A 57671-nucleotide genomic window follows, 5' to 3' on the forward strand; every position below is an offset into this window, starting at 1 on the left:
TGCGTCTTTAACAGTTCCAAAGGCTTGTTTTGTATTAATTGCGGGAATATACTCTTGTCGTATGATTAGTTTATCATCTTTTAGCACTTGATAACCATAACCATCTTCGACTATAACAATATTGGTTTCATAAGATGGAGAATCGAGTGATGGCAAAGGAATAAACTCCATTACCCCAAAAAGAGATAGCCCTACAAGAAATAACATTCCAATATTTAGAAAAAATTTCATCTTATACCGTTATTTAAATATTATATAAAACTTATGCATTGAACCTTCCTATAACTCTACTATTTGAATGCTACTATTAGCATGTAATCGTAATTTATATTCAGATGCACCTGAAAAAATATCTTAATTTTAAAAATGGGGCCCAAACACCACTGTAAGACCCCATTCATCAACTAAAATCACTCAATGAAAAACTCTTAATTTCTTTTTTATACTTATCCTAAAAATTTCTTTCCATTTAAAATAAGATTTCCCTTTTCCTAAACCACAGAACATCTATGATCCATACGGCAGACTGAATTCTTTCTTTTTGTTTTAAAATGGGGCCAAACATCACGGCGTGACCCCATTTCATCAACTAAAATCACTCAACGAAAACTCTTAATCTTCTTCTTCGTATTCATCAAAGGGGAAAAATTCGTCAAGATCATCTAAATACAGACTTCCCGTTCTTCCCATACCGATGAATGCCCTACTCGTGTTTGAAAAAACAATAGCATCTTGACGCGACGTTCCTTCATAAGAAGTCTTTACTTCCCAGGTATCTAATGACGGGTCATATTCCCAAATTGAATTGGTGGCCCCTGATCTTTCACCACAAGCAATATATCCATATCCATTCATTGTAAAGCCTAAGGCATTGCTTCTAGTAACCTGATAATCATCTTCTTCGTCGAGGTCTAACTTTTTAGTCCAACTTTCAGTAGCAGTATCAAATACCCAAAAATCATCTAGATAAACACCATTGGAGATTCCTGTTCCTAAATACACTTTGTCTCCGATAGTAAAAGTGGTTGCCGCCCTTCTTTTATCGCCGCCAAAACCTTCGAGTTCTACCCAAGTATCTGATGACGGATCGTATTTCCAAAAGTCTTTCCGGTCATTATCCCCATCAAATCCGGTACCGAAATATCCAACTCCATTGACCCCAAAAGCTACGGCATTTCTTCGGGGTGTTTCCAGACCCGCGATTTCTGTCCAAGTATTAGAACTTGGGTCGTAAGCATAAAAATCACTCAGTTCGCTCAGTCCGTCATATCCAGAACCAATATAGCCGATACCATCTACTTCAAAACCCACTGCAGCATTTCTGGCTACTCCAGGAAAATCTGCCTTTTGTGACCAATAGTCACCATCCATATTATACGCCCATACTGATGTCAGATAATCATCGCCATCATACCCAACACCCATATAACCTATATTGCCAATAGTGAATCCCGAAACACTGCTTCTTGGGCTACCGTCAAATACCGATCTGTCCACCCAGTTACCCAAATCTTCATCATCATCATCATTCGAGCAACCGGTTAGGAACAGAATCAATACACTAAAAAGGGTAATCGTTTTAAAATTATCTTCAATTCTTTTCATTCCAATCAATTTATTTTTTGGTCTTAATTTTTCATCAAAGCTAAAACGTGGATCGGCCTTTAAAAAACAGAATATATCAAGGGGAGGTTTTAACATATCAAATGGGCGATTTGATCTACGAACGCCACTACCATATTCATCGTGATAATTTGAGGATTGATCTTAAAAGAACGGGCGTTGGTCTATTCGGGTTTTGAGGCTTGTGCATGCATTCTACCTTTGATTCAAATCAACGAAATATGAAAAGGGAAACCATACATAAAGTCCTCCGATTGCTACCTTCTATTATCATCCTGTTTCCAATGGTGTTTGCTGCCTGCGACGAAGATGCCATAGATAGTTCTGAATTCGTAGCTGGGGAAGTCTTTACAGAAAGTAACATTAGGGTCATACAAATTGACACCATTACCGTAGAAACATCGACCGTCAAATTTGACAGTCTTATAACCTCGCAATCGTCACGAGTTTTGGTAGGCAAATATGTCGATCCCGAATTCGGTACCGTGCGCTCTGCAAGCTACTTTGAACTCTTGCCTACGACATATACTATAGATTCAGAAGCAGAATTCGATAGTATTGCGATGTATTTAAAACTCGACAAATACTATTACAACGACACCCTGAAACAAAACACCATTCAAATCAAGGAACTTAATGAAGCCGTGAAAGCCTACAATGGAGATGACCTTTACAATACGGGTAGTTTTACCTATAAGGAAGAAGATCTCGGAACTTTGTCATATACCCCCAGACCTATAAGCTCCGACTCTTTGGAAATCAGGCTTTCCGACAGTCTCGGAATTGATATTTTCAAGGAGTTTCAGGAAAAATCGATTACAAACCTTGCCGAATTCAATGTTCATTTTAAGGGCATGGCATTATTGCCCGGGGAAACCGACGATGGATCTATCATTGGTTTTTCATTGGCAGCTGAAAATAGCTATATGCGTCTTTATTTTAGCACTGCAGGGGAAACTGAACGTTTATCGAATTATATCGATTTTACGATTAACACCACGAGTTCGCCCACCCCGTTTTTCAACCAAATAACGACTGAAGACCCCAACGAATATTTAAAAACACTTACCGATAAAGAAATTGAACTTAAAAGCGCTAATGCCGAAGACCGAAGTTTTATACAGTCAGGTGTAGGGATTGCCACTCGAATTCAATTTCCGCACATCAAAAGTATTTACGACATACCTGGTGAAGGCACTATTTTAAATGCCGTTTTAAAATTAAAACCTACAGCTCAAAGTTTTGATGATCATTTGATTTTGAGAGATAGCTTATCGGTCTATCTCGTCGATGTAAACAACGACCTGACAGAACAGCTATCTTACATCGCCGTTTTAAATCGGGACAATCAAGAATTCAACGACATTTATTATGAACTGTCATTAAGCAGTTATATCGAAAAGCTGTTAGTAACCGAAAGATACACAGGTGAAGCCCTAGTACTATTGCCAGACAATTACAATAGCACGGTCGACCGCTTTATACTTAACGGAAACAACAGTTCAGATTACAGTACCACTTTAGAACTTACCTATTCTATTTATGATGAAGTTGAAAACTAAAATCTTACTATTTATTTCAGGTCTAATTTCAATATCAACATTCGTTCGGGCACAATCTGAAGGATTGACCAGTTCGCCCTATTCCCTTTACGGCTTAGGTGTTATAAATCAGACTAGTATTGGAAGATCCAATGGTTTGGGATATACGGGAATCGGCCTAAAAACAGAAACGGAAATCAATAACCTCAACCCGGCCAATTTTGCCTTAGTCCCACAGAACTCCTTTTTTTATGATATAGGTGTAACCAGTGAATACAACAACTATAGTAATGCCGGCACATCGGAAGGACGCACTAGCCTAAACTTTTCAAATTTTGCTTTTGCCTTTAGAATAACAGAAGGTCTGGGAGCCGGTATTACAATGGTTCCATACAGCGATGTCGGGTATACATTGGTAGGTATACAAAGTAATATAGAAGGAACTACGGAATTCTTCGAAAGTAATGTTGCGGGCGTTGGAGGATTGAGTGATTTACGCTTGAACCTAGGGTATGAAATTGTCGATAATTTACGTCTTGGTTTATCAACCTCTTTTTTATTCGGAAGTATCGAAGAAAATGAAGACTTTCAAATTACCAGCAGCTATTTTCAATCAACTGAAACTACCAACTATAGAGGTATTCGTCTTGGTTTCGGACTTCAATACGACCTTTTAGAAAACATGACCATTGGTAGTACCCTTCAATTCCCTACAGTGCTAGAAGGAACTTTAGAGCGCTATGCGACCAAGAATCTTGACGGCGTCGACATTATTGTTGAAGATAACACCACGGCCGATGCTTCAAGCTTCACCATGCCCTTGGAAGTCGGTATTGGCCTAAGTGGCACACTGTACAAATCGCTAACCTTAAGTGCAGATTACAAAAAGAACTATTGGGGCACTACCGAGCAAAGCGAGAACTTGGGTAGCTATGTCGATCAAGACATCTATGCCTTCGGTCTAGAATACATAAGAAGTCGAGATAGCTACAAACTATCACATCGCATTCGATATCGAGCCGGATTTAACTACGACAATGGCTATTTGGCCATCGGAAACACTAGGGTAAATGGTTTTAACCTGACCACGGGTATAGGAATTCCTCTCAGTACTGGCACCAACTCACTACTGAACCTATCCTACAGCTACGGTTCTAAGGGTCAAATTCAAAACGTTTTGGTGAAAGAAGATTACCATTTGCTCACCCTGAATCTGAGCTTGGAAGATTTATGGTTCAGGAAAAGAAAAATCAATTGATATTCTTAAAAAGAACGAAAAAAACACCAAATTTCAAACACATCATTAATGGGAAAAAGCCTTCTAAAAAAAAGTATTTTTATTTTGAGCTTGTTAGCTATGACCAGCCTCTATTCACAAGAGAAAAAAAAGCATCAAAACAATGCCACATACAAAATATTTAAACGGTTAGATACCGATCATGATGGCGTGATCAGTAAAGACGAGGCAAAAAAAGCTAGGAAAAGTCTTATTTATGCCGATTTCGAACTTATCGACACAGATAAGAGTATGACCATTACATTAAAGGAATTACAAATAATCAGCGGCGATTCTGCTGAAGAAGAGGAAAGAAAGTGATGGAGTAAATACCCGCCAAATGCCGCCACATACCTATTCAAACAGTTCTTGCCTAACTAAATCAAAATAGCGAGCACTTACGGGTATACTAACATTACCAATAATTAAATCCCTTCCCTTTAAGGCCGACACCTTCTTCTTGTTAATAATATAAGAGCGATGTACCCTCATAAAATTATCTTTCGGCAGCACATTCTCCAACGATTTTAGTGATTGGTTGCTCATCAACTTTCCTTCGGCAGAATAATAAATTACGTACTCGCTATCACTTTCGATATATAGAATGTCGGCATACTTTAATTTATGAAGATCATAACCCGACTTCACGGTTATGGTACCCTCTTGAACAGGAAATTTGGCCTCCGGTTTGATTTTGGAGACCGACTTCAAAAAACGTTCGAAGGTAATGGGCTTTAAAAGATAATCGAGTGCATTCAACTCAAATCCTTCGACAGCATATTCAGAATAGGCTGTGGTGAAAATAACCTGTGTCGTCGGAGCTATCATTTTGGCAAAATCCGTTCCTTTAATTTCTGGCATCTGAATGTCGAGAAAAAGCAAATCTATGCTGATTTCACGCATTACCTGCATAGCTTCCAAGGGGCTTTCGACGGAACCGGCACAGCTTAAGAAGTCTATTCGCCCTATATAAGCTTCCAACAGATTTCTGGCCAACTCTTCATCATCGACGACTAAACACTTAATCTTCTCCATCTAAATTTAAATGTAGTTTAACTTCAAAAGTAGTCGATTTGTTATTAATAATTAGTTCATGACGCTTCGGATAAAGCAGGGTTAGCCTTTTTTTGACATTCTCCAATCCGATGCCCCCTACTTTATCTTTGTTTAAAACTGCTTCAGGTACGCTATTCACTATTTCGAATTTGATTTCCTCCGAATCGGAATAGACACTTATCGTTAAGAAAACATTATTGATTTTTTCGAGATTCCCATGCTTTAACGCATTTTCCACAAAGGGAATCAATAGCATTGGGGCTATGTTTACATTTCTATCAAGAACCGTGAAATCTGTCGTAATAGGAAACACTTTACTACTTTTTAGACAGAACAAATTCAAATAATTTTCGATATAATCAATTTCCTTATGTAGTGGTACAAAAGGGCGATCACATTCATAAAGCACATACCTCAGCATATCTGACAACGAACTGATACTCTGTTGCGTCTTATTCGAATCTATAACCGAAAGTGCATAAATATTGTTTAAAGAATTGAATAAAAAATGTGGATTTATCTGCGATTTCAATAGTTTAAGTTCGGTCTGCAAGTTTTCATTTTTATTTCGAATTGTCTCTTCTTCCTGCTTTTGTGCAAACAGAAAAGTCTCAACAATCGTTGCAAGTACATAAGCAATTGTCAACAGCAAAAATTCTATTAAAAACCGCGGTGGGGGTTGCACCCTCATATTGGGTAAGGCCCCTCTTCGCGGTGGGGGTCCCTGAAAGATTTGTGAACTTACTGCTGAACAGACCAAAAGAAGTACTAGGGATACTAAAATGAAGTACGTGTATTTTTTCTTCAAAAGTAGCACCGGCGCCGTATAATAGACCAGTACCGCTACAACCAGAACCTGTAGAAGATAAGAAACCAGATTCTGTCTTACAAATTGAAAATCGCCATCTAAAACCAACCAACCTACGCTCCAAATAGCGGCCCACAAAAATACTTGAAAAAAATATCGTTTCGATCTGTTCATATTGCAAATTAAAGGAAATAATATTCATTGAAACCTCCAAAACACCGCTGTTATCACTGCGAAAACAAGACTTTACAGACTGAGGCACCCCATTTACCGAAAACCTGCCATCATTCACTTAAAAAGGTCATTTGACATTTATCCAAAGTCCATCTTTGTAGTCCAAAAGAAAGCTCAGGATAAAAAAACAAGTTTGACAGGACTAAAACTTATCTTAATTGCCTCGTTCTTCAGTTTTAAGGGCTATGCATAATCGTCACAAAACTGTAGAGAGGATCAAAAACCGCCTTCGCTCGAAAAAATAGTAGGGCAAATGCACAAAGATGAAGACCAGTAATATAAAGAGTAAGTCGAGCCGTTTTAACTTAAATAATACACAATGAAAAAATTCAATATTGCTTTAGTGGTTATTGTTGTCGGTCTACTTTGTGGATGCACGGGTCAAAAGAAAAAAATAGCCCATAATCATGACGAGTTTTCAAAGTTGGAAATAACTCATGATCATAGTGACTATTTTGGTTCATATACCTTAAATGATGAGAATTTTGGCACAAAAACGACAGTAACGGTTCAAGGTGATAAACGCACCATGGTCACCAACGCTATTCCCAATCATAAAACCGGAGCGTTTCCCAATCAAGGAAACCCAAATACGATTAGCGCGCAAGACAGAACGTATGTATTTTCTACAAAGCCTGTTTATACGGGTAAATCAAAATGGGTCAGGGAACCGGGCGTTGCCTTAAACGGAGTAAAATTTGAACCAGGAACAGCTGAAGTCGTGGTTTGTGAAAGTGGCGAAAATTATCGGGTCGAAGCCTTTCAAGATTTAATCGATCTCGGTCTTGATTTTAACAATGCCCATGTGCAACCTAATGGAGCCTACCATTATCATGGTACACCGACAGGTGTTATCGAAACTTTTGACAATCAAGAAGATTTAGTGCATGTTGGTTTTGCCCACGATGGTTTCCCCATCTATTATTCAAAAAGTAACGCATATAAACCGAGTTATCGAATAGTAGATGATAATCGTTCAGGTACTGATTGCACATATTCCAATCCAAAGGTCAGTATTGATGTTGATATCGACCACACCGAACAAGACGGAACTTTTCTTTCCGATTGGGAATATGTAAAAGGATCCGGCGATTTAGATGAATGCAATGGCACCGAGCTAAACGGCGAATATATCTACTTGGTCACAAATGCCTATCCCTATGTTGGTCGCTGCCTAATGGGCGAGTTTACCGAATCTGAGAGAAGAGGTCCGCCACCAGGAGGTAGACGCCCGAATGCCCCGGGAGGTGGTCACCCTGGGAAAAGACCAACAAATAGACCACCTAATGGTTAACGGTGCCACTATTAAAGCTGTTATATCACAACTGTCAAATATAGTACAAACCTATTTTCGGTTCTGATCTAGCAAGTACCAATTATATCGCTCGATTAAACGGCAAGCAGCTGTAATTAAAGGCTAGAAGCAAAACCTTTATTGGTTTGAAAAGGTTCGTTCATCTCATTCCTGATTTGTACGAACCTTTTGTGTATTACCCCCTTCCCTTCTTCACCTCATTGTATTCCCAACCGCTGTTTTATCGACCCTTTTGCATGAAATTTGAAATATTGAAATTGGCAAAATATAATTAGGGTACGGTGTCGGTAAATTTTCATATTCACTTTTTTGCGCCACACATAATTTACATATTCACAGTATTTCACCCACAAAATTCACATATAACTAAATTTGAAGCACTGATGCAACATGATTCTCATAGTTTGCTTCATTTCTTTTATTAACCTCATTGCGCTGCGCATATATTTGTTCTGATGTACTTTCCCCGTATTTATAAGTGCATGTATAGAACACGTAAACTAACTAAAAACCACTGATTATGATTAAACTCAAAATTGTCTGTATTGCATTGCTCTCCTTATTAGGGCAAAATGCATTCTCACAAACCAGTACCATAACGGGAATGGTCTCCGATGCGAAGGGAGCCCCATTACCCGGTGCCACCATTATAGTTTCAGGTTCCACAAATGGAACGACAACCGATTTCGACGGCAATTATTCCCTTTCAAATATTAGTCCATCTGATCAGTTGGTATTCTCCTATATAGGAATGACCACCCAAATCGTTTCAGTGGGCAATCAAACTACCATCAATGTAAATCTTCAAGAAGATGCAGAAGCACTTGACGAAGTTGTTGTAGTTGGTTATGGTACGCAATCAAGGGCCGAGGTTACAGGGGCAATTTCTACCGTAGGCGCAGACGAGCTATCGGCGTTACCCGTAGCATCGGCCGACCAAGCCTTGCAAGGCAGGGCAGCCGGAGTAACCGTTCTCAACTCAGGCTCTCCAGGTACAGCACCTGTTGTTCGAATCAGGGGCTTGGGAACCATGAACAATAACGACCCTTTATACGTAATTGACGGTGTAATCGCAGGTGGTCTAGGAGATTTAAACCCAAACGATATCGAGTCGATAAATATTCTTAAAGACGCTTCTACAACCGCTATTTATGGGTCTCTTGGTTCGAATGGCGTCGTGATGGTCACTACAAAAAAAGGCAGAAGGTCGGGCAAAACTACGATTAATGTAGATGCATATACCGGAATTCAATTTGCGAATCAACGATTCGATGTGCTAAATACCGAACAGTATTTAGCATTCGCCAACGACGCTTTTGGTGTCGTACCTACCTCTCCCCTTTCCGCTTCTAGAAATGATACTGATTTTCAAGATGCCCTTTTTCGTACAGGTATCATGCAAAAAGTTGACTTGGGCATTTCTGGGGGTGGAGAAAATAGTGATTTTAGATTTTCGGCAGGGTATATGGACCAAGAAGGTGCCATTATAGAGACCGGTTTCGAGAGATTTTCATTTCGGGCCAATAGTAATTTTACAGTGGGTAAATTCAATTTTGGGGAAACCATGTCCGTATCGTTCAACAAACAAAATCCAGAAAGAAACTTAGGGGCAAGGTCTTTATTGGAACATGCGATTAAAATACCCCCGTATTTACCAATTAATAACCCAGATAACCTAGGAGGTTTCCAAGGTCCCAGTAGTGGTTTAGACGGACAGGATGCCGAAAACCCGATTCGTGTTCAAACATTGGGCGAACACATCAACAAATCGGCTGCCATCATAGGAAGTCTTTTTGGTGAGCTTGAAATACTAAAAGATTTGAAATTCAAAAGTCAAGTCGGTTTGGAGTACAGAAATTCAAACACCAATATATTCAGACCTTCATACAATGATGATAGCGAAGGAGCAACCCACAGTTCAACTTTTGCCGCTATTACCAAAAATTCAACATTGAGAAAATCAATAACGGTAACAAACAGCCTAAACTATGCTACCACCTTTAATGACCTTCATAACTTAGAGGTATTGATTCTTGCGGAAAAACAAGAAACGATAGACGAAATATTGAATTCAAATAGTCAAAATCCGATTACAAACGAATTAAATCAAGTTTCGAACGAACAGTCTTTTTTACAGTCGCAATCTTTTGAATACAACCGAATCGGTTATTTAGGAAGGGTAAACTATAATTTCGATCAAAAATATATTTTTGCCGCATCCCTTAGGCGTGATGCTTCCTCCCGCTTTGGATCGAACAATAGATGGGGTACTTTTCCTTCGATAGCCGTTGGCTGGAACATTGCACAAGAGAGTTTCTTAAAAGATTCTGCCTTTAACACCTTAAAATTAAGAGGTAGCTGGGGTATCACGGGGAATGATAGAATTGGGGATTATCAATATAGTGCAACATTACTGTCCGATTTCTTTTATCCTATAGGAGGTAGTTTAGCAACAGGAACCACCCCCGGCGGTCTGGCCAATCCCGATTTGAAATGGGAGGAAACCACCATGAAAAATATTGGTTTAGACTTTGAACTTTTTAACGGGAAACTAACAGGTGCGGTCGAATACTTCAACAATTCGAGTGACGACCTCTTAATGAGTCGTCCCTTACCGGGATCTTTAGGAATAAACTCAGGGTCTGTAACCGAAAATGTCGGATCGGTCGACACAAAAGGTTTTGAATTTAATTTGGGCTATAATGATTATGAGGGAGACTTTACATGGTCTGCCAACCTAAATGTCGGTACTTCAAGCAACGAAGTCAAGTCATTGGGGGCGAACGAATCACTGTCTGGTGGTACTTTTGAGGCGCAAGATATTTCACGTATTGAAGTGGGAGAGCCGCTATTCTTTTTCTTTGGCTATGAAACCGATGGTATTTACCAAACTACAGCAGAAGTTGATGCTGTTCTGAATCAAACACCCAATGACGAAGGTGAGTTTGCTGTAAACCCCGGCGATATTCGCTTTGTAGATCAAAACATTGACGGACAAATAAATGCCGATGATCGTGTTAAAATCGGAAATCCCTATCCCGACGTTACCTACGGCCTTAATTTAGATGCCAAGTATAAGCAATTGGATATCAATTTATTCATATCAGGTGTTGCCGGAGTCGATGTTTACAACACCAATATTTATGATCTTGAAGGCATGCCACGTTTATTCAATGCGGGTACCAATGTATTAAATAGATGGACAGGCCCCGGAACATCCAATTCGGTTCCAAGAGCAGGTGGTTCCGATCAGAATTTCAATTCCATATCCGATCGTTTTGTAGAAGATGGATCCTATACCCGATTAAAGAATATCACGCTGGGGTATACCCTTGACAATACGTCATTTGATCAATATTTCTCAAAATGTAGAATTTACCTAAGTGGTCAGAACTTAATAACCTTGTCAGATTATTCAGGTTTAGATCCCGAGATAGGCAACCCATTAACCAATGATGGTGGAAATAGGCAGTATGAATTGGGAATCGATAGAGGTAACTACCCTCAGCCTAAATCAATCATACTTGGAGTCCAACTATCATTCTAAAAAAATATCATGAAAAAAAATAAAATAATTTTAACGATTCTGGCCATTATAGGCCTCACCGTATCCTGTAATGAAGATTCTTTGGAACTCACGAACCCCAATGAACTTTCACCGGATACCTTTCTTCAGAATCAGACGCAAGTACAGTCGGCGGTAAATGCCGTTTACTCGAATTTACAAACTCGGGGCCTATACAGCCGTCATATGTTTTTTATGATGGACAACATGGCCCATGAAAATGGAGGAAATCCGCAGCTAGAAGCCGACAAACGACAATACCTTGATTTTTCCTTTGATGCAAGTCACGGTGCAATTGGAGCCTATTGGGAAAGTTGTTACAGAGGTATTAACAAAGCTAATTTTGTAGTTGAGAACTCAGATAAAATCAATGCCATATTGCCATCTGTTATGAGCGACGACTTAAAACAAAAGGCCATTGGCGAAGCAAAATTCCTTAGGGCGCTCTTTTATTTCTTAATTGTTACCAGATATGGCGATGCCCCTTTGATCACGACACTACCACCCGATGATGGAGTAGGACTTCCTAAAAATACGAGTTCCGAGATTTATGCCCAGATAATTAAAGATTTACAGGAAGCCATTCCCGTATTGTTGGCAAAAGGTGATGAAGAGAACGGGCGTGCCACCAAAGGTGCCGCACAAGCTTTATTAGGCAAGGTTTATTTGTTTTTGAAACAATACGATGAAGCCCTTGTACAATTCAATGCCTTGAGCGGGTATGAGCTCGAAGACAATTATTTTGACAATTTTATGGAGGAAACGGAGCATGGCGTTGAGTCGATTTTTGAAATTGAATATGACGATGACTTTGGCACAAGTGCACAATGGAATTCAGATCGTAGTGGACAAGGACCCAACGAGGCTACTTTTAGAGGTCAGGAATATGGCTTCAACGATTGGTTCAATGTATTTCCTTCCGATGATCTTTTAAATGAATATGAGCCTAATGATATTCGATTTGAACAAACTTTCTATATCAACGGCGATACTTTTGGTCCCGGTGGTTCACTGGTTGTCGATCACTTTCCAAGTAATGGCGGCGGAAACGCAGGGTGGTCGAAATATTGTAATTATTACAAAGACGCCAATGAAGATCAAACCTCCGGTATTAATTTCAAATACCTAAGGTATGCCGATGTACTTTTGATGATGGCCGAATGTGAAAGCATGAGAACGGGTGGAAGCCAAGATGTGGCAATCGGCTATATCAACCAAGTGCGTGAGAGAGCCGGCTTAGATGATTTAGCAACAGGAATGTCTAAAGATCAAGTTTTTGATGCCCTGGTTCACGAAAGAAAAGTTGAACTTGCCGGTGAACAATCAAGGTTCAACGACATAATTCGTTGGGGCATTGCCACAACTGAACTCGCAGGAACAAATTTCCAAGCCGGAAAGCACGAGCTTCTACCCATACCACAAGGAGAAATAGATTCAAACATCAATATTAGTTCCGCTGATCAGAACTCCGGATATTAATAACGTAAAAACCATTTAGATTGAGTTAGTCGCAGTTGTAAAAACAGTGTGTTACGCGACACACTGTTTTTTTCTTCTGTTTCGTTCAAAAGCTGTAAATTATGAATTGAAAGTCTACCACATATCATGAAAATAAGCCTAATCTATAAAATCTATTTATATTCCATCGGGTTGATGCTCCTGAGCAATTGTTCCCCAAAAAAAGTACAGCAAAAAGAGGATACTAAAATATTCTCCGCTTTGAGTTCATCTGAAACGGGAATCGATTTCGCCAACAACCTGATAGAGAACGATAGCCTGAACTATTTCACCTATTCTTATCTTTACATGGGCGGCGGAGTTGCCACCGGTGATATAAACAATGATGGGCTCCTAGATATTTATTTCACCGGAAATCAAGTTCCAAACAAACTATATTTAAATAAAGGCAGTCTACAATTCGAAGATATTACCCAAAGTGCTGGGGTAGCGGGAGATAATCGTTGGTATACCGGGGTCACTATGGCCGATATCAACGGTGATGGTTTTTTGGATATTTATTGTTCCGTAGGTGGAAAATTCGCCCCAAAGAACAACGAACTCTATTTAAATAACGGCGATGGTACTTTCTCCGAAAAAGCGGCCCTATACGGCATAGACGATATCGGCAATAGTGTTCAAGCCACTTTCTTTGATTATGACAAAGATGGCGACCTTGATCTTTTTGTAGCCAACTACCCTCCTACTAAATTTGACTCACCGACATTTGTTTATGCTTACAAGATGAAAAATGTCAAAAATGATGAAACAGGTCACTTGTACGAAAACGACGGAGACCATTTTATCGATGTGACCAATACCTCGGGTTTGCGGGCTTTTGGTTTATCATTAAGTGCAACGGTAGGAGACCTCAACAATGACTCTTGGCCCGACCTTTATGTTTCCAATGACTTCAATTCTCCCGATTTCATGTACCTCAACAATCAAGATGGCACGTTCAGCGAAGTCATCAAAGAGGCTACTTCACATACCGCTTTCTATGGAATGGGTACCGACATTTCCGATTTCAACGACGATGGAAACCTTGATATTTTTCAAGTCGATATGTCGGCACAAAACAACAGAAGACAGAAAGCCAACATGGCGAGTATGAACATCGATCTTTTTTGGGATGTCGTAGATGCGGGATTTGGATACCAATACATGCACAATTGTATGCAGTTGAATTCAGGTGTATTTGAAAATGATATTCCACATTTTTCCAACGTTTCTAGAATAACGGGAACCTCCTCTACCGATTGGAGCTGGGGCCCTCTATTTGCCGATTTCGATAATGATGGACTCAAAGATTTATTCGTTTCCAATGGCACACGAAGGGAAATCAACAACAATGACTACTTTAACAAACTCAAAAATTTAAAGCTTAGTGCCGATACCTTGTTACAACTGAGCCTTAAAATTCCCTCTGAAAAAATTGATAACTTCATTTTCAAGAATAAGGGGAATCTTGAATTCGAACAGGCCAACAAAACTTGGGGCATCGAATTCAAAGGCTTTTCCAACGGCGTCGTCTATGCTGACCTTGACAATGATGGTGATCTTGAAATCATTACAAGTAATATTGACGATCCCGCATCGGTTTTTGAAAACAAAAGCTCAGAAAACAATCGTTACTTGACCATCAAGTTCGAAGGAGAATCCATGAACAAATTCGGTCTCGGCAATCGGGTATATGTGAGTGCCAATGGCCACTCACAAATGCAAGAACTTACCCTAACCAGGGGGTTTCAATCTTCTGTCGCTCCAGAACTTCATTTTGGACTGGCAAAGTTGGAAAAAATTGATAGCTTAAAAGTAGTCTGGACAGATGGCAAGGTTCAAAAACTTAAAAATATCGAAGCGAATCAAACCTTAGTTTTAAAACATTCCGAGGCCGTTGGCAGTGAAATTCGAACAAGCCATAAATCCAAATCTTTCGCTTTAGATGCGACTGGTATTTTCCCTGAACATCAACATCAAGAAAACAACTATAATGATTTTGAGAAACAGGTGCTATTGCCCCATAAAATGTCGGCTTTTGGCCCTGCCCTCGCAATTGGTGACATGAACAATGATGGTCTTGATGATTATTTCATAGGAGGTTCCGCCAACTTTTCAGGAAGTATTTTTTTTCAATTCTCCAATGGGTTCGAAAAACAAATTACTCCCTTTTTAGAAGGTGACAAGTTAAGCGAAGACACCGGGGCTCTGCTCTTCGATGCCGACGGAGATGGAGACAATGACCTGTATGTGGTAAGTGGTGGTTACGAATTCAAGCCAGATTCCAAGACCCTTCAAGATAGGCTCTACCTCAATGACGGAAATGGTAATTTCACTAAGGCAGATTCGACATCCTTGCCTGAAATGAAAACAAGTGGCTCAAAGGTATACCATGCCGATTTTGACCAAAATGGCAAAGAAGATTTATTGGTACTCGGTAGACAGGTTCCTGGTAATTATCCATCACCCGCCTCCAGTTACATTCTAAAAAATGATAGTAGGGCAAATGAAGTACGATTTGACTTTTCTGCGGAAATGCAACCACCTGAATTTGAAAATTTGGGTATGGCCACAGATGCTGTTATTACCGATTTCAACAATGATGGTCGGCTAGATATCATTGTCGTAGGGGAATGGATGCCCATTCGAATATTTAAAAACACGAACAGGGGCTTTGTAGAAGTATCTGAGGCTATGGGATTGACAAAGGATACCACGGGTTGGTGGTGGAGCATCGAACAAGGTGATTTTGATCAAGATGGTGATATGGATTATGTGGTGGGAAATAACGGCTTGAATTACAAATACAAAGCCAATGAAAATGAAACCTTCGATATTTTCGCTAATGACTTTGATAACGACAGCAATGAAGATATCGTTCTAAGTTATTACAATGAAGGGAAACAATATCCGGTGAGGGGCCGATCGTGCTCTTCACAGCAGATACCTTCAATTAAACAAAAGTTTGAAGACTATGAAAGTTTTGCTGATGCAACCCTAATTGAGGTATACTCCGAAAAGTCTTTAAAATCGGCACTGCACTACCAAGTGAAGTCATTTGCCAGTGTTTATTTGGAAAATAAAAATGGTCGATTCATTGTACATGAACTCCCCATCGAGGCACAGACTTCAAGCATAAACGGAATTCTAGCGGATGACTATGACAAAGACGGTCTTTTAGACCTGCTTATTGCCGGCAACTTATACGCTTCAGAAGTAGAAACCCCTCGTAACGATGCAAGCTATGGTCTTTTTCTTAAAGGAAACGGGAAAGGTAGTTTTAAGGCAGTTCCCGCATCAGAAAGCGGATTTTTAGTACCTGGAGATGTAAAAGATTTGGCTACTATCGACTATAATAACAAGACCTATGTTGTTGCAGCGAAGAACAACGATGCAATGCAATTTGTTGAACTGAATTAAATGATAGGGCAAAATACCCAAGGCGCTTTATTCCAATTGACATAGAAAGTTAATCTTCAAACAGACTTAAAGTTCGATGGCTTCACCGGGTCGATATGCGATTTCTGCAACCTTGAACTATCTTAAATAAGAGGCGCCTTTTGACAAACTTGGATCATGATAGCATAAATACCATTTGTTTTCTAACTTACAGATGGGATGCTGTGAGAGGCCTTAATAAGAGCTAAAATACGTATAGCGCACGTGAAAAGGGCATATGGGGTATTCCTTAATGACATAACCACTGTAATGCCCGTTTCCTGTAGCATAAGAAAGGAGCATCTACCCTGATATTTATAAACCCACGATCCTTTAACGAAATTCCGCTCAATTCCCCCTATGAATAAAAAACCACTCTTCATGGCTACAATCTGAACTTCTTTTGAAGCTGATTTTAAAACAATAGCGGTATATTATATTCTATGCCCAACGATGATTTAAACATGGCATCTGTACCATATTTTTAGCATAATTTTTAAGTTTCAATTTGGTTAAATTCTAATCAAAAAAATTCACGTATTATTTCAACTCTGTTGGCAATACACCAAAGTGTGCCTTAAAACATTTCGTAAAATAGGAAGGTGATGAAAAACCCACTTTAAAGCATACCTCACTGATCGATTCATTGCCAGCCTCTATCATTTGTTTCGCTTTCTCCAATCGTATTCTACGTAAAAACTCATTCGCGGAATAACCCGTCAGCGCTTTTATTTTTCGATACAATTGACTCCGGCTCAAATGTAATTCTTCCGCTAAATGTTCTACATTGAGGTTTTCATCAGACATGTTCGCTGATATATAGTCCAACACCTTGTTGATGAACTTTTTATCTAGGTTTGTCGTATTCCCAAGTATTTTTACGTTGTTAGAATCTTTGAAATATTTATTAAATAGAATTTGACGACTGGAGATAATTTGCTTGAGTTGTGCCTTTAAAACCTTCATTTCAAAAGGTTTGCTTAAGTAAACGTCAGCCCCGGAATCTATGCCCTTTACCCAATCATCGGTCATTGCTTTTGCTGTCAACATCAACAACGGAATATGACTTGTCTTAAGATCCTCTCGAATACGTTTGCAAAACTCAAATCCATCCATTTCAGGCATTACGACGTCTGTCAAAATCATATCTGGAATTCTTTTCGTAGCCACTTCTAATCCTTGAGCTCCATTAACCGCTTCAATAATCATATAATCATGGTTTAATTCGTTCTTAAGGTAATCCCGTAATTCTGTATTATCTTCAACGATAAGCAAGGTTTTTTGACCATTTGACCCCAATATTTGGTGAATGATTTCTTCTTCAAATTCCGGTACGGAAACCTCTTTACTTTCCTCTTCTGGCCCCAAAAACAATTCATTGGCTTGAAAATGAGCATTTCCCAAGGGCAAAAAAACCCTGAACTTTGTACCAATTGCCTCATCACTTTCAACCACTACCTTTCCCTTTAAAAGGTCTACAAAGTTTTTAACTACTTCGAGACCAATACCTGTTCCGCCATAGTACTGACTATTCATTTTTTCGACCTGATAGAACCGCTCAAAAACCTTTTCTATTTCCTCTTTCTTTATACCGCTGCCGGTATCTTCTACATAAATTTCTAAAGCGTGAACAGGCTGATCTGTATATATCAAAGGAAAAATCACCTTTTGGTTGCACCTCATAATTCCCACGGTAATCGCTCCATGGTCAGGTGTTATTTTAAATGCGTTTGAAAGTATGTTGAAAATTATTTTTTCAAGCATAGATGGATCACTCCACAACGTGATAGGGAATTCGTCTGATTCTACTTCGAATACAATGTTTTTGAGTATCGCCTCTTCCTCAAAATGACCACTGATTTCCTTTACAAAAGATATCGCCTCGATTTCGGAAATTTTAACTGACAACTTATTAATTTCAAGTTTCCTGAAATCCATCAGTTCATCTATCAACCGTTTTAGTCTGCTTGTATTCTTATGTATAATTCGTAATTTTTCTTGAATGGTCTTTGTCAAAACAATTCCTGAATCGTGCATAATATCTTCTAAAGGATTCAGAATAAGTGTCAATGGGGTTCTAAACTCATGTGAGATATTGGTGAAAAACTGAATTTTTCTATCATTTAGTGTTTCTTCTTGAATTCTTCTATCTCTTTCAAACTGTACGATGCGTTTTTCCCTTATTCGTTGTTTGATCAGGTTCGTCAAAAAGTAAGACGTCAATACCACGGCGAGCACGTAAAAAAATATTGCCAAATTAGTGCCCCACCAAGGACGTAGTATCGTCAATTCTAAAGTTTGGGGGGTTTCGTTCCAAACGCCATCGTTATTTGCAGCTTTTACTTTAAAGGTATAATCACCCGGGGGCAAATTGGTATAGGTAGCACTTCTGGTTTCGCCAACATAATTCCATTTATTTTCAAAACCTTCCAAATAAAATGCATATTGATTTTTCTTGGGTCGGGTAAGGTTCATACCTGCATATTCAATTGTAAATACAGATTGATGATGTTTTAAAGTAAGGCTTTCAGTCTGGCCAATGACCTTTTTTAAAGGAGATAGCTCTTGGTTTGGAACTACAGATTTATTAAAAAGCTTAAAATCGGTAAAATAGACTTGGGGCTTATTTGTATTTAATTTAATGTTTCGTGGATTTACATAGTTAATCCCCCCATAGTTACCGAAATATATAACACCATCTTCATCTTTATAGGCGGCATTAAAATTGAAATCGTTCGAGAGTAAACCGTCGTTCATATCAAAGTTCTTGAAAGTCTGGCTTGTCCTATCAAACTGCGAAAGGCCATTGTTACCTGCCATCCAAAGGTTTCCGTTATCATCTTCCAAAATTGACGCAATGGTTTCTTGGCCTAGACCGTCTTTTTGACCGTACCAAACAAAACTTTCGTTGTTTGGATCATATCTGCAGAGACCGGCGCCATCCGTTCCTATCCACATCAATCCTTTACTATCTTCAAATAATGAAACAATCACATCGACCACGAGTTTATTCCCTAAATCTTGGTGCATGCTTTCCTTTAGTGAAATTACTTTTTGGGGCTTTGTTAATTCACTCGACAGTTTATAAAGACCTGCAGTAGTCCCCATCCAAATGGTATCGTTTTTATCGACCAATACTTTTCGCATAGCGCCTTGACCAGGACTGGGGTCTTCGAATATTGCATTGTTATGGTGACTGAAATTTTTATTGATCGGATTATAGGAATGTAACCCTTGAACATAAGAGCCAATCCAGATAGTTCCCCTCGAGTCTTCCGAAAAACTCATAATGCGGTTCGACCTTAACCCACAATTCGTATTCGACACCGTATAGTTAATGAAAGTGGCTGTATTGTTGGGTAGAAAAAAAATTCCGGAGTTCCAGGTACCCACCCACAGGTTATCCTTGCTATCCATAAAAAGGGCTACGACGTCTCCGGCGTCTAAGCCCGATAGAATATTGTTCTTCGAATTTTTTAGGTGTACGATATTCTTCTTAACGGGGTCATAGAGATCAATACCACCGCCATCCATACCGATGAATATGCGGCCACTTTTTCCTTTTACAATTCCGGTAACCGACGGCAATTGCAAAGAATTGCTCATATTGGCGAGGCTCTCAATGTCTTTAAATTTGTCTGAAAGACCGTCGTATACGCCTACACCATTATTATAATAGCCTATCCAAATTCGACTTTGTGTATCAACAAATATTGACCAAATAGAATTCGATTTTATACTGTTGGCGTCAAATTTACTGTATCGATAATTTTTACGGAGGGTTCCATTTTTTTTCAACACGAAAAGCCCGTCATTTTCAGTACCACATAAAATATTGCCGTCGGAAGCCTGTGCAAGGGATAATACTCGTTGGTCGGTTATTCTAAAGTTATGTACCTCATAGGAATTAAAGGCAGTTACCTCTACTTTTATCAAGCCATTGGAAAATGTGCCAATCCATATCGAACCGTCATCATCTTGCAACATAGATTCGATATTATAGGAGAAATCGGTATCGGAAGACTCGTAAATAGATAAAACCGGATGAGCCTTTGTACCGTCATACTCAAAAAGGCCCTGATTGGCCCCCATCAATAACTTGCCGGTACTACTTTTTATCAAGCTATTTATTTCAAGATCAGAAATTCGTGTATTGGTAATTATGGGTACGCTATAACCTCTTAAAGTTTCTGGATCCACCTCGAAAAGGCCATTGTAGTGAGAGCCGATTACCAATGTACCATTTGAGCTCTCTTGAATCGCCTTGATCGGCACATTTTCTAGCGCTACCGAATCTCTGTAAAGCACTACCTGTTTGAATTCGTCGTAATCGCGATCATATAAATTCAACCCGGCTTTGGTTCCGATCCACAATCTATCTGATCTATCGACATACGTAACATAAATCAAAGAGCTACTCAACGAGTTATCTTCATTGAAATCTTGCTTATATGACACGAAATCAATACCGTTATATTTTTTTAACCCGACCCCGTTTGTACCCATCCATATTAATCCGAGGCTATCTTGCACAATGCTTGAGACCGCCCTTTGGGTGTTGTTCTGCTCTATATTGACGAAAGTATATTCTTCAGGGCTATCTTGAGCATTTGTATAACTGCTGATTAGCAATACAATGGAAATACCAATTTTAATTATAAGGGCAACTTTCATAATGTCATTAAAAAAGAATAGCACTTTACGAAAACAATTGTTCTTTCAAGCTTTGAAACCAATCAAAATGTTTTTGAAAAACAACCCGAACATTAAGCCGTTCGTTTAGATTCATTTACGGCAAAATCGATCTAAAGTATCAATATAATTAGAAAAAATAGTATACTTGTTCAAATGCATCATAATTACTAGCATGGGCAACATGAATGCTACTTTCTTATGGCAGAATCATACATTTTAGAATACTACTTCCCGTTTTCAACGGCAAAAATGTTTAATTACCGCAAAACATATCTTAAAGAATATCTGCTGTAGTTTCATCACCCTACATAAGATTATCCACTAAAAAATGAACATACCCAATGAAACGGAATTTTAATATAATACCAAGAGAGATAAGAGGAAAGGAAGATTATGATTATTACTTGGGGAATTCAAAAGAATATGAAATACGGTAACCATATACGAAAATACAATGGCTTTTGACAAAAAAAATTGAAGAAAGTAAAATGGTAGCGCGATGCCACTTATTTACTTTATTTTCTAACCTTTTTTAATAAAAGCTTCTAAAACGAAGAAAAAGATGCAAAATCTATAAGGCCATAAATCGTTAAAATTCCCTTTGTACCTGATATCGGGCATCATAGGAACCAACAACTATTAATTTTCCCAGTGCTTCAAAGAGAAACAATTCAAGACGAAAACTTAGGTTATTTGTAACTGTAGGCTATCTGAGCTAGCTGACCAACAATTTTAACGGAATCTTTCATAGATAATTTAGAGCCATCAGCATGTATCCATCTTTTTAAGGGTTGCTCACAAATTAATTTTTTGGTCTGCTCTTTCCCATAAAATTTTCGCATCCTCATAAAAATTTCGACATCGAATAGCCATTTTGTGATGAACTTTTCATTGAACATATTCATAGCAATTTCCCTATCCATAATTTTAGCACCACACTGTGTGTCCTTAAATGGCATGCCTAATATGGTCTGAATAATTAAGTTAATGGTCATACTTATGATTTTTCGTGCCGATTCTTTGGTAATATTGGCTCCCATTCTACTAATTCTAGAACCGCTTACAATTTTAAAATCAGAGTTTTCAATGGTCTTAACCAAATCATCAAAATCTCTAAAATCCGTAGACAGATCAGCATCTAAAAATCCAATGTAGTCAAATTGTTCGTCTTTGACCAAATGCAATACGCCTTGGCGTACGGCTTCAGCCTTACCCCCATTTATCTCACAATTATAAACACTTATATTATTGGGGTTCGCATTTTGTAATTCTTCCAAAACTGCCAAGGTATTATCTGTACTTCCATCATTCACCAAACACAAATGGTAACCTAGGTTTTTATGGGCGAACTGCTTAAACTCGGCACTCAGCAATCTATCCTCTTCATTATAACAGGGAATAACCACGCCGACCACGTTCTTCTGCAGCATACGTGCTTCATTTCTTTCCTCGGTTGTATTGACTGTCGTTGCCGGCACACCAATAATACGCTTAATTCTTGCAGCCATCTCTTCAAGACTCACAGGCTTTTTCATGTAGTCATCTATTCCTAAAGTGAAACCATCCATGATAACCTGTTCATTGGTATTCCCTGACATTACCAATACTGGTGTTTTGGATTTCTTTGTTAGGCGAATAAATTCTACAACCTTTAAACCAGACATATCTGGCATGTTAATATCGACCAAGACCAAATCTGGTTCAAAGGTTTCATAAAGCGACATACCGGTTTCTCCTGAATTAGCGGTCATTACCTCATAACCTAGTTCCGACAGTTTTTTTTCGACCGATAGCAGTATTAATTTTTGATCATCAATGGCCAATATCTTCATAGTTTTTAATTTGGTTAAGAATTTAAAGGATAAGGTTTTGGGACGTATCTTTTATTCCTAAGATTTCTAATTAATACAAGTTATTTTAAAGTTTGTGCTTTTTTTGTCGAGACAACCCCGATATACCATTTTTTTAAGTTGGACCAACATAAAATAATTTCGTAGTCGTTTTCTTTCAAATAACGTTCATTTTGCCTCTCCTATTGTACTATTGTAAATTATTATTCGTTTCTAAGAGTAACGATTTTAATTCTAAATGACCAAAAAGAGTACCAACCCTATTTTAGTGGTGGCCCTATTCATAGCCATAGCATTCCATGGTTCCAGTATTTTCTTTACCTTGGAGACTACCTATGATGCCTTAATTCACCTTTTCTTTGCCGACCATTATGCCAATAGTTGGTTCGAACCTTGGGATTATCGATGGTATACCGGATTTACCGTTCAGGCATATCCGCCATTGGTACATCAATCGATTGCCATATTATCTTACATAGGAGGCTTAAAATTTGGAATGTTCTCAGTGGCAATGATCGGTATTGTTCTTTTCGTCACAGGTGCATACAGGTTCGGGCTTTTAATGACGGGAGACCGGAAAGTTGCAGGATACACCGCCCTACTTGCTGTATTTTCATCAACTTTTGTCGAAACACTTCACATTTTCGGCCAACTTCCCAGTATTGTCGGACTCTCTATTCTTTTACATTCCTTACCCGAAATATACCAATGGATAAAAACGGGAAAGCTCCGCTACTTTTTCACCTGCCTTTCGCTTATTGCCGTAACGGTAACCTCACACCATGTAACGCCCATTTTTGGTATGGTTTTTTTCATTTTTCCTTTGATAGGAATGGTGGTCATGGATGAGGCTTTTGATCAAGCCGGAAGTACGAAGAAGATCAGTTTTCGAATTTTTTGGAAAGCCTTTTTAAAACTTTTCTGGCGTATTGTGAAATTTGGAGGTGCTTCCCTAGTTTTAATTGTCTTTTGCATTTTGCCCTATTGGATCAATTCTAAAAAAAATCCGATTACCCAAGTCCCCATACCACACGGTTCTAGGGATAATTTCTTGGAAGTTACTTCGTCTGGTTTGGTATTTTTCGTAATCCCCTGGGGGGTGCTGCTTTTTATTCTACCCTATATTTTTTATCGATTTTACAGCAAACGCTATTTATTCTTCGGGCTCTCTTTTACCATGCTGACCATTCTTGGCACCGGAGGAACAACACCCATTCCACTAAAATTATTAGGGGAAACGGCTTTTAATATTCTCACTTTAGATCGTTTTACGTTATGGGCAACGATTATAGCCTTGCCTATGTTTGGGGAATTTGCATATCGTATGGTAGAGGGTGATTTAAAAGAACACATGCAAAGGCGATTTGGCCCTGTCTATCATAGACTTGCCGGGGGGTTATTGGCCGGCGGTATCATTGTCATGGTCATTTTCACCATGAGTTTGGGGTATTTTAGACCCTCACAACCCCAAAAAATAAAAATGTTGCCCATTGTCAATTTCCTCAACCAAGATCAACACGATCAATGGCGCTATCTTCCATTAGGCTTCGGGGATCAAATGGCCTGGCTATCGGCACAGACCAAGGCAATGACCGTTGATGGCAATTACCATTCCGCAAGGCGTTTGCCCGAATTGACAACAAGGGCCATTGAGCGCTTAGAAAACTCCAAATTTAGAGGTGTCGAGGGCATCGGTTCATTGCAACAGTTCTTAACGGTACCCGAGAAATATAACCTAAAATATATTTTCGCCAACGACAAATTCTATGACCCCCTACTCTATTTCTGCGGCTGGCAACGATTGCAGCAATTGGAAAACGGCATTATGGTCTGGGAAAAACTAAATGTGCCCCCCCTCCCTAAAGTACTGGCAAAAGAAGATGTATCGGTCTTCTTAAAAATAATTTGGGGCCTTATTCCTATCTCGACGGTAATCATCGCGTTTATACTCAATATTCAATCAATCTGGTTCCGAGCCTTAAAATCACATAAATCACAGCCTTCCGACTATTTAAAGTATATCAAGATACATCGAAAGTTTTCAAACAATCTCATTACTTTCAATCTGCTCTGGGCCGGTTTTCTACTTTTAGTTCTCGGCTATGGCACCTATCATTTCTATTTAGACGAATCGGCACAAATTAGTCCGGAAAACGTTGTAAGGTCTTACTATGATGCCTTGGATTTTAAGGAATTTGAAAGAGCATATTCTTATCTCGACCCTGAGGGGAATAAATCACTTTCCCAATTTATGCTAGAGGTTTCGGTAACCGATGGAATTCTTAGTTCTTATGCCAAGTTAGATGCCATTGGGGTCGCCGTATCTGAGGAAACACCAAATAGCGCATTGGCAAATGTTGGAATGCAATGGATTACTCCTTTAGAAAAAATAGCAAAACAAGAACGTCTTGAATTGGTAAAAAGAAAGGGGAAATGGTACGTACGACCCAAAAGTATCGATACCGACATTCCTCCAGACCAACTATTCGAGAGCAACGAAACAAAATTCTATAATCATGGAAGACGTAAAATCACGACCCAACAGACCCATCATGAAGATGTATTGAAACAACCTGTGTTAGAAGTGCTGTCTGCCAAATTGGTCGAAATAGAATCCGAATACGCTATTGTTGGTGAAATACAGAACGTAGATGATGTTCCCGCAGATGTGGTGATTTCCGCCACCCTATACAATAATGAAAATGTCGAACTTGCTAAATTCAATGCCAAATATCATCTCAAGCATAAATTAATGCCTAAGGAAACCACTGCCTTCAAAATCTTGTTCGAAGGTATTGCATGGACAAATCCTGATGAACACATTCCTGAAACCTTTAATCCCAATGAATTCACAAAACTCGATTTAAAAGAAATACCTACCAAATTTAATTTACAATGTGCCGGCAATGTCGCCACGACCGACCTTTATAAGTCCATTACCCTGCAAAAACTTCAAACCACAGAGAATATGCTTGAAGGGGAATTGTTCAATAGCGGTATACAAGAGGTTACTATTCCACAATTATTGATTTCATATTACGATTCAGATAAAACTTTGGTTTGGGTAGATAGTAAATTTATGAGAGAAGGTGTACGAGTACAGCGTAAACAAAATTTTGAATATGAATTATTAGACATCCCGAACCTCAGTATCATAAGTAGCAGTTTAGAGAACTGTTTTGTTAATGGTTCACCTAATGCCACAATCGCGGAAAAGATTTTTCCCAATAGAAATCTTGAACATAATCAAGAGTTATTACAACCACTGAAAGGCAACGGATATGATTTTATAAAAATTGAGTTGAATAGTTATATCGGAAATCCTAAGTAATGAAAATCTTCATCGCCATCATAACTTTAATACTCATTGTCTCGTGCCGAACCGAGGTATTGGAGAACAAGACCCCCAATATAAAAGTGTCTCTGAATGCTTCCAATGAACAACAGACCGTAAGTAGTGAATTATGTCTTAACTTTGAAATACAAGGTGAAAAAGTACCACAATTATATTTGACCAATGCCATTGGATCAACGATTATTACAGGTACAAGAAAGAATAGCCATATCAGGTATTGCTTTCCAAAAAGTTATACCCGTCATGCCGGATTACTTAAATGGAAGATGGTCTCGAATGGAGAAATCATCGAAAATGGCGAAGTCAACATGCGACCAGATTCGACCTTTGTTTTTATGGAATCTTATTTTGGTCCTAGGCAAATAACTGCTGGTGACATCGATTTTTCGATGTTAACGAACATACCTACCGATCAATTTGACAACCTATTACCAGACGGTACAACTGTTACCATAAAACGTCAATTTGAAAATCAAATGGATGAATACGCTATTGAAACATCTGGGGGTATTGCATGGAAAAATATAGGAGCAACAAAAAAGGCAGGTCGTATGCTGGTAAGTTCCGCCTGTCTAGGCACCTACTCAAAACAACTTACGACTATGGTCTATTCGGCAATACCCGCTGATTTTACAATTCACTATGAACGTGATCATTCGTTTGCTGACGGCAACCAGATTTTAACATTGAAAACTTCGAAAATAGTCGATGACTATAACAATATTGTGAGCGATGGTACATATGTGAATTTTATTGTCGAAGATGCTTCGGGTACTTTATTACGTACATCGGGCAACACACAAAATGGCATGGCCATAGCAAAGATACTTCACCCTGAAAGGCCCACAAAATGGAATATAAAGGCCTATGTCACTGGAGCCGCAACCAGTAATCGGCTGGCTGTAAGCTTTGACCAATCGGTCAAAGATTTTGAAGTCAGCTTTGATGAAAATGAACGAGAAGTTGTCATTGGCCCTTTATATGGATTTATCAATCAAAAAGTTCCCGATGGCATTAGCATAACTATTGAACTTAAATCAGAAGAGCATTTAATTTTAGAAAAGACCAAGCTTTTCACTAAAAATGGAATGACGTCATTAAAGCTTCCCGCAGAGTTTTATCCTCCAGGAACCTATGCGATTACGATAAATTCCATGGGTATTAAAAAAGAACTAACCATTAAACTCTATGGCGACAAAAAATAGAAATGCATATCGGGCGTTTTTGTTGCTTTCCTTTCTCGGGGTCAACATGCTAATTCTATTCGGAATCGGCTCTGCATGGTCTTATTTAAATACAGGAGCGGATCGTTCTACAATGCTGCACCTCGAAAGTCAATTAAACGAAACTTATCTACCTAAAGTGATATGGTCGGATACGCTAGGCGAAGGACGTCCATTAGAGAAGCAGACGCTTACAAAAATAGAAAAAGACTATAAACGTGCTTGGTATGTACGCAACCTGGCGTACAGAAATCAAAATGACTACGGTCTTGACGATTATTATACAGACAGTGCCTTGATAAAATTTAAAAGGATTTTAGACTTGAACAAAGCCTCTGGCGTCAAAATAAAATCGACAACTATTTCACACAACCCAGATTTGGAATTCTACAGTGCCGATGGCCAACTGGTGGTTTTCAAAGACAATAATGTAGCATCATACAGTCAAATCTATCGTAATGACAGCCTTTTCCTTGAGCATAAAAGCACTGCAAATTACAGAGTCATCATGCTGCTCGAGGATGGTTTTTGGCGAATACGCCATCTGCAGGAAATTCCATCGGTATTACAAGACGGTATTGCCGAAAATGACAGCAACAAACTACCGATCGATTTTACCAAAATACGTGGCGTAAACTATTATCCGCAGAAAAACCCATGGGATATGTTCGGTGAAAATTTTGATAGCCTGGTGGTTCGTAAAGATTTTGAAAGAATTCGTAAAATGGGTTTGAATATGGTGCGTATTTTCGTACCGTATGAGAATTTTGGGAAAAATATCATAGACCAGAACAAACTTAAACAATTAAAAAATGTGATGAATATTGCATTGGAAACAGATCTTAAGGTGATGGTCACCTTATTCGATTTTTATGGAAATTATGATATTGACGATTGGACGCTAACTCATAGACACGCCGAAATTGTTGTAAATTCTTTGAAGAACCATAAAGCTCTTTTGGCTTGGGATGTAAAGAACGAGCCGGATCTAGACTTTGATTCAAGAGGGTTTACCACGGTAACCGCTTGGTTAAAAGAAATGATTGCGCAAATCAAGAGTTGGGACCCCGAACATGATGTCACCATAGGTTGGTCATCAACCGAAGCGGCAACCAATCTTACAGAAGAAGTAGATTTGGTTTCTTTTCATTATTACAAAAAACCGGAAGATTTTGTCAAAGCATACCATCAACTACAAGATAAAGTAAACAACAAGCCGTTTATGTTGCAAGAATATGGATTATCTTCCTATAGCGGCGTTTGGAACGCCTTTAGTGGATCTGAAGAAAAGCAGGCTGCGTATTATAAGCAGATGCAAGAGTATATCTCTCAAGAAAATCTACCTTTCGTATTCTGGACCCTATATGATTTCAATGAAGTACCCACTTCGGTAGTAGGCCGATTACCTTGGCGTAAAACACCTCAAAGACATTATGGCTGTATTAATGAGGAAGGAAATCCAAAGCCTTCTTACCAGTTTCTGAAGCAATAACAATTACAAAAAAAAGGATGGCCTAAAAAGACCACCCTTTTTAATAATAGAGCAAAGGAAAGTAATAATTTTTACACGTCTACAACCGAATCTTCAGTCTTTGTATGCGTGATACTTTTTAAATCGAAATTTGAGTTCTTAAGTTGTATGGCTTTAAAACAATCGATGTACATTTTCGTTATAGCCGACATGGGTAATGAACAGGCCGCCTTGTAATTAGCCTTCGCCAACTCCGTGCGATACGATTCATTAGTCAATATACTTTGTATCGCATCTGCCAATGAATCAGCTTTATCGGCTTCAAAAAACTCTCCCCTATACCCTTCGTCTTCTATCAAAGAAGCCAAATCGCCTAAGTTGGGCAGCACCACCGCCTTACCATAACTACCGGCTTGGTGCAACACCCCAGAGCTACCTGTAGTCGAGGTATACGGAAAAACTACGACAGCACTTTCACCGAAAATTACAGGAACATCCTCTTCGGCAACATAACCTGTAAAACGTAACTGCTCTACTCCTGCATATTGCTTGGCTACGTTCTCCAAATAGCCTGGTGTATTTGGGCTATCGGTACCCGCAATGACAATTTCGATATTTTCATCTGTACGTTTCCGTATTTTTTCTACCGCTTCAATCAATACCTCTACCTTTTTATAAGTACCAAACTTACCAAAAGCCATTACCTGTTTCGCGCCTTTGGGCAATTGGTAATTCGGTTCTGGTGGTATCTCAAAAGACCCGTGGGGAATCTGAACCACGTTCTTGGCTTTGTATTTTTTCTCTAGAATTCCAACATACTTGGTTATGGTTACAGCCACAAGATCTGAAGCCAAAACAAAACGTGTCAAGGTAGATCCGATAAAACCGTAGATTTTCTGTAACAATTTATTCTTAGTGAACCCTGCACTTTCCAAGTCAACTGTCTCCAATATATTATGCAACAATGAGATACAAGGAATACCTTTAAGTTTACATATGAAGGGCATAAGAAGACCCAAGGCAGCCGGCACCTTTTTATCCCCAAATTTTAAGAATTGTAAGTTGAATAAAACAGCATCGGGCTTGGTGCGGTTCAAGGCTCTATTAATATCCAATATATTTTTGTAGCTATTGAAGCTCCAGCTTTCGGCTACGGTTATTTTACAACCCTCTTCTTCAAAAGAAATGTCTTTTTCTCCTTCCGTTCGGTCGGTAATCAAAATAATCTCGTCTACATCGGATTGAAGTCTAAAGTGTTTTACGAGATGGTATGCATACTCCGTAAGGGTAATTTTACTTGGCGGATATGCCGTTACAATTGCTAATTTCATTTTTCTTTTTTTTATAAGTTTGTTTGATTATCCGTTTGAAGTTCTATATGGTTGGGCCTATTGTTCTTATAAATAAAATACCCCAACTGCACAGCCAATAAAATGGCCATTGCCAGAATTTGTACGAGAACTACCTGTTCAAGACTGTCATGATAAATGGCTATCAAAGCCACTTGGGAAATACCCAAAATTCCTGATAGAATTACTGGACCATAATGGTCTAGGGAAAGATAGTAGTAGGCAAAAATGTTTGAAATGGCAAAAAGTGAGGTTGCCAAGGCGTATTTCCAAAGTAACCCTGCGATACTTAAATATTCCTCTCCGAACATCAACTGAACGATAAGCTCTGGAAACATCCAACACGCAAGTACGATACAGGTTGATAGCAAGCCAATAATAAAAACATACTTAAACAAGACCGGAGCCGTCGACAAACCATCTTTCTTACGTTGCACCACGGTGGGCAGTAGTATCATAACGAACATCCAGGCAACAAAATATACCACCCTGCCTATCAAGGCAAGTGAGGCATACAAACCAGCAGTGGTCGCATCGAAATAATGCTTCACCATTAAAATATCACTGTTGTTAATAATAATCTGGGTGCCTTCATAACATGCCGTAAGAATGATGAACATCGATACATTTTTGGCATTTTCAGGTGTTAAACGCACTGATTTTTCAAAACTGAAGTTTTTAATATCGGTCGGAATCATGCCAAACAAAAACGATATCAAAATACCAGAAGCGACCAAAGTGGTCGCATCAAACGGAAGCACCATCACAAAAAACAAAGTAAGCAAGAGCCTACTCCACATTTCGGTTTGGTAACTGGTTGAAAGTTTAATAAACTCCATATTGCCCTGGTAAATACCCCGGTTTACGCTCATTAAAAAATACAATGGAACCCCTACGGCAAATACAATAAACATTGAAGAAGTTTCCGTTTGAAATAATTGTTGCAAGTCTTTTGCAAAGAACAGCATCAAAACCATTGCTATTAAACCAATGATGAGCGACCCTTTATATAACTTAAACCGAAACCGAGACCACTGCCCTCCCTCCAACAACACAGCAAATTTTGCGGAGGCCAGTTGAAAAGTCATACCAACAAAAGACAGCACTAGTAATAAAGTAACGAGCAATGCGGCTTCAGCAAAAACAGCCGGCCCCAAAATTCTTCCCAGTAAAAGATTATAAATATAATTGCCCCCATTTACCAAGAGCACGCTAAACATGAATATTTGTTCGGGAGAAATTTTTCGCAATGCCAATCGATATACGGTCATTATTTTGGTTCTTCTTTGGTGGGTTATTGGATGTAGTCTCTCTTTTATTCTATTTTCATATAAAATGACGATTGCCCGATGGACCAGATAACAGCCAAATGTGTCATAGTGATTAAATCATAGCTCTTCTAATAAACCAAGGCTAACTTTCAATATAAAATCCATAAGTGTTTGGTTATAAAGGTTTCTTATCAATTTTATTGTAGGAATAATCTTCTTTTCGATAAACGGCGTTTCATTTTTAACTAAATCCGTATTTGTTCATCCTACCGATAGCCCTTTCAAAGCAGTTCATATACAATGCTGCTAATTTTATCACTTATTAATTCTTTAACCTTCAAAAAACCACCAATAAATAGTGAATAAGTTCGTTATCAACTTGTAGTAATAACCTTACCCTCATGTTTCGATATTTTATTTTAATTTTTTTATTGTTTTTTTCGCTTCTTTCAAGTGCTCAAGATGACCTCTCTGCTGGCTTTGAACTTTTGGAAACAGGGAAATTCGAACAGGCAGAAACCTTCTTCGAAAACTATTTGAAAACAAAGCCAGATAATAAGACCGCCCAATTGTGTTATGCGAGAGCAGTGGGCTTAAGCGGGGAACCGCAGAAAGCCACCGGGCTTTTTGCTAATTTGTTAAATGATTACCCTGATGATTTTGAAGTACAAATCAATTATAACGAGTCTTACCTATGGGCCAAAGAATACGAAAAGGCAAAACCATTATATCAAGAGATGGTACGCTCTTATCCTGATAAATTTGGAGCACTATTAGGCTATGCCAATACACTCAGTAATTTAAAGGAATATAAGCAAGCCTTGACTTGGATAGAAAAGGCCATTGCCCTTGAACCTAATAACAAAAGCGCCAAAGTTTCCAGAAAATACATGAAGTTAGGTTACGCCAATCAATTCGTGAGCAATCAAAATTATCGAAAGGGCGAAGTTTTGCTTCAGGAAATTTTCACTGACTTTCCTGAAGACAAAGATGCTTTATTAAATCTTGCAAACCTGTACTTAATCACCAAAAATGCTAGTAAAGCCAAAGCAACGTACGGTCGCTATGCACTGACCCCCAAAGATTCGGTTACTGCCTTAAATGGGATTGCTTTGGCAGCACATATTGATGAAAATGACAAGGAAGCCCTTAAAGTTGCTACTCTTTCTAAAAACCGGGTATCCCAATTCAAAGATAGTATACTGACCGAGCGCACGTATGACCGCTATATTCAAGCTTTGATATGGAATAGGAAATATGGAAAAGCAAAAGCGCAAATTGATAGTCTGTCAAAACTATACCCAAATAAAAATTGGCTTTTTGCCCTAAAGGCAACTTTCGGTCTTTATACGGGAAATCCCAAATACAGCATCAAAAATTACAACGCAATTCTTAAAAATGATAGTACCTCGTTCGACGGAAATCTGGGTAGTGCCAACGCATATTTTGCTTCTGACCGTATAATACCTGCTTACAAAGCGGCCTATAAAACCTTGAAGATTTATAAAAACCAAAAAGATGCTAACGGCTTTATTGAAAAACTAAACGTTCAATTCACCCCAGGCATAGAAGAACATGCCGCCTATACTTTTGACAATGGCAATAATATAGCTCTCTTTACCAACACTAGTGTCGATGTTCCTTTATCAACCAAATTTAGAACCACGCTTTCGTATTTATACCGTACTACAAAAAATACGGTTACGCTCAACAAGGCGAACTCTCATGTAATCGTTGCCGGAATGCAGTATAAATTATTTCCTAAGACCACTTTGAAAACGGTTCTGGGCCTAAACAATTCCCGCTTTATGGCAGATGCTTACACCCAACCCGTCTTAGAAGCCAAACTGGCTTTACAGCCATTTAAACTTCAAAACCTAGAAGTTGGCTATCAACGTGAGGTACAAAATTTCAATGCAGACCTTATCGAACGTGAAATCGTGATGAACCATTACGGACTGAACTACAATCTAGGCACAAACTTTAACCTGGGTTGGTATACGCAAATGATGTACACCCAACAAAGTGATGCTAATATTCGAAACCTTCTTTTTACTTCGTTATACTACAATTTACTACGCAAACCAGCCCTTAAAATGGGGCTTAATTATCAGTACATCTCCTTTGCGGACCAATTACCTACCATTTACTTTAGTCCTGAAAAATATCAAGCTGTGGAGATATTTGCAGATATTCGCGGAAAAATTTCAAAGAATACCAATTATATGGCAAGTGCCGCTACTGGTTTCCAACAAGTAGAGGAAGACCCAAATACTACAATTTTCAGAGCCGAAGCAAAATTACAGCATCAATTTTCAAAACGTCTCAGCGGCAATTTATATGGCAAGTATAGTAATATCGCTTCCGCTACTGCAGCAGGTTTTGAATTCACCGAAATTGGAATAAAGTTAAAATGGTTGTTCACTAAAAGACCATTGTTCTTCCATAAAATAAAGCAATAGAAAATTATAAGACGGGCTTACTCAATTCGACTGAAATTTTACGAATTTATTACTATCGAGGGTGTGGCACAATGGCAAAGTCACACACCTATCAACGACGAACAGCAATGGTTATTAGTCAAAAAGGAGTGACTTACAACGCTGGCAGTTGATATTATAAAGTAATTCGGCGGCCAATGTTAAAAGAGAAAATGGCTATAACAGGTTTAACCTTCGCATCAATTCGGGCCTACTATTACGGCTGATAGGAACAACATTTTTTTCTATTAAAACGCTGTTATCTTCAATATCTATTATCTTGGTGAAGTTTATTATATACGACCGATGAATCTGTAGAAATGATTTTTCGGGTAACTTTTGCTTTATGTTTTTTAGGGTCGTATGAACGTGATATTGCTGCTTTTCCGTTAGAATATCAATATAGTCGCCATTTACCTTTATCAAGAGTACTTCTTCAAACTTTAATTTTATCAAACGCCTATCGATGTTGATGTAAAAATAATCTTCAGCACCGAAACCTTCATGTTCCCCTCCCTCTTTTTTTGCAGGTGTCACCAATGCACTTTTTATTTTTCGAATCGATTTTTCAAAACGCTCAAAATTTATAGGTTTCACCAAATAGTCTACTATTGATTCATATTCATAGGATTCAATGGCAAAATTAGTGTCAGAGGTAATCAAGACTACCTTGGGAGAATCTTTTAAAGTTCGTACAAAATCAACTCCACTAAATCCTGGCATGTGAATATCTAAAAACACCACATCGACGGTAGATTGATTTAAAAACTTTATGGCATCGATGGCATTGTCAAATTGGGCTACTACCTCTATATCTGAAACTTTAGAAGAAAATCTTGCCACTATCGCTCTTGCGGCTTTCTCATCATCTACGATAATACAGGTCATTGTTAAATAGTTTTTAGAAAATTATCTATGTTATCTAAAACATGACAGAAATCTTTGTGTCTTCCAAAATCTTCTGTTTTCAATTCTTCTTCAAAGACTACAGCCAATTTATAGGCTTCCTCCATGCTCAATATATTCAGTTTATGCTTTAATTTATGAACAATTTGCCAAGCTGCATAAAAATCTTTTTTTTCGATAGCTTCTTTGTAAATATTATGTTCGATCGGAAACTCTTGTTTCACTATGGAAATAAATTCCAACTCAAAATCGTAGTCGTCTCCTGCAAGTTCTTTAATATAATTTAAATTAGGCTTGTCCATCACAGTTTTTCTTTAATGTAAAATAAAAAGTTGTTCCCTTATTCTCTTCTGATTCGAGCCAAATATGGCCTTTATAAAGGGCTATGATTTTTTTTGCCAAGGCGAGTCCAACTCCGGCAGATGTTGGATTATTCTCCAATTTTCGAAACATCTCGAATATACTTTTGTGGTGACGTTCAGGAATTCCTTTTCCATTATCGGATATAGAAAATTTCCAAAATTGGTCATCATCTTCACTTTTAATTTTAATCAACCCTTCAGATAAGTGTTCGGTAGCGGCAATGGCATTGGTCAACAAAATGGTAAAAAGTTGTTCGATCCAAATTCTTTCCAAGCAAATGGTTGGTAGATTATCGGACCATTGCAAATCTACATTATCGGGAATGTTACTATTTTTTTTGATTTCACCAAGGAGCATTTTAATGTCAATGTTCTTCTTTTCCTCCATTTGAGCCCCAATGCTAGCGTGCTTAAGGATGCCATTGATCAAATTATCCATTTTGGTCAAGTTCTCAGATATCAAAAGGCAATTATTCTTACTATCTTCCGACATTCTACTTTTTTCTTCCTCCAATATCCAACTCATCAACGCATTTACGTTTCTAACGGGTGATTTTAAATCATGGGATACCATTTGAACGTAATTGCTCAGCGACTCGTTCTTTACCTCCAAGCTTTTTAAGAGTACATTTTTTTCGGCCGTAATTTCACTAACCTCCTGGGCCAAATTGCTTAAATGACGTGCCAATTTTTCAGCATCGAAATTTTTGGTCTCACCATGTTTCAATTTGTCTCCGCCATCCAAATTCGAATTAAGGCTATTCATAGCCTGCTCAAGAGAAGCAAGAATCTGTTGTTGTCGCTCCGCTTCTTTTGTCAGTTTGGCGTTTGCCAGATAAAGTTCTTCAGAACTTATTGAGGTCGCACGCTGTATCATTGACAGCTTTTCATCAAAATCAATATACGAATTGTCGACGGCATTTAAGAACGCTTGAATATCAGGGCTTTCCTTCAAATGGTCGGGCAAGTATTTTCTTAACTGTCTATTGATCAGTGGGTGCATTATTCGCTAAGTAAAGTTAATGTCATAGTCTGGTTATGCAATTTACACGCATCTTGATCGGCAAAAGGTGCCATCTCCCCATAGGAATAGAATCCGGTAACCACAGTATTTTCCCCAATTACAGATAATACTTCGTCTACTTCTTCCTCCGTTCTTTGTCCCATGACCAGCTTACGGCCCACACAACTTATCAACAAGGCCAATTCAGGAGCGGCACTTCTTTTGTTCATCGCATATTTGGCCGCAGTTCGCGCACCATTGGCAATATCATCGACCGTAGACATCATTAATTGAACCTTCGAACCTTCAGGAATATCACCGGCAATAATCATGGTATTACTTTCTTCGTCTATATTTAAAATCGTTCTTACTATGGCAACCTCTTCATTCGGATGTCGTACACTCAAAGGAAACAACAAAGCCGATTGAGGCAATTCTTTTGCTTTTTCTCCAAGGTACTTCTTATAAAGGTCCAAAGCGGGTTTATCATCGAGTTCGTGCAGAATGTTATCCTGAGATTTCGTGATTACGCGTTCTGGCCCAAAAGGCATCCACCCACCGTAATTGGCACTTGTTATTTCTAGAGATTCGCCGTAAAATGCTATCGCCACTATCTCTCCCTCTTTAGGATTTTCGTTGTACGAAGAAAGTGTTTTTTCGAAACGGCCATCATCACCACATAAACCACCAGATAAACCGACACCCTTATTTTTATTTTGCTCAAACCCCGCAATCAAGGCACTGCCGTTAACCGTACTTCCTTCCGACACTAAAAATAAATGTTTTAAATTCTCTTGGGAAAAAGATTTCATCAAATGCTCGCCAAGATCTGTATCGTCATTGGCGAAATTGGCCACATTCTCCCTTTTAACCAAGAAACTGCCCTTCTCAAATTCAATTGCTGTTAACACCGCCGAATTTTCATAAACCGAATCTTCCATAATTTCACCCGAAGTCGAGCCAAAAACTATGTGTCCCGATGGAAACAAATCCCTTACCTCTTTATATATTCCTTCATCTTCCAAAATATATCTATTTCCAAAGACCAGAACTAGGGGATTGTTCAATACCTTATGTTCACCTTTAAACTTAAAGGGTACACCGGCGGCTACTTTTATTGCTTGTACTGTTTTCATAAAACGCTTATTTTAACTGGCAAAATTCTTTCTTTAAGGTAAAGTGAAACTCTGTTCCTACGCCCACTTCACTATCTACCCAAACCTCACCGCCATATCTATCTACAATCTTTTTTACAATGGAGAGCCCTATCCCGGTTGATCTTTCGTTATGGCCTACCGATTGAAAAATTTCGAATATTTTTTTGTGATACTCCTTTGGAATACCTACCCCGTTATCTTTAATGGTAAAGCACAAATGAGTTTTGTTTTCTTTGTAAAGAACTTCTACCAAGCCCTCTTTTTTATCTATATGCACCACAGCGTTACCCATAATATTTTGAAACAACTGGTGCATTTTAATATCATCTGCCAAAATGGTGGGCAACAATACCGGCACGGAAAGTTTTACATGTTCAGGAATAAAAATACTCTCTCCAACATCTGCCACTACGGTATTCAGGTCAACCTTTGAATTATCAAGTTCAGAACTATTTGCGGTAGAGTACTCTAAAATACCATGAATCAGTTTATCCATGGAGGCCACTTTCTCTTGCATTAATTGCAAGTTATGCTGTCCGGCCTCATCTAAAACATCTTTATAATCTTCTTGAATCCAAGTGGCCAAAGCACTTATACTTCTTAATGGTGATTTCAAGTCATGGGAAACGATATGCGCATATTCTTGAAGGCCCTTATTGCTATTTTCAAGCTCCTTTAATAGTCGCTCTTTTTGCTGTTCAAGAAGTTTCTGATTCGTGATATCAAGATGAATACCTATAGATCCAATAACATTCTTATCCACATCATATCTTGGGGCACCGCTTATCAACCAATATTTTTTGGCTCCCAATTTGTCCCTGACCTCAGCTTCATACGAATCTGATTTACCCTTGATCCTTGCTATGTTCTTATCTGCAATTAGTGCTTGATCTTTGATATTCAGATAATTGGATGCTTTTTTACCTAAAAGCTCTTCCTCTCGAAACCCGCTCATGGTACAAAAACTACGGTTTACCAATTGAATAACATCATCGGTATCAACCTCAAGAAGACCAAGGTTCATGTTGGCTATTATACTGCTATATTTTTGGCGTTCAGCATTTAATCTTACTTCGGCCTCTCGCTCTTTGGTAATATCTTCGACCAGCACCAATTGATACTCGAGATTTCCTTTGGTGTCTTTGACGGCACTCACTATAGTTCTTGTTAAGACACAAGATCCATTTTTTCTAAACAACCGTTTGATCACCGTAAATTTATCACGTTTCCCCTCATTCATTTCAGAAGTCAGCCGGTCGTTGGCCTCAACATCCTCCGGAGCCGAAAAACTACTTACTTTAAGTTTTTTTAGCTCAATTTCACTATATCCTAAAAGGTCAATAAAGGTATTGTTAGCCTTTACTATGGTATCGTCAACCCTCAAAACAATACCTAAGGGCGAATTCTGTACAATAGTATCCAATTGCTTGCGCTGCTCTGAAAGTAGTTGTTTAACCTCTATTTCTTGGGTAATATCGCGTATTATACCTTGTGCGGCAATGGGCCTTCTTTTTTTATCATAGATAAGGCTGCTGTTTACCTCTACCCATTTGGCATCGCCATTCTTGGTCACTATTTTTGCCTTATACTTATTAATTTTTCCAAATTCGATCAATGCTTTCATCGATTGACCCGTATATAGGCTAAAATCTTTATGAATTATCGATGTAAGGTTAAAACGTTCTTTGGTATGGTCATATCCTAAAAATTCCTTGGCGGAATTATTCATTTTTATAACCTCCCCTTTTAGGTCCATTACCACATAAGGATCAATTATATTGATAAAATTACCGTCAAGTTCTGATGTCGTTTCACATAAAAGATCTTCTAGTTTACTTTTAGATTCCTTTAAATGCTCGGTAACGTCATATAACTCTTTGGATTTTTCTTCCAATATTTTCTCTGCTTGATGACGTGCCTTTTTCTCGCGTTCCAACGCTCTCTTGAGTACTTGAACCTCTTTACTTTCCATTGGTGACGATATCAAATTTAACTTCCGTCCCGTCTTCTTTCAACAACTGGTAAGTGATTTGCGCCGTATCGTTAAAATGTTCGAAGGTTTTCTCCATTAAGCCATGGGCCAACCTATAGAGTCCTCTTGAGGAAGAATATATCATGGATAACGTAGTATCTGTTTTATCCAGAATTTTGAAGGTAGGAAGCTCAGCATCGGGGTAGAGCTTCTTAACATGTACATGTATATGGTCTTCAATTGAATAGAGCAGCGCAAGTGGAGACTTGTAACTTTTCACTACCTCAGGATGAGATTTGGCCAACCCGTCAAATAAGTATAGGCCAAAAGCGTGGATAAGGTCACCCGCAGGAATATTCGTGACCCCACTTAGTTGTGTAATGAGACTCACCATCTCATTAAAATCGTAGGTGCCTACAGAAGTATAGCTGCCCTCTGAAGGCAAATTTGAATTTTCAATTATAGCATCCAAGGTTTCCAAGCCAAACTTGGATTCTACCATTTCCAAAAATTCAGTAAAAACAATACCTTTCATAAAACTGATTTAGTTTTTAAAGGTAGGAAAAGTATGACTTTTACATAAAATTTTGTTGTGAAACGCCGTTTTTAGTTAGCCTTTAACCAACTGATTGATGTCCCAGTATTCCAAGACCTTATTTAACTTTGATTCGTAGTCTTCATATTTTAGGGGTTTTATAACATAACCAGCGATTCCAATTTGATAACATTTAAGTAAATCGGCCCTGTTTTCAGATGTGGTCAATATAATTGTAGGAAGGTATTTTAAAACATCGTCGGCCTTAAGAATTTCTAAAAACTCTATACCGCTCATTCTAGGCATGTTTAAATCTAATAGAATAATATCAGGTGACTTTTCACCCGACCTCAATATCTCGAGCGCCTCCTCACCGTTGTTCGCCTTTACAATATTATGTTTAAGTTGCAGCTTAGATAAGGTGCGTTGTAATTTCATGACTTCGATAGTATCGTCTTCAATTAAAAGAATGTCCATAGTTTTATTGTTTTTCGAATTATTAAAACAAATTTCCGTTTTTGTACTTTATTTGAGGGTTTCAACACGGGCGAATGGTAGATTGGTGTCGGTGAATGGTAATTTTATGTAGATTTAAAATTGAATATTTTTTCGTAAAGAAAGAAAAAACATACAAACCAACGAATGAAGTTTGTTCATAAAATAGCAATCTCCCATTGAAACTAAAGGGCCGTTATTGTTTTTATAAAGTTTCAACAGCTCGTATGGTATTCACTGTGATTATTTCTAAGTCAAGCATAATGTCCAATCTTAAAAACAGCCGTATTTGACCGTCAATACTTTATTATGTGAGATAAAGAACAACTAGCTATTCATTGTTTACTTCGAAAAAAATACAGCTTCCGGTACTTCTGCTTGTAAAAGAGAGGGGCCTTTCCATTGCAGATCAAATTTATGTTCTTTACCGGAATCGCTTTGGCTATAAATACGAATCGGATGGTACCCTTCCTTTAATTTAATAGCCCCTTTCCTAACCGTTTCAGGCAAATATCCATAATCGGCATCAATCACACTGGCATCGTGAATGCGTATAAAAGCTTTGTTCGTAACGCTTAAGAAAAAAGTGTATATACCACTTCTCGGGATTCTAATGTATCCCTCAAAAAGGTATACATTTCCTTTCTTTGATTTGATCTGATTCAGTGAAGGCCTTTTGGCAGTTCCGTGTTCTAGGGGAATCAAATCGTCAACACGGGCCAGCCAAGGAGCCTCACTTTCATATGCTTTCCAACGCAATCCCTTTTTTAATCCATTGACAGAGACGGCCGATACCCCTTCACCGTCATAAGGTCGTGCCGCGGCAGTATCGGGCACCCGTATTTGCAAGACACGTTCTTTCATTCGTTTTTGTAGTTCGGCCATGTTCGCATTACCAGCAAGATTCGTCGCCTGATGGGTATCGTCAATTACATTATAAAATTCAAAATCGTCATCTGCTTCTTGAATATTATAGCGTAATCCAACAATATCGCCTATGCGCATCATTTGCATCTGTTTTCTTAGCCTACCCCGGTTATTGGGTGCAAATTCATCATACTCGGGTGATTTTCGGCCTTGATTATATTCAACATAAACCAAACTTTCTTTTTGTTCTCCCTGTCCGCTTAAACTAGGCAATAACGATACCCCGTCACTATTCGCAGGTGCCGGGAGCCCTGCGGCATCTAAGAAGGTCGGAAGCCAATCGTAGGAAATGTTTGGCGAATCGACTACACTTCCGGCAGGAATTTGTGTCGGCCATCTTGCTATCAAAGGGGTTCGCTCCCCTCCTTCCAAAACATCTCTTTTGATACCATCAAAGGGGCCAAAACTGTTAAAGAAATTTGCTTTGTAGCGCTCTTTTGGTAAATAAGATTCAATAGACGGACCATTATCCGAATTAAAAATCACTAAGGTATTTTCATCAATACCTAAATCGCCTAACAATTGCAGAATATCTCCCACCTCATTATCGATACGTCTTGTGCTAGTAGCATACCGCTTGTATACGTCGGGCCACGCCACCTCGGGGGTTGAAGAATCATTATCATCATCGTATGTAGCCATTGCATAATCTGGGTGTACCCAAGAGTCTACTACCCCTGATGCCGTATTGATCATATGGCCCGGGGTACCGGTCCACTGCAATCCTCCCTTGAGGCCACCTCCCTTAGGATAGGCCTGTGTCGGCAGCTCTAATACAGCATGGGGAGTATCGAAGGCCAAATACATAAAGAAAGGTTGCTTATCTTTATTCTGGCTCTGTTCTACAATCCATTTTTTGGCAACGGCTGTCCATAAATCTCCGGTATAGCACTTATCAAGGTCTTTACTTACCTCTGTCTTGTTTTCATATACCTCTTTTTGACCACGATAAACTCCTTCTTTGGGGTAGTGTTCGTGACCGTCTGAATGGCGCATATATCCGTAGTAATAGTCGAAACCCCTATTTAAGGGATGTGCAGGCCATGAATCACCATTTTCAGACCATCGCTTCGAACCTTGAAGTCCCCATTTACCAATAGCGGCTGTCTTGTAGCCCGCCTTTTGTAAAACATTGCCAACGGTGTGGTTATCGGCCAATGCCTTATCGAATTGGTTGTCTCGAACATTGGCATGGCCCTGGCTCAATCCGGATAAAAAAGAAGATCTTGAAGGGGCGCAAACCGGTGCCGCAGTATAGTGATGGGTTAAAATTGCGCCCTCTGAAGCCATTTGATCAAGATTGGGAGTGAATACCCATGGTTCACTACGGTCATTTCTCTTTTTCCTCTGATTTTGAAAAAATACGCCTACATCTCCATACCCCAAATCATCGGTGAGTATATAGATAATATTTGGCTTGCTCTTATCAGTAGCCTTTTTAGTCTGACTTTTGACCATCTGCTGGCTAAACAGCAACACTACGATACTAATAATGCCATATACTTTTCTCATAATTCTATGGATGTTGTTTTATCGATTTATCGCAATTAAGGAGAATCTCGTTAATTTCATATCGATATTATCTTAAATACTAGCTTCAATTCTTTTCATATGCCTGTCCATACCTTAATAAGCTTTCCAAATAATAGTAATCGGCATAATTTAAAGGAACATCGATTTCATTACCGTGAGGAATACTGCCTACACTATGCTTTAAAATAAAATCATTGTTCCCCCCTATTTTTGCGGTATATTCCTCAGAAGCCAAAGAATTTAGAATTTCATCGATTTGCGCCCTGTACGACTCTTTTGTAAAACTATCTAGTTCGATAAGAGCCGATACAATAATGGTGGCCGCGGAAACATCCCGTGGTTCGTCGGGAATTTTGTCGGCATTATAATCCCAATAAGGTATGGCATCGGCCGGTCTATTATCATAAATATATTGGGCTATTTTCTTAGCCTGATCAAGATACTTCTCATCTTTAGTGTAGCGATAGCAGACCGTATAGCCATACAGGCCCCAGGCTTGGCCTCTAGCCCAAGCACTCTCATGGGCGAAACCTTGGGCCGTCTCTTTGTTTCTAACCTTTCCCGTTTCGGGGTCATAATCCACAACGTGATACGAAGAGTTGTCTTCCCTAAAGTGATGCTTCAAAGTCGTATTCGCATGCGTTATCGCTATTTCCTTGTATTTATCATCTCCGGTCAGTTCACTGACTTTAAATAAAAGCTCCAAATTCATCATGTTATCAATAATTACAGGAAACATCCAGTTTCTTTCAGATTGCCAACCCCTGTCCACATCCCAGCTCTTAATACATCCGACGTTGGGGTTAAATCTGGTAGACAAAGATTCGGCCGCCGTTATCATGACCGCCATAAAATCTGTGTTTTGAGTCAATTCATAGCCATTGCCGTATGAACAGTTGAAGACAAAACCCAAATCATGATTTGTAGTTAAGTTTTTATGTTGTTCGAACATCGCTTGAAAAGATGTTGCGGCACTCTTCCATTTTTCATCTTTAGTGTATTTATACAAATACCATAGACTACCAGGGTAAAAACCTTCTGTCCAGTCGAATTTCAGATTCGTCCAATGCATTTCTCCCTCAGGATTGACAGTTCTCGGGATTCTATTTTCTTCTGTGGCGAACGCCGTTTGAAGATCTAACTGTCGCAACGCACTAGACAATGCTTCGTCTACGTCTACACTTTTTTCAATGGCACTACTGGGCACCGCTTTGTCGGAAATCTTTTCGCTATTGTTTTTACAGGAGCTCAACAATACTATAAGAAGTAGAAAACACCTGATTTTTCCGAAATGACCCAATTGTAACTTATAGACAAAATTTTCATTCATAGCACGCTCAATTTTTTTATGAACCCACAAAATACAATTAAAGAAACAATTTGTGAATAATATACCCACTACTTCCTTAGCCTAACATATATTAAATCGGTGCTAAAATAGCATCATTTCGCTATTGATTACCTTTGGGGTTGTACAAGACGCCTAAAATACACTATGAGCTCTGAACAAGAAAAAAAAATAGCGGCTATCGAATCGGTCGCTTTGGTGGAAAACGGGATGTTGGTTGGCTTGGGATCAGGTTCTACAGCGGTATTTATGATTCAAAAGCTAGGGGAAGAAGTCGCAAAGGGGCTTTCAATAAAGGGGGTGCCCTCTTCCATCGCCACTGCGAAACTAGCCCGTGAAGTCGGTATACCTTTAGTTTCTCTAGAAGATGCAATGACATTGGACATAAACATTGACGGAGCTGATGAATTTGACCCATCAATGCAGTTGATCAAAGGCGGCGGCGGTGCGCTTTTAAGGGAGAAAATTGTTGCTCACAATTCTAAATACAATGTTATTATTGCCAATTCAACCAAGAAAGTTGAAAAATTAGGCAAATTTAAACTGCCCATCGAAACCATTCCTTTTGCCACGAAGAATATTATGGCTGAATTGGACCAGGTGGGGTTAAAACCGAAACTTCGATCGGTGAAAGGAATCCCGTATAAAACCGACGAAAATAACCTGATCGTTGACCTTGATATTTGGGAATGGGACGATATACCACGCCTAAACGAAATATTGCTAAAAATTCCGGGTCTTGTCGAAACCGGACTTTTTCTAGATTCTACAGACCTCATACTTGTCGGTAAAGGCGATTCGGTCATTAAAATCGAAAAATAGGAATCAGTCGACCACCCATCGTGTTATGATGACCGTCAATAAACGAATAATGAACAAATGAATTTGAACATAAAAGATACGTTTAATCAAGAATTGCCCGCAGACCCCGTTTTGGAAAATACACGAAGGCAAGTACTCGAAGCATGTTTTTCGTTCGTCGAACCGAAAAAAACCGCCCATCCGAAACTTGTGCATACCTCTTTTGAAATGACCGAAGCACTGGGGTTGACTAAAGAGGATTTAAATTCCAATTTATTTCTAAAGGTCTTTACGGGCAATAAAGTACTGTCAGGCACCAAACCTTATGCAATGTGTTATGGAGGGCATCAATTTGGAAATTGGGCAGGGCAACTTGGTGATGGAAGGGCCATTAATTTGGCCGAGGTCGAACATGACCATAAAAGTTGGGCATTGCAATTAAAAGGGGCAGGGAAAACCCCATATTCCCGTACGGCAGATGGGTTGGCCGTATTGCGATCTTCAATACGAGAATACCTCTGTAGCGAGGCTATGTACCATCTTAGAGTGCCCACCACTAGGGCATTATCATTGGCCCTTACAGGAGACCAGGTATTACGCGATGTGCTTTACAACGGCAATCCCGCATACGAAAAAGGTGCTATTGTCTGTAGAGTAGCTCCTTCTTTTCTGCGTTTTGGCAATTACCAGATTCTTGCAGCGCAGCAAGACGACAAAATCCTTAGAATATTGACCGACTACACGTTAAAGCATTTCTTTTCAGATTTAGGAAAGCCGTCTAAGAAAACGTACTTGAACTTTTTCGAGGAAGTCGCCGACCGAACGTTGCATATGATAATTCATTGGCAGCGTGTAGGTTTTGTACACGGGGTCATGAATACTGACAATATGTCTATTTTAGGATTGACAATAGATTATGGCCCCTATGGTTGGCTAGAAGGTTATGATAAAGGCTGGACCCCCAATACCACTGACAATCAATATAAAAGATATCGTTATGGCAATCAATCGAATATCGGTCTTTGGAATTTATTTCAGTTGGCCAACGCCTTGTTCCCACTGATAGGGGAAGCGCCGCCTTTGGAGGCCATTTTGGAAGCCTATAAAACCAAGTATCAAATCAAATATCTCGAAATGATGAAGTCTAAAATCGGACTTTTCACGGATGATTCCGAGGATGTTCAGCTCATTAATACTTTAGAGGAAAACTTAGAGCTGACAGAAACCGATATGACGATTTTCTTTCGAAAGTTGGGTGATTTCAAAAAGGAAACTAGTAGTGAAACACCATTCACAGATGTGGTCGGAGCTGCTTTTTATGTACCGAGTGAGTTAAAAGAAGAAATACTTTTAAAATGGCAAACGTGGTTTTCTGCCTATCGCAAACGCCTCAAGAAAGAAGAATTGACCGATAAGGAACGGAAGGACAAAATGAATACTATTAATCCCAAATATGTACTACGTAATTACATGGCGCAATTAGCCATCGATGCAGCCGATAATGATGATTTTTCACTTATTGATGAATTGTACGTGCTTTTGAAAAATCCGTATGATGAACAGATTGAATCTGAAAAATGGTTCGCAAAACGCCCTGAATGGGCTCGACATAAAGTCGGTTGCTCTATGTTGTCGTGCAGTTCATGAAGCAGCCATCTCAAAAAATGGCGACCTATTAATTCATATCTCACTATTTAGTAATAAGGGCAAGCCGTGATAATTTCCATTAACAGATCATAGTTAATAAAAAATACATTTTTTTTCTTTTTGTAACTTTTGTTACTTCATAGCATTGTTATTTCTGTTATTTTTGTTTCTATGGTCAAGCTATTTTCCATACTGATGTCTAGTCTGATGTTGATTCAAAGCTTCGGTATTACCTTTGGTGATATTGTACAATTGGACGAATTTATGGAGCATGCCAATTTTCATGCGGAAAAATACGGGGATAATTTACTCGTGTTTATTTCAAAACATTATGGTGAATTAAAGGAACAGCATAGTAACGACCACAAAGAAGAAAAAAGAGACCACGAAAACTTACCCTTTCAAAACAACGGCCATTGCACTTCATCGTCTTTTGCTATCGTATTCAGTACCTTTTCGTCCGAATTAAAGTCACTTCAAAACCTGGAAGATAAAGTGACCAATTTCTACTATCCGCTTCCTTCCTCCTCCTTGCATTCTACAGGTACATTTCAACCTCCCCGATTCGTATAATTCATTTACCGCTAAAAGTGGTATTTACATGTTCACAAGTTCAACACCATAGCGTTTTGAGCTAGTAATAACTTATGTTTTTCAATGAATTATGCTATCACGTATCATAGATTTTAGTATTAAGAACAAATTTGTTGTTCTCTTGTTTACAGTATTTATATTCGGGTTCGGAGTCTATTCGCTTTCTCAAATCCCCATTGGGGCGGTTCCTGATATCACCAACAATCAAGTTCAGGTAATCACTACCTCACGTAATTTGTCGACCCAAGACATGGAACAGTTCATAACCTATCCTGTTGAATTGGAAATGGCAAATTTGCCCGGTGTGAAGGAGATTCGCTCCGTTTCAAAATTTGGACTTTCGGTTGTGACTATAGTTTTTGATGAAAATTTAGGCACTTATTTACCGCGTCAACTTATTGCCGAAAAAATAAAATCAGCCTCCGAAAAAATACCGGAAGGATTTGGAACTCCTGAAATGGGACCGATTTCGACAGGATTAGGAGAAATCTATCAATACACCTTGGACGTAGAACCAGCGTTCAAAGATCGGTATTCCACAGAAGATTTACGTACAATTCAAGACTGGATCGTAAAACGCCAACTTTCCGGTATCCCGGGGGTTGTAGAAGTAAATACATGGGGAGGTCTTCTAAAGCAATATGAGGTCGCCATAAAGACCGAGAAATTAAATGCGATGAACATTACGGCACACGATATTTTCACAGCCTTGGAAATGAACAATAGCGTAAGTGGTGGGGGCTATATCGAAAAGGTGAATCAAGCTTATTTTATACGTGGCGAAGGGCTGGTGACATCTTTGGAAGACATTGAAAACATCGTGGTCAAAAATGTCAACGGTACTCCAATTTATGTAAAAAATGTGGCTGAAGTAGGTTTTGGAAGTGCCCTTCGTTTTGGCGCCATAACAGGAAATGCGGAAGGAGAAAAAGTTCTCGGCCAAGTTATGATGCTCAAAGATGCGAATTCAAAAAAAGTAATCGATGCCGTTAAAGAACGTGTAGCCTCAATATCGAAATCGTTACCTCAAGGCGTCTATATCAATGCTTTTTTAGACCGTAGCGACCTTATTGGCAAGACTACGTTTACCGTAACGGAAAATCTTGTGTTGGGCTGTTTGATCGTCATCTTTGTCGTAGTTCTATTATTGGGTAATTTTAGATCGGGGCTGGTCGTAGCATCGGTCATACCGCTTAGCTTGCTCTTTGCGCTCTCATTGATGTACATTTTTGGTGTTGATGCGAATCTAATGAGTCTGGGAGCCATAGATTTTGGGATTATTATCGATGGGGCCGTAATCATCGTGGAATTTATCGCCTTTCAAATTACCCAACGTAAATCGGAAATCGATGCATCGTCTCAACAATCAAATACTGAAAAGCAAGCGCTAAAAGACGAAATCACCTTTAATGGTGCATCTAAAATGATGAACTCAGCCATATTCGGACAACTTATTATTCTCATCGTTTTTATTCCGATTCTGTCGCTAAGTGGTGTTGAAGGCAAGATGTTCAAACCCATGGCATTGACCTTCAGTTTCGCGCTTATTGGGGCCATGGTTTTCTGCTTTACGTATGTGCCCGTCGCTGCATCATTGTTCTTAAAACCCTCTAAAAATTCCAATAAAAATATCTCAGTTCGCTTGATGGCCTGGATCAATAGACGTTACGACCCTATTATTGATTGGGCCTTACGCAGCAAATCTATCGTATTGGCTACAGCACTTCTTTTATTAAGTATTTCGATATACATATTTACAACCATGGGCAGCGAATTCGTACCCACATTAGACGAAGGGGACTTTGTTATTCAACCTGTTTTAAAAACAGGAACTTCCTTGAGCAGCACCATAGAAAAGACGACGCAAATTGAAAAAATATTGATTGACAATTTTCCTGAAGTAAATCAAGTGGTTACCCGTATTGGTGCGGCCGAAGTACCTACCGACCCGATGTCGATGGAAGAAAGCGATGTCATCATCACATTGAGACCCAAAAAAGAATGGGTTTCTGCCGATTCAAAAGACGAATTGGCCAATAAATTTAAGGAGGCCCTTTCTGTCGTTCCGGGTATGGAAGTAGAGTTTACACAACCCATTGAAATGCGTTTTAACGAACTTATTACAGGTGTTCGGGCCGATATTGCCATCAAAATTTTTGGGGAAGACTTAGGCATCCTTTCAGAAAAAGGAAACGAAATTAAATCGCTTATTTCAAATGTTGCGGGCGCAGCAGACATTTCAGTTGAAAAAGTCGTTGGTCTACCGCAAATGAATGTTACCTACAATCGTGCTAAAATCGCGCGTTATGGCCTTAATATTCATGATATAAACAATTTGGTTTCTATGGGTTTTGCAGGAAAAACAGCGGGAAGCGTTTTCGAGGGAGAAAAGCGGTTTGACCTCGTAATGCGGTTAGAGAAAAAGAATAGACAAGATATCGACAACCTTAAAAATCTTTATGTCGATTTGCCTGCGGGCGGCAAAATCCCCTTGAGCGAACTTGCCGAAATAACATACAAAAAAGGAGCAGCCAAAATCTCACGCGACGATACAAAACGTAGAATTGTGGTAGGTGTGAATGTCCGTGACCGCGACCTTCAATCAGTGGTCGATGATGTTCAAAGACTGATTGAAGAAAATATAAACCTACCCATTGGATATTCCATTACTTACGGCGGCCAATTTGAAAATCTACAAAGTGCAAGAGCCAGATTATTGATTGCTGTGCCCATTGCACTACTGCTTATTTTTGTCTTATTGTACTTTGCTTTTAAATCGGTCAAGGAGGCACTATTGATTTACTCCGCTATTCCCCTTGCCGCGGTTGGCGGTATATTGTTGCTATGGATAAGAGGCCTGCCATTTTCCATCTCCGCCGGCGTGGGCTTTATAGCTTTATTTGGCATCGCGGTACTTAATGGCATCGTGTTGATCGAGCATTTCAAGGAGCTTAAGAAACAGCCATTTACAACTATAGATGCACTTATTAAACAAGGTACCCAAGACCGCCTACGAGCGGTTTTATTAACAGCGTCGGCAGCCGCTTTGGGCTTCTTGCCCATGGCGATATCGACCAATGCAGGAGCAGAGGTACAGCGGCCACTTGCGACGGTTGTCATTGGTGGCCTTTTTACGGCTACCATACTTACGCTCGTTGTGCTTCCGGTTCTCTATGCTTTATATAATAAAATGGAAAAAAAGAACAAGAAATCATCATCCATAAATATTGCTACGATGATAACTGTGGCTACGTTCTTGTTCGGAATGGGCGCACAAGCCCAGGGATCACCAAAAGAATTACAAGAATTGATTCCTATGGCCATTGAAAATAATGCGGCGTTAAATGCGGATCAATTGGAAACATTCCGTACCAACGCGCTAATAAATAGTGCCTTCAGTTTTAACAAAACGCATCTTTATTATGAATATGACGAGAACAACCTTGCCATCAATGAGGTGCCATTAGATGTCATTGGCATACAGCAAGATTTCTTGTTTCCTACAGTTTACTTTGCTGAAAAACGAGTAAATAAGAATACTTACAAACTGGCAACGAATAGTTTCGAAATTCAGAAAAAAGCCCTAGAACGTGCTGTGACGGCTACTTATTATGAGTTTCAATACGCAAAGAAAAAAGAAAACATCTACAGGCAATTAGATAGTTTGTATGCCGAATTTTCAAGTAAAGCCGCGCGAAAATTTGAATTAGGAGCCACCACCTATCTGGAGAAAATTACAGCCCAATCGAAAAGACGACAAATTTCTGTGCAGTTTGAAAAGGCACAAATAGACGTAGAAATCGCCTATAAGGCGTTAATGAAATACGTTCAGGTAGAAGAACCTTTGGAAATTGCCGTTGAGCCGGCCACTAAAGCACCTCTTAGAGCGATAGCGCTGTCGGACAGTCCCGAGTTGGATTTTTACAATAACAGAATTTCGTTGGCCAGGGCCACAAGCGCTTTTGAAAAGCAAAAATTACTCCCCGATATTTCATTCAATTATTTTCAAGGAACCAATTCGCAGCTCAACAACAATCTCTACGGTTATCAATTAGGGCTTAAAATACCCCTGTTTTTTAGCGGACAATCATCACGTATTAAGGCTGCAAAAATTGCATCCGACATTGCAACTAAAGAATCGGAGGAATATAACATTCAATTGAATGCCCGATTACAAGAACTGCTTGATGAGTTGGGCAAATATGAAAAAGCACTTATTTTTTATAAAGAAGAAGGTACAATGCTTTCTACGGAAATTCTTAAGACTGCAAACGGAAGTTTTAAAAATGGAGAAATAGATTTTTATCAATATATCCTAAGCCTGGAAAATGCGTATCAAGTGCAGCTAGACTACCTAGAGAATCTCAACCGATACAACCAGGCAGTCATCAAAATCAATTATATCACTCTTTAATTAAGCACTTATGAAAAATTCTATATATCGAACATTCATTTTAATCACATCTCTTATTACCCTCAGTTGTGGTGACAATACCAAGGAAACCACAGATAAAGAAGCCATCGGCGATGACCGTATCAAGTTAACCAAGGCCCAATTCGAACAAAATAATATGGCATTAGGCACCTTATCTGAAAAAGAATTTCCCGTAATCGTAAAAGCGACCGGAATGATAGATGTTCCACCGGAAAACCGTTCGGTAGTTAGTGCTACTATGGGAGGTTATATTAAGACCCTGCCCCTACTTATCGGTGATGTCGTCAAAAAAGGCCAAGCAATACTCACTATTGAGAATCCTGAATTTGTAACCTTACAACAAGAGTACATGGAGATTAGGCAGCAATTGGACTATTTAAAATCGGAATACGACCGCCAGAAAATAATGTTCGATGAAAACATCACTTCGCAAAAGAGCTATTTAAAAGCCGAGAGCGAGTACAAAACTGCACAGGCAAAGGCTACTGGTTTTCATAAACAATTGAAAATGCTCAATTTTTCCCCTGCTGCCGTCGAAGCTGGAAATATCGCTTCCGTAACCACAATATACGCACCCATTTCGGGAAGTGTGACCAAAGTGAACGTGACCAAGGGTAGCTATGTAGCACCAGCAACGGCCATTCTTGAAATTATCGACAACAGCCACATTCATTTAGAACTATCCGTTTTCGAAAAAGATATTATGAAAGTTAAAAAAGATCAGAATATCACTTTTAAAATTCCCGAAGCATCACCAGATTCATTTGAGGCTGAAGTACATTTGGTGGGCACAGTTATCGGGGAAGGTCGCACTATAAAGGTGCACGGGCATCTAATGGAAGAAGAAAAAAACCACTTTTTAACAGGAATGTTCGTCGAAGCCGACATTATTACGGCCACCGCCCATGCCAAGGCCTTGCCTGACCAATCAGTAGTGAACATAGGAGACAAAAATTTTATACTCGTACTAGATAGTGAAGCCGATGGCAATTACTACTTCAATCAGATGGAAGTAGACGTGAAGGATAACTATAAAGGCTATACGTTGATTCAAAATGAACAGAATTATCGGCCCACGGTTAAATTTTTGACCAAGGGAGCCTTTAATCTATTAGGAGAATAATTGTCATACCTGAAATTTATATTAATCAAAATAGGGAGTTGTTCACGAAATAGACAGTTTCTAAATATTTTTATGAAGCCTTTAGCAGTTATGATTAATATTTCCCCAGAATATTGATTTTGCTATAATCGCTTTTATTCAACATATCTAAAAAAATTTGTCATGATTATTACAAGAGCTAAGGAATATTGTATAAAAATATTATCGAGTTCTAATTGTAAGAAATTACCCTTTCATAACCTCTCGCATACGCAAGAAGTAGTCGAACATGCGGCATTAATCGCTAAAGAAACCAGTATTGATTCTGAAGAAACGGAACCCATAATTATTGCAGCTTGGTTTCATGATACGGGGCATTCCAAGACTTATTTCGGACACGAAGAAGTAAGTAAAGAACTAGCGAACGAATATCTCACATCGGTGGGATACGACACCAAAAAAATTAAAATTGTACTTTCTTGCATCGATGCGACCAAAATGCCACAACACCCGTCGAACTTGCATGCCAAGGTATTATGTGATGCCGATCTATTCCATATTGGAACAGAACTTTTCTTCTGTAAAAAACTATTGTTGCGACGTGAATGGGAACTCGAAAAAATAAAGACTTACAGCGATAAAGAATGGCATAAAATAAATCTCGCATTCTTAGAAAAACATAAATTTAAGACAGATTATGGCCAAACTGTTCTAGAAGACATGAAACTAAAAAATTTAGAAAAGGTTAAAACCATACTTAGTTTTTACTGAGCCTATTTAACATTTTAAGACGGAAGTAAAAATCAGCAGTGCTGTACTACCAAAAGAAACAACATAGGCAATAAAAATTAAAGTCCTTAAAACTGACAAATATCATGGGTTTACTATCGCAGCAGGAGTAATTTTGACTTTAATCAATTGTCGTCGGCCTAAGATTCATGTAAAAACAGACGGTCAACTTCACGAAAATCACCAATAAACAAAATATCATGAGAATAGTGATCACCACCGATTTTTCGCTCAACGCCCAGAAAGCCATAGACTATGCACTTTGGCTTTTTCGAGGAAGGGCAACCAAGTTTTATATTCTTCACGCCTACCAAAATATACCTTCCTCACCTGAAAATAAAACAACCACCTACGAGAAATTAAAGGATTTGGTTAAAAGTTTAAAAGAAAAAAGTCAAAACCCCCAACACAGTTTTAAATCGGTATTGATAAGTGGATCTATTTTGTATGCCATTTCGGAAGCTGTCAAAGAAAAGCAGGCCGATTTTGTTTTTATTGGTACCCAAGGTTCCTCTGCTTTAAAGGAAATATACATGGGAAGCAATGCGGTCAACGTCATCAAGAATATAGATTCATGCCCTGTAGTAGCCGTTCCCACAACATATGAAGTGAATGCAAATAGCAACGAAATTCTCTTTCCGAACGACCTTAACCATGCCTTTAGCCCAGAAGAACTGAAGCCCCTAATAAATATGGTAAAATTAAGTGATAGCACGCTGGCTGTCGTGTATTTCAGTGTGGGAAAAAAGTTTTCTGTCGAAGACAAACTGCGGAACAAAGAGTTACTTGGGGACCATTTCAAAGAGATTAAATCAAATTTTATATATCTTAATATAGAAGATTCCATTTCGTCAGCTATAGTTAAAATGGAACAGGAGAATCAAAAAATACAGATGGTCGCCATGTTCCCCAATCCGCATGGCTTCCTTGAAAAATTAATGCGAGAACCTGTCATCCGAAATGTGGTCTTTAAAACGGAAGTCCCTTTTTTGGTTCTTCCAAAACTCAAATAAACTAAAACTCAAGTATCATGGACTATTATTTCAAAAAAGAGCTTCATAACATTGGTTTTGAGCAAGCTATTGCAAAAACAACGGAAGCTCTAAAAAAAGAAGGCTTCGGCGTATTGACCGAAATAGACATCAAAGCCACTTTAAAGAAAAAATTGGACGTTGATTTCCGCAATTACAAAATTCTGGGTGCCTGTAATCCAGCATTTGCCTACAAGGCGCTCTTGGCCGAAGATACTATCGGCACCATGCTTCCCTGCAATGTCATCTTACAAGAAAAGAACACAGGTTCCATTGAAATTTCGGCAGTCGACCCAGCAGCTTCGATGCAGGCGGTAGCGAATGACAGTCTCAATGTTATTGCCGGCGAAGTAAGAGATAAGTTAAAAAGAATGATCGAGGGCCTTTGAGCGAAGCCGAAAGGGAAGAAATAAATCCTATACATGAAAAAAATACTCGTTCCCGTCGATTTTTCGGAGTATGCCGAGATGGCGTTAGAAGTCGCCGCTACCTTGGCAAAAAAATACAATGCCGAAATTGCGGTGCTACATATGCTTGGCCTGTCTGAAACAGCGGTTGCAAAAAATGAAGCTCAAGATTTTTTGGAAATGGAGTATTACATGAAGCTAGCAAAAAAGCGTTTCAATATGTTTTTGAACCGTCCTTGGTTAAAAGACATCAAAATAACCCAAACGGTGCAGAACCATAAGGTTTTCAGAGAAATCAACAATGTAGCAAAAGAGCAGAATATTGATTTGATTGTGATGGGCTCACATGGTTCTGAAGGTCTTGGTGAAATTTTCGTAGGATCACATACCGAAAAAGTAGTGCAATCTTCGGAAGTACCCGTTCTCGTCATCAAGAAAAGAACCAAGCATTTTAAAATCGACAAAATTGTTTTTGGCTTTGATTTTCGAATAGAGTATATAACTGCTTACCAAAATGCATTAAAGCTATTCAGTGCATTGGAACTTGATGTACACATGGTTTATGTAAATCAACCGGGCATCAATTTTACCAGTACTTCCCAAACTAAGGCCCAAATCGATAGTTTTCTTAGAATTGCCCATCATGGCGACTTACCCGAAAACTTACAAATCGTTCAAATCTCCGATTATTCGGTAGAAAAGGGCATTTACGCCTACGCCGAAGAAGTCAAAGCCGACACCATAGCAATTGCTACCCATGGTCGTAGCGGCTTGGCCCAATTCTTAAAAGGCAGTGTCGGGATGGATGTTGCCAATCATTCAAGTTTACCGGTACTCACATTTAAAATATAAGCCAGCTATTCTTTTGATGATTTCCCACCAAAAGTATTGAAGAGCAATCCGCCCATTACCCCTCCATAAAGGGTACTATTCAATGGTTTAGAAGTTATGGCACAAGTACCACTCATACAACCTATTTCAACATAGTATAGATAACCTGCAATGGCACCGATTGCGGCACCAATAATTGTTATGATAATAATTTTTGATGTCATTCTTTTCTCTTTCCGCCCGATATCATCGCAACTACGATTCCCACAAGGGCTATACACACTACTACAAAAACTCCAATTATTATGGTTCCGCTTTCCCAAGAAACTAAGGGAACAATTAGTTTATTATACATTCTCAGAGGGTCTAAAGGTTATCATATTTTTTTTACATGCAAGGGTAAAATGATTTATTTTACTGAATTTCTTTTTTGTTCAAATTAAACCACGCTTTATTTGCGCTATTGGATTCCCAAAATACAGGTAATTTTCACTCATCAAATTTAATGGCCCAAATACCGCGCACCTCATTACTATCGTAACCGACGGCCATATCTTCGGGATAACGCTCTTTCAACATGGCCAAAGTTTCAATCCCAATTTCCTTCTCAGGTTTTCCGTGACATTGCAGGCACATGGCGTTAGTGGTAATCGGAAAATAAAAATCAACCTCCCCGTTGGCTACGTTAATTATGGGTTTGACCTCATCTTCAGATGCTACGATACGCTTAAACAATTCAATGTATCCCAATTCTTCCGTATTGGCCCTATTTTTGGCATTTCGGGGCTTATCGGAAACTCTTTTGATAATGGCATTTTTCATGACCGAGATGCTATCTGTCAATTTAAGCGCTTCAACATTGCAAAATGATACCGCCCCTACCGTTCCCCTGGTCTGAATGGCTTTCATTAGGTTTTTGCCCAATGTAGTTTTGGCGGTCAAGACATATTCCATTCCTATATCGGTGTAGTCGGTTTGATCGCCGTCAAACAACATACACTCGCAATCGGCCAATCCTTTTCCTTTTCTATGCGCTTTCTGAAAATGAGCATCCCACCAATCCGGTTTTTCAAGATCATTATCAAAAATATAATCGGCCACCTGTTTTAAAGCTTCATCCGGATAAGGTAAATAAGGCATGGCTCCAAACCTTTTATGAACTCCGGGCATTCTTGTTTTTGTTTCTGGATCGTTCACCCAGCGAATCAAGTCTTCAGTGAAAGCTTCCCTTGTAGTACTCGAGTCGATATAATGCTGCTTTATAGCCACCATAGGCGGCGCAATCATACTGGATCGGGAAGTTTTTGGGTTATGGCATATTTAACATTCGTTTTCTAAAAATTTCTTTCCAGGGTGTGACTTCGCAATTTCTGTCAGATGATTATCGGAAACCTTCCGAACCGGCTTTTTTTCAGTTTGCTTACCATCGTTACAGCCGACAAATATTATTGCGAAAACGAAGTAGATTAGAAACTTCATGATTTCGACAATTTTAAGGCAACGCCCCTTGTAAACGAAAAAGTTTTCTTAGAGGTGGAGCTTCTATAATGTATGGAAGGATATCCTATTGCCTTAAGCACTTCTTTCACCACCAAGGCATCATTAAAATTCTCATACACAAAGGAAACCCTGGCCAAATCAACATCAACGGTTATATTTGAAATTGTCGGAAGCTCTGATAATTTTGAGATAATGGCCTTTTTACAAGCGCTACCCTTTAAGTTTTGAACGATAATCGAAGTTTTCATT

40 protein-coding genes (1 of these 40 only partly in view) are annotated in these 57671 nt (G+C 38.9%); 20 read left to right on the forward strand and 20 right to left on the reverse strand.

Going from position 1 to position 57671, the window contains the following annotated elements:
• Positions 1-231, reverse strand: partial view of a DUF4907 domain-containing protein gene (locus tag AACZ88_RS19385; protein ID WP_339713996.1) — the 5' portion only. Its footprint begins 108 nt before the window's first position; only the first 231 of its 339 coding nucleotides appear in the window; the start codon lies at positions 229-231; the stop codon falls past the left edge of the window.
• 381 nt (positions 232-612) lie between these two features.
• Positions 613-1605 (reverse strand): kelch repeat-containing protein, encoded by a 993-nt coding sequence (locus tag AACZ88_RS19390; RefSeq protein ID WP_339713999.1) that lies wholly within the window; start codon positions 1603-1605, stop codon positions 613-615.
• Between the two features lie 239 nt (positions 1606-1844).
• On the opposite strand from AACZ88_RS19390, the gene AACZ88_RS19395 reads away from it, so the two are divergent.
• The 3 genes from AACZ88_RS19395 to AACZ88_RS19405 are packed head-to-tail and all read left to right on the forward strand — an operon-like array spanning position 1845 to position 4761.
• Positions 1845-3185 carry a DUF4270 family protein gene (locus AACZ88_RS19395; RefSeq protein ID WP_339714001.1) on the forward strand — a complete coding sequence of 447 codons (1341 nt, stop codon included), beginning with the start codon at positions 1845-1847 and terminating at the stop codon, positions 3183-3185.
• A complete protein-coding gene (locus tag AACZ88_RS19400) occupies positions 3166-4422 on the forward strand; it encodes a hypothetical protein (protein ID WP_339714004.1) in 1257 nt (418 codons plus the stop codon). The genes AACZ88_RS19395 and AACZ88_RS19400 overlap by 20 nt, the downstream gene beginning before the upstream one ends.
• A 48-nt stretch (positions 4423-4470) precedes the next feature.
• Entirely contained in the window at positions 4471-4761 is a 291-nt protein-coding gene (locus AACZ88_RS19405) for a hypothetical protein (RefSeq protein WP_339714007.1), read from the forward strand.
• 33 nt (positions 4762-4794) lie between these two features.
• Here AACZ88_RS19405 and AACZ88_RS19410 read toward each other — a convergent pair whose 3' ends face one another.
• Both AACZ88_RS19410 and AACZ88_RS19415 read right to left on the reverse strand, forming a co-directional pair.
• A complete protein-coding gene (locus AACZ88_RS19410; protein WP_339714010.1) occupies positions 4795-5475 on the reverse strand; it encodes a LytTR family DNA-binding domain-containing protein in 681 nt (226 codons plus the stop codon).
• Positions 5462-6478 carry a histidine kinase gene (locus AACZ88_RS19415; RefSeq protein ID WP_339714013.1) on the reverse strand — a complete coding sequence of 339 codons (1017 nt, stop codon included), beginning with the start codon at positions 6476-6478 and terminating at the stop codon, positions 5462-5464. Before AACZ88_RS19415 ends, AACZ88_RS19410 begins: the two co-directional genes overlap by 14 nt.
• Positions 6479-6857: 379 nt before the next feature.
• Here AACZ88_RS19415 and AACZ88_RS19420 point away from each other — a divergent pair, with 379 nt between their 5' ends.
• From AACZ88_RS19420 to AACZ88_RS19435, 4 genes are all read left to right on the forward strand, one after another.
• Positions 6858-7832: a YHYH protein gene (locus tag AACZ88_RS19420; RefSeq protein WP_339714015.1), complete on the forward strand. Its 975-nt coding sequence runs from the start codon at positions 6858-6860 to the stop codon at positions 7830-7832.
• A 541-nt stretch (positions 7833-8373) separates the two neighbouring features.
• Entirely contained in the window at positions 8374-11400 is a 3027-nt protein-coding gene (locus tag AACZ88_RS19425; protein WP_339714018.1) for a TonB-dependent receptor, read from the forward strand.
• A gap of 9 nt (positions 11401-11409) precedes the next feature.
• Positions 11410-12897, forward strand: coding sequence for a RagB/SusD family nutrient uptake outer membrane protein (locus AACZ88_RS19430; RefSeq protein ID WP_339714021.1), 1488 nt, complete (start codon positions 11410-11412; stop codon positions 12895-12897).
• Between the two features lie 126 nt (positions 12898-13023).
• Positions 13024-16335, forward strand: coding sequence for a VCBS repeat-containing protein (locus AACZ88_RS19435; RefSeq protein WP_339714023.1), 3312 nt, complete (start codon positions 13024-13026; stop codon positions 16333-16335).
• Between the two features lie 558 nt (positions 16336-16893).
• Here AACZ88_RS19435 and AACZ88_RS19440 read toward each other — a convergent pair.
• Positions 16894-21027 carry a two-component regulator propeller domain-containing protein gene (locus tag AACZ88_RS19440; protein ID WP_339714026.1) on the reverse strand — a complete coding sequence of 1378 codons (4134 nt, stop codon included), beginning with the start codon at positions 21025-21027 and terminating at the stop codon, positions 16894-16896.
• Positions 21028-21737: 710 nt separating this feature from the next.
• Positions 21738-22880: a response regulator gene (locus AACZ88_RS19445; RefSeq protein WP_339714029.1), complete on the reverse strand. Its 1143-nt coding sequence runs from the start codon at positions 22878-22880 to the stop codon at positions 21738-21740.
• A 256-nt stretch (positions 22881-23136) separates the two neighbouring features.
• Here AACZ88_RS19445 and AACZ88_RS19450 point away from each other — a divergent pair, with 256 nt between their 5' ends.
• From AACZ88_RS19450 to AACZ88_RS19460, 3 genes are read left to right on the forward strand one after another with little or no spacing between them, the layout of a single operon-like run.
• Positions 23137-26229 (forward strand): hypothetical protein, encoded by a 3093-nt coding sequence (locus tag AACZ88_RS19450; RefSeq protein ID WP_339714032.1) that lies wholly within the window; start codon positions 23137-23139, stop codon positions 26227-26229.
• Entirely contained in the window at positions 26229-27458 is a 1230-nt protein-coding gene (locus tag AACZ88_RS19455) for a hypothetical protein (RefSeq protein WP_339714035.1), read from the forward strand. Before AACZ88_RS19450 ends, AACZ88_RS19455 begins: the two co-directional genes overlap by 1 nt.
• Entirely contained in the window at positions 27442-28968 is a 1527-nt protein-coding gene (locus AACZ88_RS19460) for a cellulase family glycosylhydrolase (RefSeq protein ID WP_339714037.1), read from the forward strand. The genes AACZ88_RS19455 and AACZ88_RS19460 overlap by 17 nt, the downstream gene beginning before the upstream one ends.
• A 71-nt stretch (positions 28969-29039) precedes the next feature.
• On the opposite strand, the gene AACZ88_RS19465 is transcribed toward AACZ88_RS19460, so the two are convergent.
• Together AACZ88_RS19465 and AACZ88_RS19470 are read right to left on the reverse strand one after the other, a co-directional pair.
• Positions 29040-30278, reverse strand: a complete 1239-nt coding sequence (locus AACZ88_RS19465) for a glycosyltransferase (RefSeq protein WP_339714040.1) — start codon at positions 30276-30278, stop codon at positions 29040-29042.
• An 11-nt stretch (positions 30279-30289) separates the two neighbouring features.
• Entirely contained in the window at positions 30290-31567 is a 1278-nt protein-coding gene (locus AACZ88_RS19470; protein ID WP_339714043.1) for a sugar isomerase, read from the reverse strand.
• A gap of 431 nt (positions 31568-31998) precedes the next feature.
• On the opposite strand from AACZ88_RS19470, the gene AACZ88_RS19475 reads away from it, so the two are divergent.
• Positions 31999-34029, forward strand: coding sequence for a tetratricopeptide repeat protein (locus AACZ88_RS19475; protein ID WP_339714046.1), 2031 nt, complete (start codon positions 31999-32001; stop codon positions 34027-34029).
• Positions 34030-34224: 195 nt separating this feature from the next.
• On the opposite strand, the gene AACZ88_RS19480 is transcribed toward AACZ88_RS19475, so the two are convergent.
• From AACZ88_RS19480 to AACZ88_RS19520, 9 genes are all read right to left on the reverse strand, one after another.
• On the reverse strand, positions 34225-34935 hold the full coding sequence (locus AACZ88_RS19480; RefSeq protein WP_339714048.1) for a LytTR family DNA-binding domain-containing protein: 711 nt from the start codon (positions 34933-34935) through the stop codon (positions 34225-34227).
• Positions 34936-34937: 2 nt separating this feature from the next.
• The gene (locus AACZ88_RS19485) at positions 34938-35255 is read right to left on the reverse strand and encodes an Hpt domain-containing protein (protein WP_339714050.1); all 318 of its coding nucleotides are present in this window, start codon (positions 35253-35255) and stop codon (positions 34938-34940) included.
• Complete coding sequence (locus AACZ88_RS19490) at positions 35242-36318, reverse strand: HAMP domain-containing sensor histidine kinase (protein WP_339714053.1); 1077 nt, start codon at positions 36316-36318, stop codon at positions 35242-35244. The genes AACZ88_RS19485 and AACZ88_RS19490 overlap by 14 nt, the downstream gene beginning before the upstream one ends.
• On the reverse strand, positions 36318-37454 hold the full coding sequence (locus tag AACZ88_RS19495) for an FIST N-terminal domain-containing protein (protein ID WP_339714056.1): 1137 nt from the start codon (positions 37452-37454) through the stop codon (positions 36318-36320). The genes AACZ88_RS19490 and AACZ88_RS19495 overlap by 1 nt, the downstream gene beginning before the upstream one ends.
• Before the next feature lie 7 nt (positions 37455-37461).
• Positions 37462-39447, reverse strand: a complete 1986-nt coding sequence (locus AACZ88_RS19500) for a PAS domain S-box protein (RefSeq protein WP_339714059.1) — start codon at positions 39445-39447, stop codon at positions 37462-37464.
• On the reverse strand, positions 39437-39982 hold the full coding sequence (locus tag AACZ88_RS19505; protein ID WP_339714061.1) for a heme NO-binding domain-containing protein: 546 nt from the start codon (positions 39980-39982) through the stop codon (positions 39437-39439). The genes AACZ88_RS19500 and AACZ88_RS19505 overlap by 11 nt, the downstream gene beginning before the upstream one ends.
• A gap of 75 nt (positions 39983-40057) precedes the next feature.
• On the reverse strand, positions 40058-40459 hold the full coding sequence (locus AACZ88_RS19510) for a response regulator (RefSeq protein WP_339714063.1): 402 nt from the start codon (positions 40457-40459) through the stop codon (positions 40058-40060).
• Between the two features lie 360 nt (positions 40460-40819).
• Positions 40820-42916, reverse strand: a complete 2097-nt coding sequence (locus tag AACZ88_RS19515; RefSeq protein WP_339714067.1) for a sulfatase-like hydrolase/transferase — start codon at positions 42914-42916, stop codon at positions 40820-40822.
• A gap of 85 nt (positions 42917-43001) precedes the next feature.
• The gene (locus AACZ88_RS19520; RefSeq protein WP_339714070.1) at positions 43002-44267 is read right to left on the reverse strand and encodes a glycoside hydrolase family 88 protein; all 1266 of its coding nucleotides are present in this window, start codon (positions 44265-44267) and stop codon (positions 43002-43004) included.
• A gap of 165 nt (positions 44268-44432) precedes the next feature.
• Here AACZ88_RS19520 and rpiA point away from each other — a divergent pair, with 165 nt between their 5' ends.
• The 9 genes from rpiA (at position 44433) to AACZ88_RS19565 (ending at position 55943) form a co-directional block, all read left to right on the forward strand.
• A complete protein-coding gene (gene rpiA / locus AACZ88_RS19525; RefSeq protein WP_339714073.1) occupies positions 44433-45107 on the forward strand; it encodes a ribose-5-phosphate isomerase RpiA in 675 nt (224 codons plus the stop codon).
• Positions 45108-45164: 57 nt separating this feature from the next.
• Positions 45165-46733: a YdiU family protein gene (locus AACZ88_RS19530; RefSeq protein WP_339714076.1), complete on the forward strand. Its 1569-nt coding sequence runs from the start codon at positions 45165-45167 to the stop codon at positions 46731-46733.
• A 171-nt stretch (positions 46734-46904) separates the two neighbouring features.
• Positions 46905-47306: a hypothetical protein gene (locus tag AACZ88_RS19535; protein ID WP_339714078.1), complete on the forward strand. Its 402-nt coding sequence runs from the start codon at positions 46905-46907 to the stop codon at positions 47304-47306.
• Positions 47307-47397: 91 nt separating this feature from the next.
• Entirely contained in the window at positions 47398-51741 is a 4344-nt protein-coding gene (locus AACZ88_RS19540) for a CusA/CzcA family heavy metal efflux RND transporter (protein WP_339714081.1), read from the forward strand.
• A 10-nt stretch (positions 51742-51751) separates the two neighbouring features.
• Positions 51752-52885: an efflux RND transporter periplasmic adaptor subunit gene (locus tag AACZ88_RS19545; RefSeq protein WP_339714084.1), complete on the forward strand. Its 1134-nt coding sequence runs from the start codon at positions 51752-51754 to the stop codon at positions 52883-52885.
• A 162-nt stretch (positions 52886-53047) separates the two neighbouring features.
• The gene (locus tag AACZ88_RS19550) at positions 53048-53635 is read left to right on the forward strand and encodes an HD domain-containing protein (RefSeq protein WP_339714087.1); all 588 of its coding nucleotides are present in this window, start codon (positions 53048-53050) and stop codon (positions 53633-53635) included.
• A 218-nt stretch (positions 53636-53853) separates the two neighbouring features.
• A complete protein-coding gene (locus AACZ88_RS19555) occupies positions 53854-54666 on the forward strand; it encodes a universal stress protein (protein WP_339714090.1) in 813 nt (270 codons plus the stop codon).
• Between the two features lie 17 nt (positions 54667-54683).
• Positions 54684-55073: a DUF302 domain-containing protein gene (locus AACZ88_RS19560; protein ID WP_339714092.1), complete on the forward strand. Its 390-nt coding sequence runs from the start codon at positions 54684-54686 to the stop codon at positions 55071-55073.
• Between the two features lie 33 nt (positions 55074-55106).
• On the forward strand, positions 55107-55943 hold the full coding sequence (locus tag AACZ88_RS19565; protein ID WP_339714094.1) for a universal stress protein: 837 nt from the start codon (positions 55107-55109) through the stop codon (positions 55941-55943).
• Positions 55944-55948: 5 nt separating this feature from the next.
• On the opposite strand, the gene AACZ88_RS19570 is transcribed toward AACZ88_RS19565, so the two are convergent.
• The 3 genes from AACZ88_RS19570 to AACZ88_RS19580 all read right to left on the reverse strand — a co-directional run bounded on the left by AACZ88_RS19570 (position 55949) and on the right by AACZ88_RS19580 (position 57670).
• Complete coding sequence (locus AACZ88_RS19570; RefSeq protein WP_339714096.1) at positions 55949-56146, reverse strand: DUF6132 family protein; 198 nt, start codon at positions 56144-56146, stop codon at positions 55949-55951.
• Positions 56147-56411: 265 nt separating this feature from the next.
• Entirely contained in the window at positions 56412-57209 is a 798-nt protein-coding gene (locus tag AACZ88_RS19575) for a DUF3365 domain-containing protein (RefSeq protein ID WP_339714098.1), read from the reverse strand.
• Between the two features lie 188 nt (positions 57210-57397).
• Positions 57398-57670: a cation transporter gene (locus AACZ88_RS19580; RefSeq protein WP_339714101.1), complete on the reverse strand. Its 273-nt coding sequence runs from the start codon at positions 57668-57670 to the stop codon at positions 57398-57400.
• Between the last annotated feature and the right edge of the window lies 1 nt (position 57671).

The organism is uncultured Kriegella sp. (genome assembly GCF_963975415.1).
In the GTDB taxonomy this organism is placed as follows: Bacteria; Bacteroidota; Bacteroidia; order Flavobacteriales; family Flavobacteriaceae; genus Kriegella.

What these genes read in the sequence shown, in the direction of transcription:
- AACZ88_RS19390 (WP_339713999.1), bottom strand. Translation starts at nt 1,605, where the DNA reads ATGAAAAGAATTGAAGATAATTTTAAAACGATTACCCTTTTTAGTGTA.
- AACZ88_RS19395 (WP_339714001.1), top strand. Translation starts at nt 1,845, where the DNA reads ATGAAAAGGGAAACCATACATAAAGTCCTCCGATTGCTACCTTCTATT.
- AACZ88_RS19400 (WP_339714004.1), top strand. Translation starts at nt 3,166, where the DNA reads ATGATGAAGTTGAAAACTAAAATCTTACTATTTATTTCAGGTCTAATT.
- AACZ88_RS19405 (WP_339714007.1), top strand. Translation starts at nt 4,471, where the DNA reads ATGGGAAAAAGCCTTCTAAAAAAAAGTATTTTTATTTTGAGCTTGTTA.
- AACZ88_RS19410 (WP_339714010.1), bottom strand. Translation starts at nt 5,475, where the DNA reads ATGGAGAAGATTAAGTGTTTAGTCGTCGATGATGAAGAGTTGGCCAGA.
- AACZ88_RS19415 (WP_339714013.1), bottom strand. Translation starts at nt 6,478, where the DNA reads ATGAACAGATCGAAACGATATTTTTTTCAAGTATTTTTGTGGGCCGCT.
- AACZ88_RS19420 (WP_339714015.1), top strand. Translation starts at nt 6,858, where the DNA reads ATGAAAAAATTCAATATTGCTTTAGTGGTTATTGTTGTCGGTCTACTT.
- AACZ88_RS19425 (WP_339714018.1), top strand. Translation starts at nt 8,374, where the DNA reads ATGATTAAACTCAAAATTGTCTGTATTGCATTGCTCTCCTTATTAGGG.
- AACZ88_RS19430 (WP_339714021.1), top strand. Translation starts at nt 11,410, where the DNA reads ATGAAAAAAAATAAAATAATTTTAACGATTCTGGCCATTATAGGCCTC.
- AACZ88_RS19435 (WP_339714023.1), top strand. Translation starts at nt 13,024, where the DNA reads ATGAAAATAAGCCTAATCTATAAAATCTATTTATATTCCATCGGGTTG.
- AACZ88_RS19440 (WP_339714026.1), bottom strand. Translation starts at nt 21,027, where the DNA reads ATGAAAGTTGCCCTTATAATTAAAATTGGTATTTCCATTGTATTGCTA.
- AACZ88_RS19445 (WP_339714029.1), bottom strand. Translation starts at nt 22,880, where the DNA reads ATGAAGATATTGGCCATTGATGATCAAAAATTAATACTGCTATCGGTC.
- AACZ88_RS19450 (WP_339714032.1), top strand. Translation starts at nt 23,137, where the DNA reads ATGACCAAAAAGAGTACCAACCCTATTTTAGTGGTGGCCCTATTCATA.
- AACZ88_RS19455 (WP_339714035.1), top strand. Translation starts at nt 26,229, where the DNA reads ATGAAAATCTTCATCGCCATCATAACTTTAATACTCATTGTCTCGTGC.
- AACZ88_RS19460 (WP_339714037.1), top strand. Translation starts at nt 27,442, where the DNA reads ATGGCGACAAAAAATAGAAATGCATATCGGGCGTTTTTGTTGCTTTCC.
- AACZ88_RS19465 (WP_339714040.1), bottom strand. Translation starts at nt 30,278, where the DNA reads ATGAAATTAGCAATTGTAACGGCATATCCGCCAAGTAAAATTACCCTT.
- AACZ88_RS19470 (WP_339714043.1), bottom strand. Translation starts at nt 31,567, where the DNA reads ATGACCGTATATCGATTGGCATTGCGAAAAATTTCTCCCGAACAAATA.
- AACZ88_RS19480 (WP_339714048.1), bottom strand. Translation starts at nt 34,935, where the DNA reads ATGACCTGTATTATCGTAGATGATGAGAAAGCCGCAAGAGCGATAGTG.
- AACZ88_RS19485 (WP_339714050.1), bottom strand. Translation starts at nt 35,255, where the DNA reads ATGGACAAGCCTAATTTAAATTATATTAAAGAACTTGCAGGAGACGAC.
- AACZ88_RS19490 (WP_339714053.1), bottom strand. Translation starts at nt 36,318, where the DNA reads ATGCACCCACTGATCAATAGACAGTTAAGAAAATACTTGCCCGACCAT.
- AACZ88_RS19495 (WP_339714056.1), bottom strand. Translation starts at nt 37,454, where the DNA reads ATGAAAACAGTACAAGCAATAAAAGTAGCCGCCGGTGTACCCTTTAAG.
- AACZ88_RS19500 (WP_339714059.1), bottom strand. Translation starts at nt 39,447, where the DNA reads ATGGAAAGTAAAGAGGTTCAAGTACTCAAGAGAGCGTTGGAACGCGAG.
- AACZ88_RS19505 (WP_339714061.1), bottom strand. Translation starts at nt 39,982, where the DNA reads ATGAAAGGTATTGTTTTTACTGAATTTTTGGAAATGGTAGAATCCAAG.
- AACZ88_RS19510 (WP_339714063.1), bottom strand. Translation starts at nt 40,459, where the DNA reads ATGGACATTCTTTTAATTGAAGACGATACTATCGAAGTCATGAAATTA.
- AACZ88_RS19515 (WP_339714067.1), bottom strand. Translation starts at nt 42,916, where the DNA reads ATGAGAAAAGTATATGGCATTATTAGTATCGTAGTGTTGCTGTTTAGC.
- AACZ88_RS19520 (WP_339714070.1), bottom strand. Translation starts at nt 44,267, where the DNA reads ATGAATGAAAATTTTGTCTATAAGTTACAATTGGGTCATTTCGGAAAA.
- rpiA (WP_339714073.1), top strand. Translation starts at nt 44,433, where the DNA reads ATGAGCTCTGAACAAGAAAAAAAAATAGCGGCTATCGAATCGGTCGCT.
- AACZ88_RS19530 (WP_339714076.1), top strand. Translation starts at nt 45,165, where the DNA reads ATGAATTTGAACATAAAAGATACGTTTAATCAAGAATTGCCCGCAGAC.
- AACZ88_RS19535 (WP_339714078.1), top strand. Translation starts at nt 46,905, where the DNA reads ATGGTCAAGCTATTTTCCATACTGATGTCTAGTCTGATGTTGATTCAA.
- AACZ88_RS19540 (WP_339714081.1), top strand. Translation starts at nt 47,398, where the DNA reads ATGCTATCACGTATCATAGATTTTAGTATTAAGAACAAATTTGTTGTT.
- AACZ88_RS19545 (WP_339714084.1), top strand. Translation starts at nt 51,752, where the DNA reads ATGAAAAATTCTATATATCGAACATTCATTTTAATCACATCTCTTATT.
- AACZ88_RS19550 (WP_339714087.1), top strand. Translation starts at nt 53,048, where the DNA reads ATGATTATTACAAGAGCTAAGGAATATTGTATAAAAATATTATCGAGT.
- AACZ88_RS19555 (WP_339714090.1), top strand. Translation starts at nt 53,854, where the DNA reads ATGAGAATAGTGATCACCACCGATTTTTCGCTCAACGCCCAGAAAGCC.
- AACZ88_RS19560 (WP_339714092.1), top strand. Translation starts at nt 54,684, where the DNA reads ATGGACTATTATTTCAAAAAAGAGCTTCATAACATTGGTTTTGAGCAA.
- AACZ88_RS19565 (WP_339714094.1), top strand. Translation starts at nt 55,107, where the DNA reads ATGAAAAAAATACTCGTTCCCGTCGATTTTTCGGAGTATGCCGAGATG.
- AACZ88_RS19570 (WP_339714096.1), bottom strand. Translation starts at nt 56,146, where the DNA reads ATGACATCAAAAATTATTATCATAACAATTATTGGTGCCGCAATCGGT.
- AACZ88_RS19575 (WP_339714098.1), bottom strand. Translation starts at nt 57,209, where the DNA reads ATGATTGCGCCGCCTATGGTGGCTATAAAGCAGCATTATATCGACTCG.
- AACZ88_RS19580 (WP_339714101.1), bottom strand. Translation starts at nt 57,670, where the DNA reads ATGAAAACTTCGATTATCGTTCAAAACTTAAAGGGTAGCGCTTGTAAA.